Raw genomic sequence first — 57,497 nt, forward strand, 5'->3', positions numbered from 1 at the left:
AGGTTGATCCAGCCGAATCGGGGGATGTCGAGCACCTGCTGCGGCAGCAGTGCGCCGTAGGCCACGACCGGACAGCAGTCCGGCGCGAGCGCAGTGAGCTGTTCGATGAACTCGGGCTCCGACGGTCGACGCGGGGTCAGCACCGGGATGCCGTGCTCGTCGGCCAGCAGCCCGACCGGCGACCTCGTCACCTTCCTGCCGCGCCCGGCCACCGCGTCCGGCCTGGTCACCACGGCGATCACCGTGTGCCGCCCGGACTGAATCAGCCGCCGCAGCGACGGCACAGCGGGCTCCGGCGTGCCCGCGAAGACGATGCGCATCAGCGACCCCGCCCGAACGGCCCGGCCTGGCCCGCTCCGCTCACCGACCGCGACGGACGCGCCGTCACGCCCGCGCTGAACCAATCGGATTCACGGATGGTCCGCATGGCGTCCTTGCGCGCTGCCGGGTCCAGCCGATCGATGAACAGCACACCGTCGAGGTGGTCGGTCTCATGCTGCACGCACCGCGCCAGCAGCCCCTCGGCGGTGAATTCGACCGGCGCGCCGTGCATGTCGACGCCGGTGGCCCGCACCCGCAGGGCGCGCCGGGTGTCGTAGCGCACCCCCGGAATCGACAGGCAGCCCTCGGGCCCGACCTGCTCTTCGTCGCCGATCACTTCCCACTGCGGGTTCACCAGGTGCCCCGCGGCGTCATGGGTGTCGTACACGAATACCCGCAACCCCACTCCGATCTGCGGTGCGGCCATGCCGACACCACCGTCGTCGTGCATGGTGTCGGTCAGGTCGGTCACCAGCTGCTGCAGTTCGCGGTCGAATTCGGTGACCTCCGCCGCGCGGGCACGCAGAATGGGATCGCCGAACAGGCGAACGGGCTGAATGGTCACGGCAAACTCCCGGAAGCGGACGAACACGGTCGTCTCATTCTAGTGAGACGACCGAATGTCCCCGATCCACCAGTCCGAAGCTGGTAAAACTCCAGTGCGGTCGGGCGGGGTGGCGTGTCCTCCGCCCGGCCGCCCGGCTCAGGAGTTGCCCGCGACGATCACTTCGGGAATGCCGGTGCCGAGCGCCACCGGACGGCAGACCGGCGCGGGGCTGCTCGGATCGAGCACGGTGAGCAGCAACTGCTGCACGAACGGGTCGTACACCATGTGGAAGTGCCCCGTCATATCCGCGGCGCAGTGGTCCTGCACCACGATGTTCACCGCGCCGGGACCGCGCAGCGCGATGTTGCTGAACGGCTGGATCATCTCGTCGAACCGGCTGCCGATTGTCGTGTACTTCGGGCCGGGCACCGTGTCGCCGCCCGCGTTGAGGTCGGTCATGATCGGCGAACCCTGCGCCTGCTGCACCGCCGCGAGCGACGTCACTCTGGCGAACACCTGCAACGCACCGGGCACCGCCTGCGCGATCGGCACCAGTCCGTACATCACGCCGCCGTAGCTCGGTGACGCCAGACCGACCCACTGCCCGACCTTCGGTGCGCCGCCGAGCTTGTTGACGTAATACCGGGTCACCGTCGCACCTTGGGAAAACCCGACCAGGTCGACTTGGCTGGCACCGGTGGCCGCGAGCACCTGGTCGACGAACCCGCCGATCTGGTGCGCGCTGAGCACCACGTCCTCGGTACCGTAGCTCTCGGCCCCCGGGCTACCGCCGTAGTTGAGCGCGAAGACGCAGAATCCGGCCGCGGCGAGCTGCGGCGCGATCGCCGAATAGTCCGAGTAGGCGCTGGAGTCGGTGCCGTGCGCGAGCACCACCGGCCGGGGCCGGGTGGTGCTCGGTTTGCAACCGAAATCGTTGGTGCCCAACGGAACCGCGTTCGAATGGGTCTTCAGATACTGCGCCGCGCCCAGATGATCGGACTGCGGCGGACCGGCTTGGGTCGGCACCTCGGGGGGTCGATATCCGGCAGGCACGGCCTGCGCCGCACCGGAGCCGAGCACTGCGACTCCGGCCAGCGCGACGACCAACACGGCCCTACACAAGTGTGAATATCCCCAACCCCACAAACCCCAAGACTGTCGCATCTCACAATGATCTACCGAAACCGTCCGAAATGTGCGCTCCGGCGCGGTGTTTCACACCCCGTTACTTTTCGGGGGTCTCGTCTTCGGCAAGAATTCGGTATAGGGACTTGCGCGTCTCGGTGAGCAGTTCCGCCGCCCGTGCCGCCTGCGCGGGAGTACCCGCCGCCGCGACCTGTGCGACCGCGCCCATCAGCTGACCGACGAGTTCCCGCAGGTCGATTGCCTGCGCGCCGACGTCTTCCTTGACGTCCGCCCACGGATCGCCCAGGTCGTCCCGATGTTCGGTGACATAGGTGGTGCCCGCCTCGGTCAGTTGCGCCGTCTTGCGCCCGGCGATCTTTTCGATGAGGACCAGGCCCTCGTCTTCCAGCTGCGCCAGCGCAGGGTAGATCGATCCGGGGCTGGGGCGCCAGATGTCGTCGCTGCGCTCGCGGATCTGCTGGATCAGCTCGTAGCCGTGCATCGGCCGCTCGGTGAGCAGCAGCAGCACGGCCGCGCGCACGTCGCCGCGCCTGCCCCGACCGCCGCGGCCGCGACCACGACCGAAGTGCGGTCCGAAGCCCGGCCCGAAACCTGGGCCGAAGCCCGGTCCGAAGTCGGGACCGTGACCGTGCCGGCCGCCGCGGCGGAACCGCTGCCGTGGGTCGAAGTCCTCGCCGCCCGGCCGCTGCCGGGGGCCACGTCGTCCGAATTCTCGATGTCCTTGGTGTTCCATGTAAGCCTCCTCGGGCTCTCGTGTTCGTTTCATATTATCGACGATATATCGTCAATGCATCGAGCGCAAGAGTCGGCTGGAAAATTCCGATCGATTCGGGAGCCTCAGGCCGCCAGCGAGTCGATCCAGCGCGTCAGCCGCTCCCCCTCCGTCGCCATCAGCTCGGGGTCACGGAAGGTGTTGGTGAGCAATGAGATTCCCTGGTACGCGGCGATCAACGCGACGGCGAGCTCCCGAGCATCGGTGCGCCCCATGGCCTCGAACTGCGTTTCGACCCAGTCGACCAGCCTGCGCAGCACGGCAGCGAGCTCCTGGTCCAGGCCGTCGCCGCGCTTGTCCAGTTCGGTGGCGAGCGTCCGCCCCCGCCGTCGCGGGCGCCGACGCGCTCCTCCTCCTCATCACCGGCGAGCAGCTGGTGGGCGGCCCAGATCCGGAGCGAGTGCTCGAGGTCGCCAGGACGGGCGGCGTTCGGCGGGTCGTCTTCGTGTCGTCGCAGGGCGTGGCGACCCGGTCGGGTGCGGCGGGCTATGCCCGGCTGATTGCCTTCGAAAAGGCCATCCGGCGGTCCGGGCTGGACTGGACCATCCTGCGGCCCGCGGGTTTCTACGCGAATACGTTCGCGTGGGCGGAATCCGTCCGGACCGAGCGGACGGTCGCGGCACCGTTCGGCGCGATCGGTTTGCCGTCCATCGATCCCGCGGATATCGCCGCGGTCGCGGCCGTCGCATTGTCCGAGGACGGACATGCCGGACGGGTCTACACGCTCACCGGGCCCGCCCTGAGCACACCACGGGAACAGGCCGCGGCAATCGGCGCCGCGCTCGAAGCACCGGTGCGATTCGTGGAATTGACTCGGGCGCAGGCGTATACAGGCATGTCGCGGTTCATGCCCGAGCCGGTGGTCGAGCACACGCTATCGATCCTCGGCGAGCCGACACCGGACGAACTGAAGATCAGCCCGGACGTGGAACGGGTGCTCGGCCGGGCGCCCGCGAGTTACGCGCAGTGGGCCCAACGCAATCGGGCCGTGTTCGCCTGAGCACCGAGCCGCGCTCCCTCATGCGGTCTGGTCGAAGACTCGAATGTGCTGCTCCCCTTGGCGGTCCCGAACATCGACGCCGAGACCGAGCAACTCCTCCTCGAGTTCTTCGACCACCAGGGGCTTCTTGTCCGCCAGTGCGCGCCGCCGGGCCCGCAGAACGGCATCGACGGCCTGCCCGGTCTCCGGACGACCATCGACCCAGCGCAGGAAGTCCGCGCCGAACGGGTCGTTCCGATCGAGCCACGGGTAGCCGTGGCTGCGGAATGCGTTCTCGATGCCGTTGCGGCTCAGGTCGTTCGCGCCGAAGCGGGCGAGTCGGCGCTTGTCGCTGTCGGTGAGCACCAGGTCGGCGTCCTCACGGAACACGGCGGCGATCTTCTTGCGCGGCACGTGTTGCGCGCGACCGTTCTTGGACAGCTCGACGTGGTCGTCTGCGACGGTGAGGGTCAGGCTCTCCTGCCGGGCGATCTCGAAAAGCACCAGGCCAGCAACGACTCCGATGATCGTGGTGACCGGCACCAGCCACACCAGGGGCACCGTCATCGCGATCCGTAGCGGGGCCGGGGCCGAGTCGACGGTGTCGGTCAACCAACGCCCGACGGACGGTACCGCGAATCCGATGCCGGCGCCGATGGCGAGCCCACCGGCCCCGAACAGCCAGGCCCACACCGTGGAGAAGCGCAGCACGGTGGGCGCGGAGGTAGTCGTCATGGGTTCTCCGTTTCGATCGGTCGCAACAGCCGCGAGACGGTCGCGCGCACCAGCGGACGCGGGTCGCGAGGATTGGCGGGGTCGGCGTTGAGGAAGGCACCGTCGACGATGGCGAGAATCCAGCGCGCGGTTTCGGCGGGCTCGAATCCCGGGTCGAACTGCCCGGCGCGGATACCACGATCGAGCAGTGTGGCCAGCGCCTCGGCGCTGAGCCGTGCGTCTTCCAGCACGACCTCGGTCAGTTCCGCATCCTGATCAAGACGGCGCAGCAACTCCACCATCAGCCCGGGCGCCGTCGGGTCCAGCGCCTCACCGGCCAGCGCGTCGACGATGCCCAGGATGGCCGCCAGGCAGTCGCTGCGATCAATGTGGCGCGCAATGACTTCGGCATGCAGGGGAATCGACAACTCGAAGATCGAGCGAAAGACCGCGGCCTTGTCTTTGAAGTAGTAGAAGACGCTGCCCGAACTCAGTCCGGCGGCACGCGCTATCTGCGTGGCCGTGGTGCGCTCGTATCCGTGCGTGGCGAACAACTCGGCGGCGGCGCGGGTGATCGCGGAACGTCGTTCGGCGACGCGATGGGGATCGACGGTGCGGGCCATCCGCCGAGGATATCATTAACTGATCAGCCAGTTAAAGAATACTGCGGACGGGCGATTGCTACGGTTACCCCGTGGTGGACATCAGCATCGAGACCGAAACCCAAACGGCCCAACGACTCCGGCGGGTCATCGCCGCCGCGGAGTTCGACGTGCACGAGGGCGTGTGGTGTTTCCGGGAGACGCCGCTGGCGAACCCGCCGCAGCTGTCGCCGCGCACCCTGGCGGTGGTGCGCGACGCGCACAGTTGGAGTGCGCTGGTCCCGTTCGCCGATGCCGACGGGGCCGACGTGGAGAAGTTCGGCTTGTTCTCGTTCCACTTCCCCGTTGGTATGGACAACAGCGGCTTCGTCGGCTGGCTCGCCAACCACCTCAAACGCGCGCTCGGCACCGGGGTGTTCGTGGTCTGCGGCAGCAACCGGGATCGGGGCGGCATCTACGACTATTGGGGTTGTCCGGTCGAGCTGTTGGCCGCGGTCGAGCGCGAGATCGAGACGTTGCGCTCGGCTGAAAGCTAAAAGACGGGCGTGGTCTTGGCTCGCAGCTCGCAGCTGTTGCCGAACTGCTTCTCCCAGTTGACCGTTTTGCCCTGCCAGGTGCCGGTGGCCGTCGCGGTGACCGGGTCGTAGATCTGCGCGCACACGGCAACGGGATCGCCCACCAGCTTGTCGAAGTCGCCGCCTGCCGCCGCCAACGCGACACAGGCCGCCGCGGCGTCGGCGTGGCTACCGCCGGGCGGATCACAGGTGAGGGTGACGCGCGTCGGGCTGGAACCCGGGCTCTCCCCCGCACTGACCGTCAGGTCCAGGGAGGTCTTCGATGGCTCGGATTCATTGTCGGCGCAGGCCACCGACAGCGCCAGTGTCACGACCGCAAGGCACACGGACGCGACGGTGCGGCGAAGCGTAGAGGTCGTCATTGTCAGAGTTAATCATGGGCAAATGAATGTCGGGCTCGACGCGCGCAGTAGGCGAGCGCGATCAGCCGATGTCCACCGGGTCGATCTGGACGCGCAGCGGTGCGTCGGAGCGGTGCGTGCTGCGGATGGCCTGGGCGGCGGTGAGTGCCCGGGCCAGGAGAGTGCCGGACTTGCGGTCGACGCGCAGCAGGATGCGTTCGACTTCGGCGGGAGAATCGCCGGAGGAGAAGGGTTTACGGGCACCATCCGGCAACGGGACCGGACCGAGCACGTCGACGCCATCGGGAAGGGTTGTGGCGGACAGCAATTCGGTGATGGAGTCGGTGGTGCCGTCGATCGCGGCCATGCGGACGGCGGGCGGGAAGCCGACCTCGGCGCGGGCGGCCAACTCGGCGCGGGCATGGCCGATCGGGTCCCAGCGAACCAGCGCCTGCACGGTCGGGATGGCCGGGTCGCCCATCACGATGACCTGACCGTGTGAGCGCACCAACGTCGCGGCGGTCATCCAGCGGCGCAGTGCGTCTTCGGCGGCGCGCAGGTCCGCGCGGCCGAGCAGGGCCCAGCTGTCGAGTAGGAGGGCGACACCATAGCCGCCGGGCAGCACCGGTTCGGCGCCGACGGTGGCGACCACGACCTGCGGACCCGGTTCCACCGTATCGAGCATCGCACCGCCGCCGGAGCCGCGAATGGGCACGCCGGGAAACGCCCGGCCGAGTTCCTCCGCGGTGCGGGTCGCGCCGATCACCACCGCGCGCAGGGCTCGCGAACCACAGGACGAGCAGCGGAACGCCGCCTCGGTGATGCCGCACCATCGACAGCTCGGACTGTGCGCGGCGTCGCCCTGCGAATCACTGTGTCGCGCACGACCATCCGGCAGTGCCAGTGGTCCGTTGCAGTGTCGGCACCTGGCCGGAGTCCGGCACTTCGCACAGGCCAGCGACGGGACGTACCCGCGGCGGGGCACCTGCACCAGCACGCCCGCACCTTCTTTCAGCGCCGCGCGTGCGGCGGCGTAGGCCACCCCGGGGATGCGAACCGCGCGCGCCACCGGGTCTCGTTCCAGTGCGATATCGGAATCGCCCGGCACGCTGATTCGTGGCGCAGCCTCGCGCACCAGCGCCCGATCGGCGACCAGATCGTGCGCCCACCCGGAATCGACGACCGCTTGGATCTCGGCTGTCCGCGCGAAACCCGCGGCGACGAATGCCGCTCCGGTCTCGTGCGACCGCAGCATCGCCACCTCGCGCGCATGCGGATACGGCGCCCTCGGTTCGGCGTAAGTGTCGTCGCCGTCGTCCCAGATCGCCATCAGCCCAAGGTTTTTCGCCGGTGCGAAGACCGCGCTGCGCGTGCCGACAACCACCTGTGCCGTGCCACGCAACACGGCCAGCCACCGCCGATACCGCGCGGCGGGCCCGAGTCCGGCGGACAGCCCGACCGCCGAATCCCCCAGCAACCGAGCACATTCCGCGAGCACCCGATCGAGGTCCCGTTGATCCGGCACCATCAAGATCGCGCTGCGTCCCTGCCCGACCACTGTCGCCGCCAACTCCGCCAACCGCCGCGGCCAATCCTCCCCCGGCAAGGCTTGCCAGGCCGCCCGCGGGCCTTTGCCTTGCGTCAGTGCGGTGATGAATGCCGGACCATGGATATACCGCTGCCAAGGCGCGGACAGAACCTCTTGTTCCCCTTCGGGACTCACGGCATCCGGTGAAATATCCGCCGAATCCTCTTGCACCACAGCGGCTTCCGCCGACTTCTTCGTCGCCCCACCGGTCTCCGTGCGGGCGTGACGCGGCGGAATAGCCAGCCGCAGAACGTCGGCGCGGGTGCCCGCGTACCGAGCGGCCACCACGGTGGCCAACTTCAATATCTCCGGGGTGAGGACGCGCTCGCCGGAGACGACCCGTTCGAGTTTCACCAGCTTGCCGCTGTGCTCGCTGTGCGTAAGACGCTCCAGCAGGTATCCGTCGACGAGGCGACCAGCGAAGCGGACGCGCACCCGGACGCCCGGCTGGGCGATGGCGTCCAGGTCGGGCGGAACCAGGTAGTCGAAGTCGCGGTCCAAATGGGCCGGGGACAGCAGCGGGAGCACCCGAGCGATCGGGTGCTCCACGGCTGTGGGGCCCGCGGGCGGGTCCCCCGGTGTGGCGGGGGTGCCCGCCGCGGGTTCGTTCACTCGGCGCGGTCGGACCTACAGGCCGACGGCCGCGCGCAGTTTGTCCGCCCGGTCCGTGTGCTCCCATGGCAGGTCGACGTCGGTGCGGCCGAAGTGGCCGTACGCGGCGGTCGGTGCGTAGATCGGGCGCAGCAGGTCCAGGTCGCGGATGATCGCGCCGGGACGCAGGTCGAAAACCTCGGCGATGGCGGCCGAAATGCGGGCCGGGTCGACCTTTTCGGTGCCGAAGGTCTCCACGAACAGGCCGACCGGTGCGGATTTTCCGATGGCGTACGCCACCTGGACCTCGACGCGTTCGGACAGTCCGGCCGCGACGACGTTCTTGGCGACCCAGCGCATGGCATAGGCGGCGGAGCGGTCGACCTTCGACGGGTCCTTGCCGGAGAAGGCGCCGCCGCCGTGGCGAGCCATGCCGCCGTAGGTGTCGACGATGATCTTGCGGCCGGTCAGGCCGGCGTCGCCCATCGGGCCGCCGAGCACGAACTTGCCGGTCGGGTTGACCAGCAGCCGGATGTTCGAGGTGTCCAGCGACGGCAGCTCGAGATCGGCGAGCACCGCGTCGACGACCTTTTCCCGAATGTCGGGTGCGAGCAGATTGTCCAGGTCGATATCGGCGGCGTGCTGGGTGGAGATGACGACCGTGTCGAGCCGGACCGGACGGTCACCCTCGTATTCGATGGTGACCTGGGTCTTGCCGTCAGGTCGCAGGTACGGCAGCACACCGGACTTGCGCACCTCGGTCAGCCTGCGCGACAGCCGGTGCGCGAGCGCGATGGGCAGCGGCATCAGCTCGGGGGTGTCGGTGGTCGCGTAGCCGAACATCAGGCCCTGATCGCCCGCGCCCTGCTTCTCGATTTCGTCGTCGGAGCCGCCGACGCGCGCCTCATGCGAGGTGTCGACGCCCTGCGCGATATCCGGCGACTGCGCGCCGATCGCGATATTCACACCACAGGAATTCCCGTCGAATCCCTTTGCCGACGAGTCGTAACCGATTTCCAGCACCTTTTCCCGGACAATCCGGGGAATATCGGCGTAGGCCGAAGTGGTGACCTCACCCGCAACGTGCACCTGGCCCGTTGTCACGAGTGTTTCCACCGCGACCCGGCTGCGCGGGTCCTCGGTGAGCAACGCGTCGAGGATGGAATCGCTGATGGCGTCACAGATCTTGTCCGGGTGACCTTCGGTCACGGACTCACTGGTGAATAGCCGGCTGCCGGACGTGCGCACAGTTCTTCCCTCTCCCTCAACGGGTCATTCGTCTCGGATTGCGACAGTAACGCGATGCCGCTGCCGCGCAACCCTTCTTCTCAGACTATGGCAAACCACTGACGAGCTGGGTTCCGAGAGATCTCTATCTCAGACAGTTCATCCGAACGGTCTCTCGGCGACCACGGCGTCGATGATTGATTACTGGGTCAGTATCCCAGTCTCACAACGGATTTCAGCGCAACAACGGACCCAGCGCGTCGAGCACCCGGCTGGCCAGTAGCGCCTTCGACCCATGATCGAGCGACTGTTCGGTACCGTCCGCACCGAGCAGCCAGCCGTCGTTGGTGTCGACCTCGAACGCCTTGCCCTCACCGACCGCGTTGACCACCAGCAGGTCACACCCTTTGCGGGCCAGTTTGGCCCGCGCGTAGGTGAGCACGTCACCGTGTTCGTCACCGGTCTCGGCGGCGAATCCGACGATCGCGGTGCCGGTCAACTGCCCGTCGCGGCGCGCCTGCACCAGTCCGGCGAGAATGTCGTCGGTTTTGGTGAGCGTGATGACGTCCGGTTCCCCGGCGCCCTTCTTGATCTTGGCGGCGGCTACGTCGGTGGGCCGGAAGTCGGCCACCGCGGCCGCCATGATCACCGCGTCCGCGCCGACGGCGTGCTTGTCGACGGCGGTCTTGAGCTGTTCGGCGGTGGTGATGTGCACCAGGTCGACGGCCGCGGGCGCGGCCATCTCGATGGTGTTGCCCGCGATCAGCGTGACGTGCGCGCCGCGCTGGGCCGCGACCCGAGCCAGGGCGTACCCCTGCTTCCCGGAGCTGCGGTTACCGAGGAAACGCACCGGATCCAGCGGTTCCCTGGTACCACCCGCCGTGATGACCACCCGGCGGCCTGCCAGATCGCGCGGGATCGCGTCGGCGCGTTCGAGCAGCAGCGCGGCGAGCCCGAAGATCTCCTCGGGCTCGGGCAGCCGCCCGGGACCGGTGTCGGTGCCGGTGAGTCGGCCCGACGCGGGTTCCATGACGATCGCTCCGTGGGCGCGCAGCGTCGCGACATTCGCGACGGTGGCCGGATGCTGCCACATTTCGGTGTGCATCGCGGGCGCGAACAGAATCGGACATCGGGCCGTCAGCAGCGTCGCGGTGAGCAGGTCATCGGCGCGACCGGCGGCCGCGCGCGCCATCAGGTCGGCGGTGGCCGGGGCGATGACGACGAGGTCCGCCTCCTGGCCGAGCCGAACGTGCGGCACCTCGGGCACATCGGTGAACACATCGGTGTGCACCGGGTTTCCGGACAGTGCCTCGAAGGTGGCCTTACCGACGAACTGCAGCGCCGACTCGGTGGGGATCACTCTGACCTGATGTCCGGTCTCGGTGAACCGCCGGACCAATGAGCAGGCCTTGTAGGCGGCGATCCCACCGCTGACGCCGACGACGATCCGTGTGGTCACTACGCCTCCGGCCTAGTTGTAGTCACAGCTCCACCTCGCTGGCGCTCGGTTCCGCTGCGACCAATGGTGCTGTGTCATCGGTTCCCTCGCTGCGCTCGGTCACAGCTCTGGCGCCTCGGCTACTCGCCTTCGGTGTGCTCGAGCAGGTCGGAGTGGATCTCGCGCATGGCGACCGAGAGCGGCTTTTCCTGCAGGCCCGGCTCGACCAGCGGGCCGACGTACTCGAGGATGCCGTCGCCGAGCTGGTTGTAGTAGTCGTTGATCTGACGCGCCCGCTTGGCTGCGTAGATGACCAGCGCGTACTTGGACGACGTGCGCTCCAGCAGCTCATCGATCGGAGGGTTGGTGAGGCCGATCGGGGTGTCGTAGGCGGGAACGGTCTTGCTGTCCGTACTGCTCACTAGGGGGGCTCCTGCGCGTCTGGAAGGGATGGCAGCCGGCAACGCCGGCGGGGTGGGTGAACTCAGCTGGGTTACGAACTCGAATTTGTGCTAACGAACAACGATACCAACTGCTCACAGGCGCTGGTCACCTCGTCGTTCACGATCACTATGTCGAACTCGTCACAGGCGGCCAATTCGGTCCTGGCGGTTTCCAGCCTGCGCTCGATCACTTCCGGCGATTCGGTGCCACGCGAGGTCAGCCGGGAGACCAGTTCGTCCCAGCTCGGCGGGGCGAGAAAGGCGAGAATCGCCTCGGGTATGGCCTTGCGTACCGACCGCGCGCCTTCGAGGTCGACCTCGACCAGTACGGGCAGACCCTCGGCGAGGGCGGCCCGTACCGGCGCGGCCGGGGTGCCCGAACGTTGCAAACCACCATGGATATCAGCCCACTCGAGGAGTTCACCCGCCGCGATCATGGCGTCGAACTCTTCCCTGGACACGAACCGATAGTCGAGGCCGTCGACCTCACCGGGCCGGGGGGCCCGGGTCGTTGCCGACACACTGAAGACCAGGTGCGGCAGCCGCTCGCGGACACAACGGACCACGGTCGACTTGCCGACGGCCGAGGGGCCGACCAGTACTACCAGCCGACCCTTCTGCGCATGTTCGACCACCCTCGTTATCAGGCGTCGAAGTCGAACCGGGCAAGCAGCGCCTTGCGCTGCCGATCGCCGAGTCCGCGCAGACGCCGGGTGGGGGCGATCTCCAGTTCACTCATGATTTCCGCCGCCTTGACCTTGCCCACCTTCGGCAAAGCTTCCAGCAGCGCCGACACCTTCATCTTGCCGAGAATCTCATCGGACTCGGCATCGGTGAGGACCTGCTTCAGGTTGGTGCCGCCTCGCTTCAGGCGCTCCTTGAGCTCCGCCCGAGCGCGGCGAGCGGCAGCCGCCTTCTCCAAAGCAGCGGCGCGCTGCTCGTCAGTCAGCTGGGGAAGGGCCACGGTTCCTCCGTCTCATCGTTCATTGCATCAACTCCTGCCGGTAACCCGGCAGTCTCAGCGACCGTACCCACGACGTCCGCCGATTGCGAACCCACCCCCCAGGTCAGCGCATGATTCCGGATGCCGTAGACGCGAGAGCGGCGCGATCCGCACCACCCGTCTGTCGCTGCGCAGATCGTACCGCCGAAATCACGAAATGCCTCTTCAGCAGGGAGTTTTCACTATCGACATAGGTTAGCGGGAGGGTTGCGGTGACCTGACATCTGTTGCCAGCAAACCCATGCCTGCCCGACCAGGAACTTTCTCGGAAATTCCCGCGTGTCGCGTTGCCTTTCCGCGTGTCGTGCGCCACAAACAAGTCAAACGACCGGTTTGGGCGGCCAGGTTCGGCGATCCGCATGATGAGATCGCCGTTCTGGGCCGATCCGGGCCGCATCAGCTCATCCGTGCACCGTAATCCCCGGAAATAGGCGCAGCAGGGCACACAGACCCCGCTACGGGCCACATGCATGCGTGCACATGACCGCACGCCGGACCCCGAAACGAACCGAGACCGGCGCGGATGCGCCGGTCTCGGGGTCATTTCCGCAAAAAAGCGAAGGCGTCTTGCAGTTCACTCAGTCCGGCACGTAGCGCCGGGACCGCCGGTCCGGCCCGCAGCACCTCCCGCGAGACGGTCGGCACCGCGGCCGCCAGCATCGCCTCCGGCACCAGGTCACGGATGTTTTGCGGCCCACCACCCTGGGCCCCGACGCCCGGCATCAGGATCGGCCCGTTGAGCGAGGACAGATCCGGCGCCTCGGTCAAGGTCGCGCCGATCACGACGCCGACCGAGCCGAACTCCGCTCCCGCATTGCACGCGGCCGCCTCGTCGACCATCACCTGGGCGACGGTCCGGCCGTCCGCCGCGACCACCCGTTGCACCTGGGACCCTTCGGGATTCGAGGTGGCGGCAAGCACGAAGACACCGCGACGATTGGTCTCGGCGAGGGCCAAAGCCGGTGCCAGCGAACCGAATCCGAGATACGGCGAGACCGTCACGGCATCCGACCCGAGCGGGCCGTCGGCGAGCCAAGCGTGCGCGTAGGCGTCCATGGTGGAGCCGATGTCGCCGCGCTTGGCATCGGCCAGCACCAGGGTGCCGGAGGCGCGCAGTACCTCGATGGTGCGCTCCAGCACCGCGATTCCGGCCGAGCCGTAGGTCTCGAAGAACGCGACCTGCGGCTTGACCAGCGCGACACACCCGTCGAAGGCCTCGACGCAGATCTCCGCGAACTTCTCCAGCCCGTCCGCGTCGGCGGAGAGACCCCACGACTCCAGCAGGCCGGGATGCGGGTCGATGCCGACGCACACGGGGCCGAAATGCTGCATGGCGTGTTGCAATCGGCCGCCGAAGGACTTCATCGCTGCCGCTTCGTCCTGCGCTGCCTGATCCGAGCCGGGCTCATCCACGCAGCACCGAATGCAATTCCTGCAGCGAACGCACCCCGATCCCGCCGTTGATGCTCGCCTCGATGCCCTGCACGGCGGCGGCCGCACCCTGCACGGTGGTGATGCACGGGATGTTCACACCGACCGCGGCACTGCGGATTTCGTAACCGTCCACGCGCGGGCCGGAGTTGCCGTAGGGGGTGTTGAAGACCATGTCGATCTCGCCGTCCCTGATCTGCTCGACGATCGTCGGCTGCGGCAGACCGTCCGGACCACCCGGCTGTTCCGGATCCGAGTGCTTGCGCACCTGCTCACACGGAATACCGTTACGGCGCAACATCTCCGCCGTTCCCTCGGTGGCCAGGATGCGGAATCCGAGGTCGTGCAGGCGTTTCACCGGAAAGACCATGGCCCGCTTGTCCCGGTTCGCGATCGAGACGAACACGGTGCCCTCGGTGGGCAGCGAACCGTAGGCGGCGGTCTGGCTCTTGGCGAAGGCGGTGCCGAAATCGGCGTCGATGCCCATCACCTCGCCGGTGGACTTCATCTCCGGCGAGAGCAGCGAATCCACGCCGGTGCCATCGGCCTTGCGGAACCGGTGGAACGGCAGCACGGCCTCCTTCACGGCCACCGGCGCGTCCAGCGGGACGTGCCCGCCGTCGCCCTCACCGGGCAGCATGCCTTCCTTGCGCAGCTCGGCGATGGTGGCGCCGAGCATGATCCGCGCGGCCGCCTTGGCCAGCGGCACCGCGGTGGCCTTGGAGACGAACGGAACCGTCCGGCTCGCCCGTGGATTGGCCTCGAGCACGTAGAGCACGTCGTCCTTGAGCGCGTACTGCACGTTGAGCAGGCCCTTGACGCCGATGCCCTTGGCCAGCGCGATGGTGGACCGGCGCACCGCCTCGATATCGCTGCGGCCCAGGGTGATCGGCGGCAGCGCGCAGGCCGAGTCGCCGGAGTGGATGCCCGCCTCTTCGATGTGTTCCATCACGCCGCCGAGGTAGACCTCCTCGCCGTCGCACAGCGCGTCGACGTCGATCTCGATGGCGTCTTCCAGGAACCGATCGACCAGCACCGGGTGCTCGGGGCTGAGCTCGGTGGCGCGAGAGATGTAGCCCTCCAGGGACTTCTCGTCATAGACGATCTCCATGCCGCGGCCGCCGAGCACGTAGGACGGGCGAACCAGCACCGGGTAGCCGATGGTGGCGGCGATCTTCTTGGCCTGCGCGAAGGTGGTCGCGGTGCCGTACTTCGGCGCGGGCAGTCCGGCCGCGACGAGCACGTCACCGAATTCGCCGCGGTCCTCGGCCAGATCGATGGCGGCGGCGCTGGTGCCGACCACCGGGACGCCCGCATCGGTGAGCCGTTGTGCCAGGCCGAGCGGGGTCTGCCCGCCCAACTGCACGATGACGCCGGTGACGTGCCCCGACTCGCTTTCGGCGTGGTAGACCTCGAGCACGTCCTCGAAGGTCAGCGGCTCGAAGTAGAGCCGGTCGGCGGTGTCGTAGTCGGTGGAGACGGTCTCCGGGTTGCAGTTGACCATCACCGTCTCGTACCCGGCCCGCGAAAGGGTCTGCGCCGCATGGACACACGAGTAGTCGAACTCGATACCCTGGCCGATCCGGTTCGGGCCGGAGCCGAGGATGATCACCTTGTCGCGTTCGCGCTGCGGCGCGACTTCGGATTCCGCCGCGGGATCGAGCTCGTAGGTCGAATAGTGGTACGGGGTCTTGGCCTCGAACTCGGCGGCGCAGGTATCCACCGTCTTGAAGACGGGGCGGACACCGAGCCGGTGCCGCAGCGCGCGAACGCCGGTCTCCCCCGCCAACTCCGGGCGCAGTGCGGCGATCTGACCGTCGGACAGGCCGTAGTGCTTGGCACGGCGCAGCAGCGTCTCGTCCAGCACCGGCGCGGCCATGATCTCGGCGCGCAGCTCGACCAGGCCCGCGACCTCGGCGACGAACCACGGGTCGATACCCGAAGCGGCGGCGACGTCTTCGATGCTCGCGCCGAGGCGCAGCGCACGCTCGACCTGGTAGATGCGCCCCTCGATCGGGGTGCGCAGGTCTTCCAGGATCGCTTCGACGTCGGTCCAGGTGCCGTCGTCCTTCGTCCAGAAGCCCGCTGCCTTGGTCTCCAGCGAGCGCAGCACCTTGCCGAGCGCCTCGGCGAAGTTGCGCCCCAACGACATTGCCTCACCGACCGACTTCATGGTGGTGGTCAGCGTCGGGTCGGCGCCGGGGAACTTCTCGAACGCGAACCGCGGCGCCTTGACGACCACGTAGTCCAGGGTCGGCTCGAAACAGGCCGGGGTTTCCTTGGTGATGTCGTTGACGATCTCGTCGAGGGTGTAGCCGATGGCCAGCTTGGCGGCGATCTTGGCGATCGGGAATCCCGTTGCCTTGGAAGCCAATGCGGACGAGCGCGAGACACGCGGGTTCATCTCGATGACGATCAGGCGGCCGTCGGCGGGGTCCACCGCGAACTGGATGTTGCAGCCGCCGGTGTCGACGCCGACCTCACGCAGGATGGCGATGCCGAGGTCGCGCATCTTCTGGTATTCCCGGTCGGTGAGCGTCATGGCCGGGGCGACGGTCATCGAGTCACCGGTGTGCACGCCCATCGGGTCCACGTTCTCGATGGAGCAGACCACCACGACGTTGTCGCGGCTGTCGCGCATCAGCTCGAGCTCGAATTCCTTCCAGCCCAGGATGGATTCCTCGATGAGCACGTTCGCGGTCGGTGAGGCGGCCAGGCCGCCACCGGCGATCCGATCGAGATCCTCGTCGTTGTAGGCCATGCCGGAACCGAGGCCACCCATGGTGAACGACGGCCGCACCACCACCGGGAAACCCAGCTCGGCGACCGTTTCGCGGACCTCGTCCATCGTGTAACAGACCCGGGAGCGGGCACTTTCGCCGCCGACCTTGGCGACGATGTCCTTGAACTTCTGCCGGTCCTCACCGCGCTGGATGGCGTCGAAGTCGGCGCCGATCATCTCGACGTTGTACTTCTCCAGCACACCGTTCTCGTGCAGCGCGACCGCGGTGTTCAGCGCGGTCTGCCCGCCGAGGGTGGCCAGGACGGCGTCGGGACGCTCCTTGGCGATGACCTTCTCGACGAACTCCGGCGTGATCGGTTCCACGTAGGTGGAGTCCGCGAACTCGGGGTCGGTCATGATGGTCGCCGGGTTGGAGTTCACCAGTGAAACCCGCAGGCCCTCGGCCCGCAGCACCCGGCACGCCTGGGTGCCGGAGTAGTCGAACTCGCAGGCCTGGCCGATGACGATCGGGCCCGAGCCGATCACCAGGATGTGCTTCAGATCCTCGCGGCGTGGCATCAGGCTCCTTCCATGAGACCGGCGAAACGGTCGAAGAGATAAGCGGCGTCGTGCGGCCCGGCGGCGGCCTCCGGGTGATACTGCACGGAGAAGGCGCGGCCGTCGACCAGTCGAACGCCTTCGACGGTGCCGTCGTTGGCGCAGACATGGCTGACCTCGGCCAAGCCGAACGGGGTGTCGAACTGCTCCCCCTGCTCGCCCTCCAGGGCGAAGCCGTGGTTCTGCGCGGTGATCGAGATCCGGCCGGTCTCGTGCTCGATGACCGGGATGTTGATGCCGCGGTGGCCGAACTTCATCTTGTAGGTGCTGCGGCCGAGCGCGCGGCCGAGGATCTGGTTGCCGAAGCAGATGCCGAACAGCGGCACGCCACGCTCGAGCACACCCTTGGTCAGCGCGACCGCGCCGTCCTGGGTGGCCGGGTCGCCGGGGCCGTTGGACAGGAAGACACCGTCCGGCTTCAACTCCAGGATCTGGTCGAGCGAGGTGTTGGACGGCACGACATGCACCCGCATGCCGCGCTGGGCGAACATCCGCGGGGTGTTGGTCTTGATGCCGAGGTCGACCGCGACCACGGTGAACCGGGGATCGCCGTTCGGCTCGATGGTGTACAGCGAGTCGGTGCTCACCTCCTCGGCCAGATCGGCACCGAGCATGGACGGCTGGCCGGTGACCCGGCTCAGCAACTCGTCGGTATCGGCGAGAGCGGCACCGGAGAAGATGCCCGCCTTCATCGAGCCGCGGGTGCGCAGGTGGCGCACCAGGGCGCGGGTGTCGACACCCGCGATGCCGACGATGTCCTGCTGTTGCATCGCCTCGGGCAGGGTGCTGGTGGCGCGCCAGTTGGAGGCGCGGCGCGCGGGGTCGCGCACCACGTAACCGGCCACCCAGATCTTGCCGGACTCGTCGTCCTCGCCGTTCCAGCCGGTGTTGCCGATCTGCGGCGCGGCGGCGACCACGATCTGGCGGTGGTAGCTGGGGTCGGTGAGGGTCTCCTGGTACCCGGTCATCGCGGTACAGAACACCGCCTCACCGAGCGTTTCGCCGGTGGCACCGTAGGCGGAGCCGCGGAACACCCGGCCGTCCTCCAGCACCAGAGCTGCGTCCTGTGCACTCGCCCAACCCGTCGCCCGACCCCCACCCCCCGTGGAATCGCTGCGCGATACTGCGGTCATATTTCGTCGTCTCCCGTCATCGTGCTGGTCTGATCCGCCTGCGGGCCGCGTGTCCAAGCCGGGTACACCGACTTGTCGTCTCCTCGGAAACCGGTATCTATCTCGGTTCCGGTGGGCAGCTTCCAGCGAACTACCAGCACACCATCTGCTGTCATTACTTTTCCCGCGTGTCCACGCTCGGTGCGCACCGCGGTGATGGATTCCTGCGGGATCCAGATCACCGTCGCGCCGTCGCGCTCGAGCAGAATTCCCCGTTCGAACCGCGTGAGTTCCGCTGTGGCCCGGAAACCCAAGTCGCCCACCGTGATACGGTCCTGCCAGCTGGGCGCCATGGTGCTGCCGAGATACAGTCCGGTGGTCGGCTCCAGCACCTGGGCGCCGAGATCGGCGGGCACGGCCGGTAGTTCACCGATGCTTGTTGTCTGGCGCTTCGCCCGGTTCTGCCAGCCCCGGTACATCAGCCAGACGCACAGGGCGAACAGCGCGAGCAGGCCGACAACCCACAGCGTTCTTTCCACTTACGGACCTCCCACCGCTTTACCCTCACGGGCAGTTACCCGCCCCCTGAGCAACGTCGTTGTCACTCGGGCCGGGAACGTCATGTCCTCGAACGGTGTGTTGTTCGAGATGCTGGCGAGCTCCTTGGCGCGCACCGTCCAGCTGGCTTCGGGGTCGACCAGCGTCAGGTTCGCGGGTTCGCCGACCTCGATCGGCCTACCGTGCTCGTCGAGGCCGACGATCGCGGCGGGCTGCTCGCTCATCACCCTGGCGACACCGCGCCAGTCCAGCAGGCCCGGCTGCACCATGGTCTGCACGATGATCGACAGCGCGGTCTCCAGGCCGAGCATGCCCGGGCGGGCGGCGGCGAACTCGCAGCACTTGTCCTGTTCGGCGTGCGGGGCGTGGTCGGTGGCGACGCAGTCGATGATGCCGTCGGCCAGCGCCTGGCGCAGCGCGGCCGCGTCGGACGCCTCCCGCAGCGGCGGGTTGACCTTGTTGACCGCGTCGTAGGTCTCCAGGCGCGAGTCATCCAGCAGCAGGTGGTGCGGGGTCACCTCGGCGGTGATCGAAATGCCTTGCGCCTTGGCCCATTTCACCAGCTCGACGGTGCCCGCCGTGGAGGCGTGACAGATGTGCACGCGGGCACCGGCATCGCGGGCCAGCAGCGCGTCCCGCGCCACGATCGACTCCTCGGCGGCGCGCGGCCACCCGGCCAAGCCGAGCCTGGCCGCGGTGGGACCCTCGTGCGCGATGGCGCCGACGGTCAACCGCGGCTCCTCCGCGTGCTGGGCGATCAGCACGCCGAGAGTGTTCGCGTACTCCAGGGCGCGGCGCATGAGCAGCGGGTCGTAGACGCAGTGGCCGTCATCGGAGAACATCCGCACCGCGCCGACTCCGGCGGCCATCGTGCCCATTTCGGCGAGCTGCTTGCCTTCGAGGCCGACGGTGACCGCACCCACCGGGTACACGTCGACCAGGCCGACCTCCTGGCCGCGGCGCCACACGTGATCGGTGACGACCACCGAGTCGGCGACCGGGTTCGTGTTGGCCATCGCGAACACCGCCGTGTAACCGCCCAATGCCGCTGCGGCGGAACCGGATTCAATGGTCTCGGTGTCCTCACGGCCCGGCTCGCGCAGATGCGTGTGCAGATCGACGAAGCCGGGCAGCAGGATTTGGCCTCGGGCGTCGATCAGCTCCGCGTCGTCGGCGCCGAGATCGGTCCCGATCTCCCGGATCACGCCGTCGGCGATCAGCACGTCGACCGGTTCGCCCTCGCCGTAGGGCCGAGCGCCCTTGATCAGAATCTCGGTCATGCCACCGCCTCCTGGGTACCGACCAGCAGCCGGAACAGGACGGCCATGCGCATGTGGACTCCGTTCGTCACCTGTTGCAAGATCGCGGCCCGCGGCGAATCGGCCACCGGCGAGGCGATTTCCATGCCGCGCAGCATCGGGCCGGGATGCAGGACCGCCGCGTGCTCGTCCAGCAGGGCGAGCCTGCGCTCGGACAGCCCGTAGTTGATCGAGTATTCGCGGGCCGACGGGAAGAAACCGCCGTTCATTCGCTCGGCCTGCACCCGCAGCATGAGAACCGCGTCGGCGCCGGGCAATTCGGCGTCCAGCGAGTGCGCGATCCGGGCGGGCCAGGCGTCGACGCCGACCGGCAGCAGGGTGCGCGGGGCAACCAGCACCACCTCGGCGCCGAGGGTGGCCAGCAGGAACACATTCGAGCGGGCGACCCGGCTGTGCAGGATGTCGCCGACGATGACGACCCGCTTGCCCTCGATGTCGCCGAGCCGCTGGCGCAGCGTCAGCGCGTCGAGCAGCGCCTGGGTGGGGTGCTCGTGCGTGCCGTCGCCCGCGTTGATGATGGCCGGGCCGGAGGTGCGTCCCGAGGAGACGGCCCAGGCGTCCATCCAGCGCGCGATCTGGTGTGCCGCACCGGAAGCCGGGTGCCGGACGATCAGCGCGTCGGCGCCCGCGGCGTGCAAGGTGAGCGCGGTGTCGCGCAGCGATTCGCCCTTGGAGACCGAGGAACTGCTGGCGCTGACGTTGATCACGTCGGCGCTCATCCACTTGCCCGCCACCTCGAACGACACCCGGGTCCGGGTGGAGTTCTCGTAGAAGACCGTCATCACGGTGCGCCCACGCAAGGTGGGAAGCTTGTGCACTTCGCGGCCGAGCAGAGCCTGTTCGAAACGTTCGGCTTCGTCCAGCAGGGCCGTCGCGGTTGCGCGACTGAGGTCACTCACCGTCAGCAAGTGCCTCACGACTCCACCTCGCTGACGCTCGGCTCCGTCGTTCGGCACAAGGCCGTGGTGGTCGTTCGGCACAAGGCCGCTGCGCTCATGGTTCGCTCGCTACGCTCCCTCACGAATCCGCCTCCTGACGCAGGTAAACGCCGTCGCGGCCGTCGTGTTCGGTGAGCAGGACCGAGATGTCCTCCGCGCGGGAGGTGGGGACGTTCTTGCCGACATAGTCGGCCCGGATCGGGAGTTCGCGGTGGCCGCGGTCGATGAGCACCGCGAGTTGCACGGCGCGGGGGCGGCCGAGGTCGCGCAGTCCGTCCAGTGCGGAGCGGACGGTGCGGCCGGAGAAGAGCACGTCGTCGACCAGTACGACCAGCGCGTCCTCGATGCCGCCTTCCGGGACCGAGGTGCGTTCCAGCGGCCGATGCGGCCGGGTGCGCAGGTCGTCGCGGTAGAGGGTGATGTCGAGCGAACCGAGGGCCGGGCGGACGCCGGAGAACTCCTCGATCTTGTCGGTGAGCCGCGCGGCCAGCGTGGTGCCTCGGGTGGGGATGCCGATCAGCACTACGCGCGGTGCGTCCTGCGCACCCGCGTCGAGGGCGGTCTTCTCGATGATCTGATGCGCGATGCGCGCGATGGTCCGGCTGACATCGGATGCCGACAACAGCTCGCGCCCCGCCTGCACCCCTTCCGGGGTGTGTCGCTGCGATGTTTCGGCAGCGCCGGACTTGGCGGCCCGTTCTTCGGGCACGGCCATGCCGACCTCCTTCCCCGCCTCACCGGACGGTCCGTTAAAGGATGTCTTACGGCAAGCAGCGTAACAGCGCCCGCAACCCGGCTTTCACCAGGTGCATCGCGGTGTGAGCAGTGCCACGGAAGACAGGTGGGCCCGACCACGACAGGGAGGTCGATGGGCGACCGCTACTTTCTCGGCCGAATAGCGCTAGCACATACGTTCGAGTGGGAGTAGATTCGGCGGCATGTCGACACCGCTGCAGGGATCACTGCTCGACGGGTTCGGGGATACCGAATTCGGTTCGCTGCGACATGTGCGGCGGACGGTACTGGATCACGGGGCCTGGGTCGACGTGTTGCCCGGCTGGCTGTCGGGTGCCGATGCGCTGTTCGAACGACTGGTGGACGACGTGCCGTGGAAGGCGGAGCGGCGGCCGATGTACGACCGGGTGGTCGATGTGCCGCGGCTGTTGAAGTTCTACGAGGAGCACGAGCCGCTGCCCGATCCGGCATTGGCCGATGCCCGCCAGGCCCTGTCCGAGCACTATCGGCACGAACTCGGGGAACCGTTCCGGACGGCCGGACTGTGCTACTACCGCGACGGACAGGACAGTGTCGCCTGGCACGGCGATACTTTCGGGCGCGGCGCGACGCACGACACCATGGTCGCGATCGTGTCGATCGGCTCACCGCGGGCGCTGCTGCTGCGGCCACGCGGCGGTGGCGAGAGCATTCGATACCAGGTGGGGCACGGCGATCTGCTGGTGATGGGTGGTTCGTGCCAGCGCACCTGGGAGCACGCGGTGCCGAAGACCCGGAAGCCGACCGGACCGCGGATCAGCATCCAGTTCCGCACCCGCGGGGTCCGCTGAGCGAGAGTGACAGTGGCCGTGCGCGAGGCGACAGCGGTTCGGCTTGACATGAAGTTATGTTGAGGTTGAAGACTGAACGGCATGAGCACAAAGACATTTCAGCCGCCCGAGGTCGGCGATTCGACCATCGACCACACCGCCGACATCGCGGCCATCGAACAGATCATCAACAATGTCGAGACCGCGTACAACACCAACGACGCCGAGTTGATGACCGCCGACTTCACCGCCAACGCCTCGGTCGTCAATGCGATGGGCGCGCTGATGGTGGGGCGGGACGCCCTCCTGGCAGCGAATCGCGCTGGGCTGGCCGGGTTCCTGAAGGACCAGTACGTCCGCTACGAGGTCACCGACATCACCTTCCTCCGCCCCGATGTGGCGATCGCACACAAGGTGGCGCGGGCCACCACCGCCGAGGGTGCGCTGATCGACACCGATCCCGCGATGATCGCGCTCTATGTCCTCGTCAAGGAAGACGGGCGCTGGTGGACGGCGGCCAGGCAGAACACGCTGATCCCCAAGGCCGAGTGATCAGCACCGGACGACCCAGGAGCCGACGACCCGGCTCCCGACGACGCAGCGCCGCAACAACACCGAGGGGTGCGGCGCTGCGTCGACGCCGGACGTGGCGCGCCGTTAGATTGTCAGCATGAGCAATCCCGGGGCGGGCGTCTTGGCCGTGATGCCGCTGCACACGATCAGCGAGGTCTACGGCGAAGCGGGGCTGCGCGAACGATTATTGCTGGAGATCGCGGACCTACCCGACACCGATCGACTCACCTCGGCGCTCGAGCTGGCCGCCGAACTACACCGCGACGACCGCTACGGACGCGAGCCGTATCTCAATCATCTACTGCGGGTAGCGATTCGGATCATCAGCCACTACCGGGTGCGGGACAGCGACCTGGTCGCCGCCGGCCTGTTGCACGACGCCGTCGAGGACCACCCCGCCGAACTGGCGGGCGACCGGCCGGGACCGCCCACCGACGCCGCCCTCGCCGAACTCGCCGACCGATTCGGTGAACGCGTGGCCGAACTCGTCGCCGCCGTCACCAATCCCGAACCGGACCCGTCGATCGATCGGCACCTCCAGTACCGCGAGCACGTCGCCGCGAACCTCGACCATGCCCCGTGGGCCAGGATCGTCAAGCTCTCCGACTTCACCGACAACGGCGTCGGCATCCTGTACGCGACCGGCCCCGCCATGCACAAGCTCGCCGTCAAATACCGCCCCCTCACCGCCATCTACCGCGACCTCGTCACCCGCGCCGACACGCCACTCGCCGACGACGTCAAGCAGCGCATCCTCGGCCAACTCGACAGCGCGGACGAACGTTTCGCAGCGATACTCGCTCGCGAGTGAGTCGACAGCGAGCATCCTCCTTTCGTATGACATCTGTCCGATATCTGGTCCGTCCGGATCGGACGCCCAGCTCGCGATGGCATCGTGAAGCACATGCGACTCCGAAGAACCGACCGTCTCCTGCTGACAGCGGGGGTCCTCGCGTTCGTCGTCGCGGTGGTCACCCTGATCTGGACGGGACACACCGCACTGCGGTTTTCCGCCGATGACGACAGCACCCTGCCGCTGTGGGTGATCGGTCTGACGGTGTTCGGCGGACTCGCGGTCGCCTGGCTGGTGCCGCCGAAACCGCGCGACGATCTGTTGCCGACCGCCGATCCCCGGGCGACCACGCGTCAGGCGTGGTGGCTCGTCGCGCTCGGACTCGCCTTCGCGATCACCTATTACTTCTCCCCCGGCGGCGATCTATGGTTCATCGGGCTGAAACTGCTTCTCCTGCTTGCCATTCCATTGCTGTTCCGATTGGTGGCCTGGCCCGAATGGTATCGGGTGGACACCGACGGTCGATGGCTTCGTCCGCTTCCCGCGGTGTTGACCTTCCTCGCCCTGTTCACGCTGTTCGGGCATGACTACACCGGTTCGCGGCCCGACCCGATTGCCGTATTCAGCGTCTTCGTCTTGAACGCGGTGCTGGAGGAGATCTTCTACCGAGTCTGGCTACAGACCCGACTGGAGGCGATATACGGCCGCTGGCCCGCGATCGTGCTGGCCTCGGTGCTGTGGGCGTCCTGGCACGTTGCGATCCACGGCGGCAACGGTTTCGGCATCGATCTCGCCGCCACGATCGTGCACATCGGCGGCTACGGCCTCTTCCTCGGTTACCTGTGGTCCCGATACCGAAATCCCTGGCTGCTCATCCTGGTGCACGGCATCGTCAACGCACCGATCCCCATGCTCGCCGCACTGTGGTGAACGCGTCGATCATGGCGAACGCAGCACCGATTCGACCAGTGCGCGGACCGCGCCGAGCAGCCGGTCGGTCTCGCCGGAGCGGACCATGGTCGGCACCAGCTCACCGCCGAGCGCGCCGAGCAGCAACCTGCCCACCACCTCGGCGTCGAGATCGGGGCGGGCCTCGCGCAGCAGCGCGGTGATGTGGTTGTCCCAGAACGCGTGGAACTCCCCGGTGCGCGGGTGCGGCGGCACCGTCCGGTAGGCGACCATGAGCTCGGAGTTCTCGATCACCAAGCGCGCCATCGCATCGAAGTAGGCGAGCAGGCGGTCACCGGCGGGCGCACCAGGCCCCAGCGGCGGCGGTCCACTGGTGATGGCGTCCATCAGAGTGAGTGCGCTTTCGGCGACCATCTCGTGCAGTAGCCCGGCGCGATTGCCGAAGCGGTGAAAAATGGTGCCCTTCCCCACCCCCGCCGCGGCGGCGACCCGGTCCATGGTGATCGCCTCGGCGCCGTGTTCGGCGAGCAGCGCGGTGGTCGCGTCGAGAATCGCACGCCGGTTCCGGGCGGCATCGGCCCGTTCCTTCGGACGCCCGTCGGTCATCGCACCCGCTTTCATTGACAAGTTGACCGCCGGTCCATATCGTTGCGGAACAACTGGACCGGCAGTCAACTTATGGAGCTCATGATGAAGGCAATCGTAATGACGGCGACCGGCGGGCCGGAGGTGCTGGTCCTCCAGGAAGTCCCGGCGCCGCTAGCGGGCCCGGGTGAGCTGGTGCTCCGCACCGAGGCGATTCCGGTCCTGTTCCCGGAGACCAAGCTGCGTTCCGGCGCGTTCCCGCTCGGCGTCGAACCACCGCTGGTCTTCGGTTTTCAAGCCGCGGGCGTGGTGACCGAGATCGGCACCGGTGTGGATCCGGCCTTGCTGGGTCGGCGAGTAACGGTGGCCACCACAGGTTTCGGCTCCTACGCCGAATATGTCAGCGCACCAGCCGATTCCGCAGCGCCGATTCCCGAAAGCCTGTCCTCGGTGGAGGCGGCCGCGGTCCTGATGAGCGGTTCGGTGGCGCTGACGCTGCTGGAAACCGCTCGGCTCACCGGCAGCGAAACGGTGCTGATCGAGGCTGCCGCCACGGGTATCGGCAGCTTCCTCACCCAAGTCGCCAAGGAGTCCGGCGCGACCCGCGTCATCGCCACCGCGGGCGGACCCACGAAGGCCGAACGGGCCCGCAAGCTCGGCGCGGACGAGGTGATCGACCACAACGACCCCGACTGGCCTGCCCGGCTGCGCGAAACCTTGGGCGGCGCAACGCTCGACGTGGTCTTCGACTCGATCGGCGGCAGCACCGCCGTGCACGTCCTCGACGCGATGACCCCACTGCGCGGTCGAATGCTCAGCTACGGCTGGCTTTCCGGCGCCCCCGCCCAACTGACCGCCACCGACCTGATCACTCGTGGCCTGACCCTCATCGGCTGCGCGGGCCCGGACTGGCTGGCCCGAGTCGCCGACGCATACCCGGCGGCTCTGCACCGCGCGGCCGCCGGTGGGGTGGACCCGCTGGTCGAAGCCGTGCTGCCACTGGACCAAGCAAGTCGCGCCCACCAGCTCATCGAGGACCGAGCACCGCTGGGCAAGATCATCCTTCGTCCGAATCCCACACCGTAGGCAGACCGGGTTGCCGTAACGCTGTGCCGCGCACTGATTTTCGGCACACGTACATCGCCGACTATTTCGTGCGCCGGAAGGTAAGACCTACGCAGCGTGTCAGTGCAGTGCGTCAGTGCGGCGGGTTGGGACGCCGGGCGAACGCGGGGGCGTGTTCGGGGAGGATGCCGCGAGCGAGCAGGAACGGCGGGACACTGCGCAGCACCGGGATTCGGCGGAAGATGCGGACCGGCAACGGTCCGCGCGGTGCGTTGGCGATGTTGATGCTGCCAGCGAGGGCGGGGCGGATCGCTCGGGCATGCAAAAAACGTTGGAGGCCCTGGGTCACCGCGGTAGGCAGGGTGCGGCGACGTTGGACGCGCGCCAGGTCGCGAGTGCTGATCGTGCCCGAGATCAGCGGGGTGGCAAGGATTCTCGCCGCGGCGACCGCGTCCTGGACGGCGAGGTTGATGCCGACTCCGGCGACCGGGGACATCGCGTGGGCGGCGTCGCCGATACAGAGCAGGCCATTGGTGTACCACTTGGTCAGGCGGTCGAGTTGGACGTCGAGCAGCTTCACCTCGTCCCAGCTGGTCAGGGCGTCCACCCGGTCTTTCAGCCAGGGCACCGAGTCGGACATGCTGCGCATGATCTCCTCGACCGGCCCGCGCCGCGCCGTCTCGTCCGCGCCTTTGGCGATGAGGGTGGCGCAGTGCCAGTAGTCACCGCGGTCGAGCAGCACCGCGGCTCGGCGCGCGGTGACAATGGGGATGGCGCCCGCCGGGTCGGTGTCGTTGCGCGGCAACCGGAACCACCACACATCCATCGGCGTCGGCCAACTCCGGGACGGCAGCCCCGCGGCGGCACGCAGCACCGACTCGCGGCCATCGCAGGCCACGGTGAGGTCGGCGTGGATCTCACCGGTGGCGCCGTCGGCGGTCCGGTAGCTGACGCCGGTTACCTTCCCATCCGACCAAACCAGGTCGGTCGCTTGGGTATTCATTCGCAGGTGGAAGCCCGGCTCTTGGTCGGCGGCGCGGGCGAGCAGGTCCAGCAGATCCCATTGCGGCACCATGGCGATGTATTTGTGCTTGCCCGGCAGGTTCCGCAGCGTGGCAAGGGTTTGCAGTCCGCTGCCGGTCGGCAGCGCGATCTGATCCAGCTTGCGCGCGGGAAGTTTCGCGAATTCGGCCCCGAGTCCCAGTTCGTCGAGCAGGTCGAGAGTGCTGGGATGCACGGTGTCGCCGCGGAAGTCGCGCAGGAAGTCGTTGTGCTTCTCCAGCACCGTCACGTCGATCCCGGCCCGCGCCAGCAGTAGTCCGAGAATCATTCCGGCCGGGCCACCACCCACTACCAGGCATGTGGTGCGTTCCATCGACTGTCCTCCCTCGGTCGTCGCCTCGCCGAAAGATCGCCTGTCGGCAATGCTACTGCGCGATGGGCGGTGCCGGGCCGGGATCGGTTGTCGCGGACCGCATCCGCGACGGCGCCGTTGCCTACTGATGCAGGATGAAGAAGTACGGTTCGGTCAACCCGCGCATGTCCATCACGCCGAGCAGCGTGTGCTCGTCGACCCGCCGGAAGTGATCGATGATCGCCAAGTTGTCGTAGATCATGGCGGCACTCAGCACGCCGCGATACTCCACATTGCGCAAACGCGCGGTGGGCCGGTGCGTTTGGAATGCGAACCGCAGGTAGCCGAGTATCTTCTTGCCCGCCTTGACGCCCGCGAGCGGCACTCGCCCGGCGAGGCCGAGCGGCACCCGCCGCGGATCGACCGGAAAGACGACGCCGTCGGCGGCGAACAACAGCGGATGCACGGTCTCCGCGTCGTCGAACTGCTTGCCATACCACCCCGACGCGACGAGCACACCGGCGAACGGATGCCCCGTGTCGAGCTCGTCGCCCTGCCAGCGCCCGGTGGTGATCTCGTCGAGCAGGACCGCGGGCAGGCTGTCGAACAACGCCAACGCCTGCTCCGGCGTGCAGCGCTGGGCACGAAGTGCCGCCAGCTCAGCCCCGCCCGCTCCCGTGTTCTCGGCCATGGTCGGTCTCCTCACTAAGGCAACGTTGCACCTACGACACTATCCGTGCCGGTCGCGGTGGCCTTCGGCGCCGCGCTCGCCGTCGCCGCGGCCGGGAAAACCGGACCGGTTCGTCTGTTCACCATCCGTTGTGGCACTGCACGAATCGCCAGGCACGCGCACTTCGGCACCGTTACGCTGAGACCGTCCGGCCGGGGCCGTGGGGTTCCCGCTCACCCTCGGCGTGGTGGCTTACGCCATGCTCCGAGACCGGTGGCGGCAGGAGTCGGTGAACGCGGAAATCAAGCAGACGATCACCGACGTCGCAGCCACGCTGCGGACGCTGGACGAGCGGGTGGCGGGCATCGCGCCGGTGGGCGGCGTCCTGGAGAGAACCCAGCGGATGCTCGACGACATGGCCGTGGTGCGGTTCGCGGTCGGCGCCGAGGTGTCCGAGGCACTGGCGAAGGCCCGGATCGGCACCGACCGATGGGCCTTCAAAGGCGGCACCGGCGCGCACACCCGGGTGGTGACGCTGCCGGACTGCCTGAAACAAGCCCATCGCGACGGCCGGGACTTCCAGGCGCGCATCGAGATTCTCGATCCCACCGACCTCGACGTCTGCCATCGGTACGCGGCGCTGTATCGCACACTGGCCGAAGGCGAGCACGACGACGCGCTCACCTGGACCGCCAAGGGCACCCAGATCGAGTTGTACGCCACGATCCTGGCGGCCTGCTGGTACAAGCAGCGGCTGCGCCAATTTCTCGATATCGAGGTGGCGCTGACCTCCAGCGTCCAGATAATCATCGAAAAGGCGCTGCGCGACAGCAATCCGTTCCTCCGCGGCGCCGGGGACAACCTCGCCCGCGGCGCCGCCTAGCCGAGGACGGCGCCCTCAGAAGGGCGCGTCCAGCGGGAGTTGCCCCACCTCCGGCAGGTAGGGGTCCAGTTCGCCCGACTCGAACCGGGACATGCCGATCACGTGCCAGAACTGGCCCGCGATATTGCCTTCGAACTTGTACCGCCCGTCGGGTGCGAGCGCGGCCCATCCTTCCGGCAGCCCGAGCAGTTCCGCGCGGATGGTCGGCGCGGTATCCGGATCGGGGTAGTCGCCCCCTGGCACGGTCCACAGAATCGTGTTGCCGTCGTCGCCACCACTGGCCAGCAGCCGTCCGGACGGATGGAAAGCCAGCGACCAGACCCGGCGCTTGTGCCCCTCCATGGTGTGCAGGTGGCGTCCAGTTGCCATGTCCCACAGGCGAACCACCAGGTCGTCGCCTGCCGTGGCGAGGATCCCGCTGTGCGGGTCGGCGGCCGCTGCCCAGAGGCGCCCGGTATGCCGGGTCAATTCGTGCAGGCTCGCACCGGAGCCGATATCCCAGATGCGCGCCGTCATGTCCCAGGAAACGCTGGCGAGGCGGTCGCCGTGGAAGACCACCGCGTACACCCGATCGGTGTGACCACGCAGTTCCCTGAGGAACTGGCCGGATTCGACATCCCACAACCGCACCACCGAGTCGTCGCAGCCGGTGGCCATCATGGTGCCGTCGGCGTTGAACGCGATGGACCGCACTCGTCCGCGATGCTCCGCGCACACCATGTGCAGTGCACCGGTGGTGCGCATCCAGATGGTCACCGTGTCGTCGTCGTTCGCGGTGGCCACGTACTGGTCGGTGGGATCGAAGGCGATCGCCCAGACCGGCGCGGCCTCGACATTGATGTGCCGCTGGAAGAGGCCGGTTTCGAGATTGAGCAGGCTGAGGCGACCGTCGTTGCCCACCACCCCGAGTTGTTGCGGCTGCATTCCGCTGAACAGCGCCGACTCGAAGGTGACCAGCCGGTCTTCACTGCCGACCAGCCGCCGGACCAGCCTGCTCGTCACCGGATCCCATAGCCGGACCACGCCGTCGTTGCCGCCTGCCGCGAGCAACGTGCCGTCCGCGTTGAAGCTGACCGACCTGACCTGCCTGCCGTGTCCGGTGAGAACGTGCCGCGCGATCCCGGTGAGTGGATCCCAGAGCCGGGTGGTGAATTGGTCGTCGGTGACCGCGAGCTGCGCGCCGTCCGGGCGGAAGACGAACGGCCAGATCGAACCGGTATGCGCGGTAATCCGGTGCCGCAGTTCGCCGGTCACGCTGTCGCGCAGGCAGAGCAGCCCCGCACTGTCGCCGGAGGCCAGCAGATCACCGGCCGGATCGAAGGTCAGCCAGTAGATGGCGGCATTGTGGTCGGTCGGCGCATGTTCGGCTGCGCCGGTCTCGACGTTCCAGATGCGCAGTCCCCCTTCGGTATCCCCAGTAGCCAGCAGCGGCAGCCGGGGATGGAAGGCCAGCGTGTACACCCGTCCGGTGTGGCCGGGCAACTCGCGAATCAATTGGCAGTGCACCGGATCCCACAGCGCCACAGTGCCGCGGACGCCGCCGACCGCGAGCAGCCGACCCGACGGATCGAACGCGATCCGGAATACCGAGCCGGGCGCTCCGGTGAATTCGCCACGCTGGCGTCCGCTTTCGAGATCCCATAGCCGAACCACGCCGTCCCGGTACGCGGCGGCGATCACCCCGTCGTGAAAAGCCAAGCTGTAGATCAACTCCCGGCCCGCGCCCGCTGCCCGGCATTCGTGCCGCAGCTCGCCGGAGGGCAGCGACCAGAGGCGCAGCATCCCCTCGGCGTCACCGGTGGCCAGTAGATCACCCGCCCGGTTCAGCAGAACCGGCCACGGCCACTCGCTGTGCCCGTGCAGGATTCGGCGTAGCTCGCCGGTCGCCGCGTCCCAGATACCGACGGTGCCGTCGCTGGAGCCGCTGATCAGGACGGCGTCGGTGTAGGCGACCGCGAACGAGCGGTTGCGATGGCCCTGCAAGGTGCGCAGCGGCAGGCCGGTTTCGGTGTCGCAGATCAGCACGCCGCCGTCGTCGCTGCCGATGGCCAGGGTTCCGCCGTCGGGACTGTACGCGAGGGGTTGCGGCAGCCTGCCGTGTCTGGCGTGAAAGCCGTGCCGGACACCGATTGCGGCCGGGGCGAATTCGGTTCCGGCGACCGAGCCGGGTACCACGGCGGCACCGCGCAGATCGGTGCCCGTCGGGGTTCCGGTGACGTCGAGCAGGGCCGCGCGGGTCCAGCGACTACCCGGCGCGCGAGCACCGGTCAGATCGGCACGGGCCAGCCGCGCCCTGGTGAAATCGGCGTCGGTCAAGTCCGCGCCGACCAGGCTCGCCTCGTCCAGCCGGGCACCGACCAACCGGGCGCCGCGCAGTATCGCGCGGTCCAGGTTCACCCCGACCAGGCGGGCACCGGTCAGGTCCGCGCCGGTCAGGTCGACCTGCTGCATGTCACGATAGGAGAGGTCCTCGCCGGCCAGGATCGCGCCACGCAGGTCGGCGGTCGGCGCGGTGCGCAAGCGGGTGGTCAGCCGGATCGCGTTGGTCCGCGAGACCTCGTCGGCGACCGGGTCGTCCAGTACGCCGTCGGCCCAGGCGCGCGCGGCCCGGATATCGGCGAGGTCGCACAGGAAGTCGATGGACAGTTGGGACAGCGGCGCGTGCGCGAGCTGTGGCGGGGCCGGCACGCCCGCGGCGAACTGCTCGGCGATGTGGTTGGCGACAAACCATTCGGTCACCGAGGAGTGGATGAAGCCGAACAGATTGTCCTCGGTGCGCACCAGCAGACTGCCGGAGCCGATGGCGTGCGCGTGCTGCTGCACCGACATCCGATTGGAGCCGGTCATCTCCACCAGATTCTTCGCGACATCGGTCAATTCGGCCAGCCGCAGGTACGGCTCGCCGGTCTCCCAGCTGCGCAACGCGAATGCGATTACCGCGAGCCACAATTCGTGCAGCCGCAGCCCGGGCTGCGCGCCCGCCGTGGTCGCGGTGCGGTCGGCCTCGTAGGACAGCCAGGATTCCAGAATCTCTCGATACAGTCCGGCCGCGCCGACGGTCTGCTGCGCCCCCGCCGCCGCGCGCAGTCGCCGCTCGTCCAGGTCGGCGATGAAGCTGAGCATGCGCGGGTTCTGCGCCAGGCCGAGCAGATCCTGGATGCCGGTGATCAGCCGCATCCTGGCGTCGGCGCGGCGGGTGTCGCCGCCGTAGCGGTTGGTCAGGAAGGCGTGCACCTGCGCGGGCGCGAAATCCTCGATGCCGAGGATGTACCTGTCCTGCAGCAAACCGACCCGCTCCCCCAGCGCGGTCAGCACCTGGGCGCGTGACGCGAAATGCTGGGTGCGGCTCGCCACGATGATTTTTGCCTTGCCGACGGCGGCCTGCAGCAGGGTTTCCAGGTGGTCGGCGGCGAACTCGTAGCTGATTCGGGTGACCAGTTCGTCGAAGCCGTCGAACAGCAGCACCACCCGGCCCTCGCGGAGCATGTAGCGCAACGCTTTCAAATCGATCCGGTCCTCGCCGTGATTGGCCAGGTGCGCGGCGACCAATCCGTCCACCGAGTGCGTTTTGTCCAGGGTGCGCAGCTCGATGAGGATCGGGATCAACGCGGGCATGGTCTCGGTGATGCGGCGGGCCAGTTCGTGCAGCGCGAAGGTCTTGCCGCGCCCGAAATCGCCCAGCACCAGGACGAATCGGCCGTGATCCGCGGCGACCAGGCGCAGCAGGTCGGCGACGAGGTCGTCGTGCACCGGCTGATCGCCGTGGTCGAGCACTCGGAAGCGTTGCGGCACATAGAGATCGGGCGGGTAGCGGCGGTCGGTGCGCAGCCGGTCCAGTTGCTTGGCGAGGTAATCGTCCAGATCCAGCAGGCCCTGGAATTCGGTGAAGCTGCGCACCCGCAGGCCGTGGCTGGCGGCTTCGTCGCGCAGCGAACGTGGCGGCGGCGCACCGCGATAGACGAGTTCGGAGCCGTATTCCGGGTCGTGGCCGAGGAATTCCTCGATCACCTGCCTTGTCATGTCGCCGACGTGCACGCCGATGCGCCACTGCGCGATGACATCGTCGCGCTGGAGGGTGACCAGCAGGTGCGGCGGCTCGGTCTCGACGCGGCGGATCTTCACCCCCGGATACCGGGTTTCGCACACCTCGGCCACCCGTTCCAGCAGCCGGCCGTGCGGGTCGACGATGGCGGGGGCGTCGACCGCCGGTTCGACGATGTCATCGGGGCCGACCAGCTCGGGCTGGCCGGCCGGGGCCAGTGCCGCAACGGCATTCGGCCATGGCCACTCCAGGCTCGCGGTGGGTTCCGCGGCATTGCTCGCGGTAGCGGAGTATCGGGCGAGCCCGTCGGCGGTCAGGTGGATGATCTCGTCCCGACCCGGCGCGGCAGCGGGAATGACGGGGAGCTTGCCGTCCAGCCGATCCAGGTGCGGCCCACCGGGTCCCGGGCCGTGCAGCAGCAGGTTCAGCCTGCCGCCGAGCAGTCGCGACAGCGTGTCGGCGTCGCGCAGCAAGGCGGGATCACGCGGCGAGGCGGCGGGCCCGGGCAGTGGGTCGTGCCGGACCACCCCGAGCCGCAACCAGCCGTTCTCCTCGAACGGCCGCAGTCGTTCGGCGAACCAGGCGGCCTGCGGTTCACCGATCCAGCCGTGATCGTCCTCGGGCAGATGGGTGGTGGCCATGGTCGAGTTCAGACCCGCGACCACCACCCGTAGTTCGGGAATCGAGAACAGCGTCCAGGGCTGCCCGACATCGAACACGAGTTGATCGAGGCCCTGGTACAGCTCGGCGAACAGCCGCGCGTACTGCTCGAGCTTCGGGAAGTACGGCGGCTGCGGCTTACGGTCGCGCGCTTCACAATTCAGGAAGTAAGCGTGACACGAGACCTTGGAGACATCGTGGTTGCCCGGCACGACGATCAACCGGTCCGGTTCCAGGCCGAGCAGTACCCGCAACCCGGTCAGAAAGCTGAGCGCCTCGTCGACCTCGCGCGGGCGGGCGGATTCGGTGAGATCGCCGGTCACCACGATCATGTCGGGTTTCGGCACGCCCTGGCCGGCCAGCTGGGTGACGTTCGCCCAGATGCGCGCCTGCAGTTCCCGCGCGGTGCTCGGCTCGTCGGCGGCGAGCAGACCGCGGCCGAAGCGCGGACCGGCCACGTGCAGCACGCTGACCCCGGAGCGGTGCTCGTCCCGCCGCGCGACGCCGGGAAACGCCGGGGCCGCAACGGGAGTGCGTCTGCTCAGCGGCGACTCGACGGGGCCCGCCTCGGTCTCGTAGGCGTAGCGGTCCGGTGCCCCGCCGAGCCCGTTCGGGAACCGTGGTGCGCTGTCCGGTTTCGCCCGGCCCGCCAGCAGGTGCCGCACCCGCTCCAGCAGTATCCGACGCGCCTCCTCGTCGGTCGCCACGTTCAGCAGGTCGACATAGGTGATGGTGGCGAGCAGCCCCTCGAGGGCGCAGTCGGCGACCCGGATCGGGAGCAGCTTGCCCGGGTCGGTGCGCAGTGCGGCCTGCCATTCCATTGTCCCGTAATGGGATTGGAGATAGTTCTCGGACAGCACCGCGAGCACGACGGTGGCGTCGCGCACGCCACGGTCCATGAAGTCGATGAAGTTGGTGCCCGGCACGAAATCCCAGGCCTGAACCAGGGTGCGATAACCGGCACTCTCCAATTGCCAGGCGATCCAGGTTGCCCACCGCTCGTCCGCCGGGGAATAGCTGATGAAAAAGTCCCGGTGCCGCCCACCCTGCTCTGTCACGCACCCAGTATGGCGTAGGCCAATAGCATGACAGGCGTGCCCGAACAGGTCGACTCCTCCGAGCGGAACACGCCGTCCACTGTCACGGCGGGGTCCGCACGCCCCCGCTGGGGCTTGAGCGTGCTGGATTGGGTCCGCGTCGCGCTCTTGCTCGCCGGACTGCTGTGCGTGCTCACCGGGCTGCTGCCCCGCGAGGAGGCGGCCGACAACATGCGCAGAATCGGTCCGCTGCTGCTGTTTCTCGGTAGCGTGATCGTGCTGGCCGAACTCACCCGCCAAGCCAAGGTGTTCGATGCGATCGCGCACCGGCTCGCCATCCTCGGGCGGGGTTACTATCCCGCGCTGTTTCTGCTGTGCGTGCTGTTCGCGTCGGCCACCACGATCCTGCTGAACCTGGATACGACGGCGGTGCTGATCACCCCGGTGATGCTCGCGCTGGCCGCCCCGGCGCGCATCCCGCCGCTCCCGCTGGCCATGACCACCATCTGGCTCGCGAACACCGCGAGCCTGCTGTTGCCGGTCTCCAATCTCACCAATCTGCTTGCCGCCGACCGGGTCGCACTGACGGCGACCGAATTCGCCGCGAAAATGTGGGCACCCCAACTCGTTTCGCTCGCCGCCACGATGCTGTGCCTCTGGCTGTGGTACTGGCGGCGCGGTCGCCGCGACACCGACCGCTACCTGCCGCCCGAGCCGATCCGCCCGGAGAACGCGAAAGAACGGGCCCTGCTGTACACCACGGCCGGTGCCTGCCTGCTGTTCATCCTCGCCATTCCTTTCGTCGGCGACAGCATCGGCATCGCCGCGACCATCGCCGCCGCCATCGCGGTGCTCGCCTTCGCCCTCTTCGACCGCGCCTCGCTGCGTCTCTCGCTGATCCCTTGGCGGCTACTGGTTTTCGTGGTCGGCCTGTTTCTGGTGGTCCCCACGCTCGGCCGCCTCGGCCTCTCCGAGGTGATGCACACGCTGATCGGTTCGGATTCCGGCGCGGTCGGCGCCTTCCGCGCGGCGGGCGCGGGCGCGACCCTGTCGAACATCGCCAACAACCTCCCCGCCTACACCGCGGGCGAGGCGGTCGTGCCCTTCGAGAATCACAATCAGCTGCTGGCCTTGCTCATCGGCACCAATATCGGTCCCATCGTCACGCCGTGGGCGTCCTTGGCCACCCTGCTCTGCCTGGAGTTCTGCCGCACCCACAACGTTCGCGTTCCGATGCTCCGCTTCGTCCTCACCGGACTCGCGCTCGCCGCCATCGGCACCACCGGCGCCGTCGCGGCCCTGCTCGTCATCGGATAACCGCAGCCGGTCAGTCGGGTAGGCCGGTGACGGTCACTTCCGCCGCGGACTTCACCAGCAGGGTGAGATCGGACATCATTTCGGCGCTGCCAGCGATGAAATCTACTTCGCCGGTGGGTAATTCGAGGCGCTCGTCGAGGGCGGTGCCGTCGAAGTCGGTGATGTGCATGCCCGCTTCGCGGGCGAGTAGGGCGCCCGCGGGGAGGTCGACGAGACCCGCTCGGTAGCCGACGAAGCCGTCGATGTCGCCGTTGCTCAACATCACCCAGCACAGCAACGGGGACCAGAGTTGAATCAGGCGGCGGGAGGCCGATTCCAGGGTGAGGCGCAGTGCGCGGGCGGTCGGGTCGGCGCGGGTCACCGGGTAACCCTGCAGCCACGCCAGGACCGGGGCGCTGGCCACGGGGCGGTGCGCCGGATGCCACAGCGGGCCGTTCGGGCCCAGGGCGCCGCGGCCGCGGACGGCGGACCAGGTGCGGTCGGCGATCGGCTCGTGCACCACACCGAGAACCGGCGTTCCGTGGTGGCACAACGCGATACCGACGGTGCACACCGGCAGGCCGATGGCGATGTTGTTGGTGCCGTCCAGCGGGTCGACGACCCAGCACCAGGAGTCGTCGGTGCTGTCGAGGACGCCGGATTCCTCGGCGAGGATGCGGTGCTCCGGAAAAGCCCGCCGTATATGGCGCAGGATGATCTGTTCGGCCCGCAGGTCCAGCTCGGTGACCACATCGCCGCTCGCGTCCTTGGTGCTGACGGTCAGCGCGCCGAGGAGGCCGGCCCGGATGGCCTGGCCCGCTTCGACGGCCGCGGTGACGGCCACCTCGGCGGCGACGTCGACGAGGGTGTCCGGGAGTACCTGGCTCATTACGTCGCCCGCTCGCATCGGTTCTCCAGTTGCTTCGGCAGGACCTGATCCTGCAGATGGGCCAGCACGGTCTGCGCCGCGCGCCGGGATTCGGTGGGGGTGCACAGGGTTCGGTGTACCCAATGATCGGTGGTGGCGAGCGTACCGAGCGACAGGTCGGGGCGCCCCCGATTGTCCTCACCGAGCACGACGGTCGCCGCCTCGCCGTGCACGTCGGACACGTGGAACGCGCCGTTCGGCAGGGTATACATCTCGCCCGCATGGAAATGTTCCCTGGACCGGGTGCGGTAGGTGACCAGCTGGGGCGTCGCGCGAACCAGATCACCGTCGGCGGCACTCTGGATCTCGAACAGTCGATGGGTGGGATGCGCGGGCGCGCTGTCGATTTCGATGATCTCGTTGCCGACGGTGCCGTACAGCACGGTGCTGAGCAGATCCCAACTGTGCGCATGCATCAGTGAGGTGGTCGGGGTAGCGTGCACGCCCTCGGTCCAGACGTGCACGCAGATGCCGAAGCCGTCCCCACGCCAGGCGGGAAAACACAGAAAGCCCAACGGGTGTCGGACCGCGGTCAGATCGGTGCTGCCGTCGATGACGCCCGCGAGGACATCGCGGGCCCAGCGGCGCACCGCGGCTCCGGTGGCGTCGGAGCCGATCAGCATGCGCAGGCGGGCGTATTCGTTCACTTAATAAGGGTTCCTCGGCTGGAGCGCGCGGCGCACGATATCGGCGACGTCGCGGTCGGTGAAAGCGGCCGGAAGTTCCAGGTCGAGCCCCTGGAACAGGCCGCGGACCTGGTCGACGGTCGGCTCGTCGGACAGCGGCAGCTCCTCGCTGCGACTCAGCGGGACCTGCCGGGTCTGTTTGAAGCTGGCGACCAGTTCGCGGTTGAAATCGCGGTAGTACGGTTTCTCCCGCTCGAACATCAGCGCCGGGGTGTTCGGATTGTCCTGCGTGACAATGACACAGCTGGACGACAAGTCCCAGCGGAAGGTCGTCATCACCGTCGACAAACCCACGTCGATGGTGAGAAAGGTGAACCGCTGCCGGAACCAGCAGGCGGCCAGGACGGTGGCGAAGGCTTCCTTGCGGGTGCGTTCGGTGGTCCACAGTTCGCCGGTGCGGTCGGCCTCCGGCGAGAGCGAGGAGCGAAACTGCGCGTAGGTCTTGCACAGCGCTTCGTTGGTCGGGTCCAGAATCTCCAATTGCATGCGTAGCGGCCGTTGTTCGCGCCGCGCGTTCTCCACGCACTCGCGCAGCGTCACCGCCCGGATGTAGGTTCCGGTGCCGCCCTTGAAGATCCACTGTTCGGTGCCGCGCCTGGCGAGGGTGTGCGCGTGGCCGATCTCCGGCCCGTACAACAGTTGCACCGACGACGCGTCGCGCATGGCCTTGGCCGAAAGATGCCGGTCCCGTAGCAATGTGGTGGCCAGCAGTGCGAGCACCAGCAGCACCGCCGCGTTCACGTTGTCCACGCTGATGACGTCGAGGACCGCGAGCATGCCGACGACAATGGCGAGCACCAACGCGACGACACCGTCGACGTTGTTACGCAACCAAGTCAGCAAACGCGCCATGCTCCGCCCTCCCCTTCGTTCCTCCCAGGATAGAGGTAGCCCCCGGCCCCGCAGCGAAGGAAGCCAGAAGTCGTGCAAGCCAACGGTTTGGAGCCGCTGGCGAGGGCGGATGCACGAGGCCGCTGGGAGCGCTGGCGAGGGCGCATGCACGAGGCCGCAGTGCTCGCGCTGTGTGCCACCCCACATCCGGGCCCCTTGACCTCGAGTGCGGTTGAGGAACCACGATGAGACCGGTCGCCGAGCATCCCTCGACGACAGCACGCCCGGATGCCCCGGCATCCCGCTCCCGCCGGTCCACGTACACCCCCGGCGGGAGCGACAGGGCCCACACCCCTTGCTTCACCCGATACCCGATGTGCGGCTTACCCAAAGCGCGCGCGGCCTTCCGCCCTATCAGTGCACGAAAGCCGCACACCCGCTGTCGTCGGCGCACACCCGGTAAAGGGGTGTACGGATTAGACAAGGGGTGTGCGGCTGATTGTGCTCAGTGTGGGGTGGTGGGTTCCCACTCGTAGATGGTGAGTTCCGAGGAGCCGGTGGTGTGGACCGGGTCGGCGAAGGCGAGTTCTCGTGCGGCGTCGAGGTTTTCGGCGGCGAGGAAGTACCCGCCGCCGGTGCCGTCGGTGAATCGAGCGCTCTCGACCAGGTGGCCGCGTTCGCTCAACTGCTTCAGGAACTGTTTGTGCGGCTCGATCACGGCCGGGTCGAAGCGCGGTGTGCGCATCGCCATGACGAGGTACTTCTTCACGCCTCGGGCTCCGGGCGGGGAGCCCGGGTGGCGGCCGCGGCGGCGCGCACCTGCGGCGCGACGAGCACGACCTGACCGAGCACACCGTTCACGAACGACGGCGAGTCGTCGGTGGACAGTTCCTTGGCCAGCTCCACCGCCTCGTCCACCGCGACGACCGGCGGAACGTCGTTGGCGTGGAACAACTCCCACACCGCGATCCGCAGGATGGCGCGGTCGACGGCGGGCAACCGGGACAGTTCCCAGTCCTTGAGGTAGGACTCGATGGTGCCGTCCACCCGGTCGAGATCGTCGGCGACGCCCTCGACCAGCGTGTGCGTGTAGGCGTGTACCGGGGCGACCGCTTGGTCGCGGGTGGCCAATTCGACCCGCTCGTCGAGTAGGTCGGCCGGGTCCACGTCGCGTGCCTCTGCCTCGAAGAGCAGATCGACGGCCCGGCGGCGGGCTTTGTGCCGCGTACCGAGCTTCTTGAACGACTTCTTGTCTATCGGCTGTTCAGCCACGGTCACCATTATCCCAGTCCCTGTATCCATCGGCGGTAGGAGCGGGCCCCTACGTGGTCACGCTTCGCTACCGCCTCCGGGCCTGACGCTGCTCTGTCCATTGCGGCAGAAGCGGACCCTGCGTGGTTACGCTCCGCTACCGCCTCCGGGCCTGACGCTCCTGCCGCGCGCGGGCGGCGATCAGGCGTTGACTCGGCCGAGGTAGCTGCCATCACGCGAGTCGATGCGCAGCTTGTCGCCGGTGTTGATGAACAGCGGGACCTGCACCTCGGCGCCGGTCTCCAGGGTGGCGGGCTTGGTGCCGCCGGTGGAACGGTCGCCCTGCAGGCCGATGTCGGTGTGCTGCACCTCGAGCTCGACCGTCACCGGGAGCTCCACGTAGAGCGGCGCACCCTCGTGCGTGGCGACCTGCACGGACATGTTCTCCAGCAGGAACCGGGCGCCCGGGCCGATGGTCTGCTCGGAGATGGAGATCTGGTCGAACGTGTCACCGTCCATGAAGACGTAGTCCGAGCCGTCGTGGTACAGGTAGGTCATGTCGCGGCGGTCGACGGTGGCCGTCTCCACCTTCACGCCCGCGTTGAAGGTCTTGTCGACGACCTTGCCGGACAGCACGTTCTTCAGCTTCGTCCGCACGAAGGCGGGACCCTTGCCCGGCTTGACGTGCTGGAATTCGACGATCTGCTGGAGCTGACCGTCGATCTTCAGCACAAGGCCGTTCTTGAAGTCGCTGGTGTCCGCCACTGTCCTCGGATCTCCTAGTTCGTAAACAACATGATGGTCAACCGACGTCATTCGACGACGGTCAGGTCTTTGCTGGTGTTGGTGAGCAGCTCCGGGCCCCCTTCGCGCACCACGAGCGTGTCCTCGATCCGGACCCCGCCGCGGCCGGGAAAGTACACACCAGGTTCGACGGTCACCGCCACGCCAGCAAGAAGTGTACCGGTTCCGTTTTTCGCGATTCCCGGCGCTTCGTGGATCTGCAGTCCCACACCGTGCCCGAGACCGTGCACGAACAGCTTGCCGTGCCCCGCCGCCTCGATCACCGAGCGCGAGGCCGCGTCGACGTCGGCGACCTTCACGCCTGGTCGCAGCGCCTCCCGTCCGGCCCGCTGCGAGGCTTCGACCAGCGAGTACACCTCGCGCTGCCAGTCGCTGGGTTTGCCGAGGACGAAGGTGCGGGTCATGTCGGAGTGGTAGCCGCCGATCATCGCGCCGAAGTCGAGCTTGACGAAGTCACCGGCGGCGAGCACGGCCTCGGTCGGCCGATGATGCGGGACAGCCGAATTCACGCCGGTCGCCACGATGGTCTCGAACGAGATCGCCTCGGCGCCGTGCTCGAACATGGCCCATTCGAGGTCCCTGGCGACCTGTCGTTCGGTGCGGCCCGGGCGCAGCGCGCCGCGTTCGAGCAGGGCGGCCAGTCCGGCGTCACCCGCCGCGCAGGCCGCCCGGAGCTGCTCCACCTCGTAGGCGTCCTTGACCATGCGCAGCTGCTCGACCAGACCGGGCGTCGCGACGAATTCCAGCCCGGTGCGCTGCTCGATGAAGCCGCGGTGCTGCTCGACGGTGACGATGTGACTCTCGTAGCCGATCCGGCCGAGCTGCCATTCGCCTGCCAGTTCGACGATGCGGCGGGCGGTGGCTCGGGCGATCTCGGCGCGCAGGTCCGGAACCTGCTCGGCGACCTGGGTGCGGTATCGGCCGTCGGTGCCGATCACCGTGCGCTCCTCCGCATTGCGCATGTCCCAGGAATGCACCAGCAACGCCGCGTTGGATCCGGTGAAGCCGGTGAGGTATCTGAGGTTCACCAGATCGGTAACCAGCAGGGCGTCTACCCCGTTTTCCACCAGCAGACTCCGCAGCGCGCCACGCCGCGCGGCGTAGTCGGGCGCATGGCCCACGTGATCAGCACACATGTGTCAAAGCTACCGCCGACACGCCGTATAGCCACATGCAACACGTGCACGGACTGCCGCCACGCCGCTGACCTCGCGGTGAAGATCAGCCCGGCGATCGCGGAATGCCGTTGGCAGGCCGCGATTTCCGTACCGGACGGCATGCGGAGCGGGCGTTGTTCACATCTCGGAAAGCTATCCACATTCGGCTGCCGAGCGGTTGCTCCGCGCCGCGATCGGACGAAGCTGGATGGCATGCCGATCGTCGCGTTCGCCGCCCTCCTCGCGTGGTGTGTTGTGTTGAGCGTCATCGATTTTCGGCAGCGGCGGCTACCGAATTCGCTGACCGGATGGGGTGCGCTGGGAGTCTTCGGATACGCCCTGTCCACAACACAATTCACAGCCGCGCTACTCGGTGCGGCCCTGCTGGCGGTGCCGTATCTGGCGGTGCATCTGGTGCTGCCGACGGCCTTCGGTGCCGGAGATGTGAAGCTGGCCGTCGGGTTGGGCGCGGCCGCCGCGCTCGGCGGCGGGCAGGCGTGGGTGTGGGCGGCGCTGACCGCGCCACTGCTGACCGCGGCCGCCGGGATCGTCCTGCTCGGGATGCACCGGAGCCGAGCGCCGGTCGACGGTGCCGACGCGCCCCGCCGACTCGCGGTGCCACACGGTCCCGCCATGTGCCTGGCGACCGTGTGTGCCCTGGCCACAGCGAATGCCGGATGATCGGGACGGCGGCGGCGGCGAACGTGCCCGCCATCACTGCGGGCCGCGTGCCGGAGCAGCCGCGCCGACATGGGAAGATGGTGGGCGTGTTGCGCTGGATAACTGCCGGAGAATCCCACGGTCCCGCTCTCGTCACCATCCTCGAGGGGATGGTGGCCGGTGTCGAGGTCACGTCCGACGAGATCTCCGCGCAGTTGGCGCGCCGCAGGCTCGGTTACGGCCGCGGCGCCCGGATGAAGTTCGAGGCCGACAAGGTGACCGTCGTCGGCGGTGTCCGGCACGGCCGGACCATGGGCGGTCCGGTGGCCATCGAGATCGCCAACTCCGAGTGGCCGAAGTGGACGACGGTCATGTCCGCCGACCCGGTCGACCCGGCCGAACTCGCCGAACTGGCCCGCAATGCCCCGCTCACCCGACCGCGCCCCGGCCACGCCGACTACTCGGGCATGCTCAAGTACGGCTTCGACGACGCCCGCAATGTGCTGGAGCGCGCCAGCGCCAGGGAGACCGCGGCGCGCGTCGCGGCGGGCACCGTGGCCCGGAACTTCCTGCGCCAGGCGTTCGGCGTCGAAGTAATCTCGCACGTCGTGTCGATCGGCACCGCGCGGAACACCACCGGTGTGGTGCCGACCGCCGCCGATCTCGCCGCCATCGACGAGAGTCCGGTGCGCGCGTTCGACAAGGACGCGGAGGCCGCGATGATCGCCGAGATCGAGGCGGCCAAGAAGGATGGCGACACCCTCGGTGGCGTGGTCGAGGTCGTCGTCGAAGGACTTCCGGTCGGACTCGGCTCGTTCGTCAGCGGCGAGAACCGGCTCGACTCGCGGCTCGCGGCCGCGCTCATGGGCATTCAGGCCATCAAGGGCGTCGAGGTCGGCGACGGTTTCGAGACCGCCCGCCGGCGCGGCAGCCAGGCGCACGACGAGATGCGGCCCGGCCCCGATGGCGTGCTGCGTTCCACCAACCGCGCGGGCGGCCTAGAGGGCGGCATGACCAACGGCGAAGCGCTGCGGGTGCGCGCCGCGATGAAGCCGATCTCGACCGTGCCCCGTGCGCTGTCGACCGTGGACATGACCACCGGCGAGGAAGCCGTCGCCATCCACCAGCGCTCCGACGTGTGCGCCGTGCCCGCCGCGGGCGTGGTGGCCGAGTCCATGGTCGCACTGGTCGTCGCGCAGGCCGCGCTGGAGAAGTTCGGTGGCGACTCGCTGGGCGAGACCCTGGAGAACATCACCAGCTACGTCAAACGGATCAGCAGCCGCCCGCACCTCGCCCCCGCTGAGACAAGCACGCCATGATCGTGCAGACCGATCCGCGCGCGCCGCGCGTGGTGCTGGTCGGACCGCCGGGTGCGGGGAAATCGACGATCGGCCGCAAGCTCGCCAAGGAACTCGGGGTCGAGCTGTACGACACCGACGCGGGCATCGAACGCGAGACCGGCCGCACCATTCCGGAAATCTTCGCCACCGACGGCGAGCCCGAGTTCCGCCGGATCGAGGAGCGGGTAGTACGGCGCGCCATCCTCGCCGAGCGCGGCGTCGTCTCGCTCGGCGGTGGCGCCGTGCTGTCCAAGGAAACCCGGGCGCTGCTGCGCAACCGCACCGTCGTCTACCTGGAAATCAGTGTGGGCGAAGGACTCCGCCGCACCGGTGCGAGCACCAACCGACCGCTGCTCAACGGCGCCGACCCGGCCGCCAAGTACCGCGAGTTGATGCGCAAGCGCCGCCCGCTCTACCGCGAGGTCGCCACCGTCCGAGTGCGCACCGACGGCCGCAGCCCGGGCCGCGTCGTCAAAATGGTCCTGGCCAAGCTCGGACTCGAACCGGTCGAGCCCGCTGCCGGAACGGACATCGACAACACCGACCTGCCCGACACCACGACCCCACCGAGCACTGCCGCCGAGGGCACCGGAACCCCGCGCGCCGGCAGCCGATCCCGGGCCAGACGCCGGGCCCGGGCTCGTGCCGCCGCCCGTCGAGCGGCCGAACAGGAGCAAGCGGCCGGAGCCACTGAGCAGACACCCTCGGTGCCGTCCGGGAAGTCCGCCGCGAACGCGAACGGCCGGAGTTGGCGCACTCGCCGCTCGGCCGCCCCGGACGAGACCGGTGCGGCAAGCCAGTCGGACGGCACGGAAGAATCCGGTCCGAGTCCACGGTCCAGCGGGCGCGCCAGGCGGGCCCGCGCGCGACGGGCTCGGGTGCGCGCGCGTAAAAACCAGGAAGCAACCACAGAATCGGAGCAGTCGTGACAGAGCCGAATCGTCTCGAAGTTCGTACCGCGGATCCGTATCCGGTGATCATCGGCCGCGGCTTGCTCGGTGAGCTCGTCGAGGCGGTCAGCGGCGCGACGAAGGGCGTGCGGACGGTGGCGATCTTCCATCAGCCGCCACTCGCCGAGACCGCCGAAGTGGTGCGCAAGGCATTGGCCGACACCGGGATCGACGCGCATCGCATCGAGATCCCGGACGCCGAGGCCGGTAAGGAACTCGCCGTCGCCGGATTCTGCTGGGAGGTGCTCGGCCGGATCGGCCTGACCCGCAACGATGTGGTGGTGAGCCTCGGCGGCGGCGCCGCGACCGACCTGGCCGGCTTCGTGGCCGCGACCTGGATGCGCGGCGTGCGGATCGTGCATGTGCCGACCACGCTGCTGGCGATGGTCGACGCGGCCGTCGGCGGTAAGACCGGCATCAACACCGAGGCGGGCAAGAACCTGGTCGGCTGCTTTCATGAGCCTGCCGCGGTGCTCGTCGACCTGGCCACGCTGGAAACGGTGCCGCGCAACGAGATCGTGGCGGGCATGGCCGAGATCATCAAGGCCGGTTTCATCGCCGACCCGGTGATCCTGGACCTGGTGGAGCGCGATCCCGAGGCCGCGCTCGACCCCACCGGCGAGGTGCTGCCCGAGCTGATCCGGCGCGCGATCCAGGTGAAGGCCGATGTCGTCGCCGCCGATCTCAAGGAGGCCAGCCTGCGCGAGATCCTCAACTACGGCCACACCCTCGGCCACGCGATCGAGCGCCGCGAGCGCTACCGCTGGCGCCACGGCGCCGCCGTCTCGGTCGGCCTCGTCTTCGCCGCCGAACTCGGCCGCCTCGCGGGTCGTCTCGACGACGCCACCGCCGACCGTCACCGCACGGTCCTGGAAAGCGTCGGCCTGCCCACCGCCTACGACGCCGACGCCCTCCCCCAATTGCTGGACACCATGCAGACCGACAAGAAGACCCGCTCCGGTGTCCTGCGTTTCGTCGTCCTCGACGGTCTCGCCAAGCCCGGCCGCCTCGAAGGCCCCGACCCGACCCTGCTCGCCGCCGCCTACTCCGCCATCGCCCGCGAAGGCACCCCGAGCAGCGGCATCCTGCTGTAACCCGCTCCCGCACAGCGGAAACGGCGCACTCCGACAGGAGTGCGCCGTTCTCGTACTTCAGCCGAACCCGCTATCGGGCACGCGGCGACGTCTCAGGGGCGCGGAATCCAGTAGTCGTACCGACCGTTGTCCCAACGCGCGACGCAGATCCCCCGCTCATCCCACCCTGGTCCGTTCTTCTGGCAGTACGCCAGCGAAACGTTCGACACCGCGGGCAGGCACACGTAGTTCCACCGCGGCTGTTCCGACGCACAGCCGTTGTCCTGTGCGGCCGCCTGCCCAGCGAACACGACCGTGGACGCAGCGAGTGTCATCGCCGCGGCGACCCCGATTCGCATCAACATAACGATGTCCCCTCCCGTTGAAATGCATTGGACAGCAAAAGAATACCGGCGGTCCCGAGGGCGACAAGGGCATCGATGCCGTGGTGCGACAGGTTGGCAGCGCCTCGCTCGAATGTTGGCAGAGTCGTCTTCCCATGGCAGTGCGACAGACGCACGGGAGGCCGAAGCTCATCCCCATGCCTCACCAGCGCGCTCGCGGCAGCCTCGCGTCAGACGGAACTGGGTACGGGGGTGGACGCCTTGTTGGACGAGCGATCCGCGAGCATGCGGCCGATACCGACGCCGATGAGGGCGGGGACGAAGATCAGCAGGACGATGAACGCGGACCCGGCGGTGAGTTCGAAGAGGATGCCGTTGTCGCCGAGGTCGAACTTGGGCAGCCAGTCGAGGAGCCAGGCGCCGAGGCCGCTGCCGAGACCGCCCGCCACGGCCGCCTTCAACCACAGCAGGGTCAGGTCGGAGCCGCGCTCCGGATCGGGTTGGGCGGCCCGATCCTTGCGCCCGTCCAGCAAACCCCAGTACAGGACGGCCGCCACGAGGACGATCAGGCCGAGGGCGCGCATCCAGACCCCATGGGTCGGCCAGTTCACCATCGCGAACCCGAGCACGGCACGCAGGAAAACGACCAGCGCGCCGAGCAGGATGGCCCGCAACACCCAAGCATTCATGCGCACCACCATAACCCTGCGCATCCCCGAACCAAACTAGAACCGGTATCAGTTTTTACGTCCCCGCACCGGGCCATTCGACAGTCGTCTCGGCGACCGGCTCGATGCCGGACGCCGACACCGGTCAGCTCAGGTCGAACCTTCCAACGCCGCGGCCATTTCCGCGCGCGGAGCTGGGCGGCCGGTGAACTGTTCGACTTGTCCGTACGCCTGGTTCAGCAGCATCTGCAAACCGCTCACCACCGTGTGCCCAGCCCGCGACACCGCCTCGGCCAGCGGCGTCGGCCAGGGGTCATAGATCGCGTCGAGCACCACGGGCGCCGCCGCGACCGCCTCCGCGACGACTGCCGCTGCTGTGGCCGGAATCGTGCTGACCACGGCACCGGCCCGCTCGCAGAGTCCGGCGAGCGCGGCCGGATCGAAGCTGGTCACCGCGGCGTTCATGCCGAGGCGCTCGGCGAGATCCATGGCGCTGCTCGCCCGTCCGGGATCGCGGGCGATCACGGTGACCGTTTTGGCGCCGAGCTCGGACAGCGCGAGCAGCGCGGGTCGCGCGGTCCCGCCCGCGCCGAGCACCACTGCCTCGGCCACATCGGTGACGCCGCCGACGCGCAGCGCGCCGAGCACGCCGTCCACGTCGGTGCAGTCGGCCCGCCAGCCGGTCTCGGTGCGGACCAGCGTATTGGCCGAGCCGACCAGCACCGCCCGCTCGGTGCGCTCGGTGGCGTAGGCGAGCGCGGCCGCCTTGCCCGGCATGGTCACCGACAGCCCGACCCATTCCGGTCCGAGCCCGTCGACCAGTCCGGGCAGCTGCTCGGCCGTGCATTCGATGCGCTCGTAGCTCCAGTCGAGCCCGAGCGCGCGGTACGCGGCCAGATGCAACTGCGGCGAGCGGGAGTGCGCGATGGGCTTACCCAGCACCGCCGCTTTGCGTTCAGCGACCACTGTCGAGGATTCCGCTCGCCTGTGCCTGCTGGATGTAGCGCTGGTGCTGCTTGTAGTCATCGGTGAACAGGGTGGTGCCCTGCTTGTCGACGGTCACGAAGTACAACCAGGGCCCCGGTTCCGGATTCTCCATGGCGCGCAACGCGTTCAGCGACGGTGCGGCGATCGGTGTCGCGGGCAGGCCGATTTTCGCGTAGGTGTTCCACGGTGTCTCCGCGGCGCGGTCGGCGTCGGTGGTCTGCACTTCGGTGCGGTCCAGCGCGTAGTTCACCGTCGAGTCGAACTGCAGCATCTGCGGGACCCGCAGCCGGTTCACGATCACCCGCGCGACTTTGCCCATGTCCTGCGGCTTGGCCTCGCGTTCGACGAGCGACGCGGCGATCAGCGTCTGATACGGCGTCAACTTGGTCTCGCCGCCGGACTGCAACAGCCCGGTGGATTCATAGCTCTTGGCACTCGCCGTCACAAGCTGCCGGAGCATCTGCTCCGGCGTGCCGCTCGGGTCGAAATCCCAAGTGCCCGCGGCGATCAGGCCCTCCAGCTGCCTGGTCCGGTCCGGGCAGTCCTGGACACCCTGCGCGGCCCAGGCAGGCACCCCGAGCGCGGCCAGATCGACGCTCGCACCCGCGGCGGCGAGTTGTTCGTAGGTCACACACTTCTGGTTCGGGCCGGTGCCGATGCAGCTGGCATCCGCCATCATGCGGTAGATGCCGTCGGTGCGCCTGCCGGAGCCCACCTCGAACTGATCGTGCAGCAGCCGTCCCTCGGGAATGACCAGGTTGCCGACCCGCGCTTTCTTACCGACCAGCGCGGACACCGCCTGCGCGGCGGGACTGCGGCTCGGGATCGCATAGTAGCCCGGCTGCACCGCGTTCATGTTCGAATTCCGCACGGCCGCTTCGATGAACGCGCCGGTGCTCTTGACGACGTCCTTCTCCTTCATGCTCGCCGCGATCTGGGTCGAGGTGTCGCCGTCGTGCACCTGCACGACCACCAGTGGCCCGGGCGGACCGGCATAGTCTTCCGGCGGCCCGAGCTTGGCCACCAGCTTCATGCCCGCGAAGACCGCGGCACCGGCGAACAGCAGCACGAAGACCCCGGCGAACAGCCATAGAGTGCGCCTGCGCCGCTTGCGCTCCTGTGCCTTGCGCGAGGCGGCACGGGAACGCTTGCCGCGTTGCGCGCTGCGCGGGCGCCTGCCCTCCGCCGGCTCGTCGTCGTCGCGCCGTGCCGTTTCCCGGCGACCGGCGCGCGTGCGCTGCCCGGCCCGGCGCTCGGCACTGGGGCGCGGGGCGGGCTCGGGCGGGTCCATGTCGTCGGTGTAGCGCGGGATGACTGTGGTGTCGTCCTCGTAGTCGTCCCAGTCGTCCTGCTCGCGGCCGACCACGCGGTTATCGGCCTTGCCGCGCGTGTCTCTGCTGTTCTGCCCACCCCAGGCCCGGTCGTCGCGCCGGTAACGCCGATCAGCTTCGCGCTGTCGGTACCGTTCCTCGGCCCGCGCCCATCGATCCGTCATGCGTCGTCCTCGGACGACGCATGTCGCACCGCTTCAACCGACCTCAACACCGCACTCCGTTCGTCCAACCATCCTTGCAGGATCGAGACGGCCGCCGCCTGATCGATCACTTGCCGCTGGCCACGCGCGCGAACTCCACTGTCCCGCAATGCACGTGCAGCTGACACCGTAGTCAAACGTTCGTCGGAAAGCCGTATGGGCACCGGCGACACGGCGGTCTGCAACTGCTCGGCGAATGCGGTGGCAATGGTAGCGGCAGCGCCCTTCTCGCCGCGCAATGTTCGCGGCAGTCCGACAATTACTTCGACTGCCTCGTACTCCCGCACAATTTCAGCAATTCTGGCGATATCGGGCGCTACCCCACCACGACGGGTGTTCGGCTTCGCCCGAGGCACGGTTTCCACCGGCGTGGCGAGGACGCCATCGGGGTCGCACGAGGCGACCCCGATGCGGACGCTGCCGACATCGATGGCGATCCGCCTGCCGCGACCCGGATCGGTGTCGGGATGGGGGCGGTCGGAATCGCTTCGCGATGCCAGCCCACCCGTCGCCCGGCCACCACCCCTCTCGGAATCGCTTCGCGATGCCATCATTTAGCCAGTTCGGCCACCCGGGCACGGACCGCGGCAAGACCGGCCGGAATACCCGAGGGATCCGAACCCGCGCCTTGCGCCATCTCCGGCTTGCCGCCACCGCGCCCGGCGATGCTCGGTCCGAAGCTGGCGACCAGCTCACCGGCCTTGAAGCCGAGTTCCTGGGCACCCTTGTTGACGGTGACTACGAACGGCACCTTGCCATCGGCGTTGCCGAGCAGCACCACCACAGCAGGTTCGCTGCCGAATCTGCCGCGGATGTCGGTGGCCAGCGTCCGCAGATCGCCCGCGGGAACGCCCTCGGGCGCCGCGACGGCGACCAGCAGCACACCACCGATCCGCTCCGCCTCCTCGACGAACTTGCCTGCCGAGGACAGCACCGCGGCCATCTTGGTGCGTTCGAGTTCCTTCTCGGCCACTTTGAGCCGCTCTACCAACTGCTCGACCCGGCCCGGCACCTCTTCCGAGGGCACCTTCAGCGTGGACGCCACACCGGCCAGCAGCGCGCGTTCCTTGGCCAGGTACTTGTAGGAGTCGAGGCCGACGAAAGCCTCCACGCGACGGATACCGGAACCGACCGAGGACTCACCGAGCACGGTGATCGGGCCGATCTGCGAGGAATGCTGGACGTGCGTACCACCGCACAGCTCCATCGAGAACGGTCCGCCGATCTCCACCACCCGGACCTCGTCGCCGTAGTTCTCGCCGAACAGCGCGAGCGCGCCCATCTGCTTGGCCTTGGGCAGGTCGGTGACGAAGGTGTTCACCGGGAAGTCCGCGCCGACCGCGTCGTTGGACACCACCTCGATATCGGCCTTCTGCTGCTCGGAGAGCTGGCCCTGCCAGTTGAAGTCGAAGCGCAGGTAGCCGGGCTTGTTCAGCGAGCCCGCCTGCACCGCGTTCGGGCCGAGTACCTGACGCAGCGCGGCATGCACCATGTGCGTGCCGGAATGGCCCTGGGTGGCGCCCCGCCGCCAAGCCGGATCCGCTTGCGCGAGAACGACATCGCCCTCGGTGATCTGGCCCTGCTCGACGGTGGACTTGTGCACCCACAGCTTCTTGGCGATCTTCTGTACATCGTTGACGCGCAGCTTCAGCCCCGAAGCGCTGATGGTGCCGCGGTCGGCGATCTGACCACCGGACTCGGCGTAGAGCGGGCTGCGGTCCAGGATCACCTCGACGTCCTGCCCGGCCAGCGCGGTCGGCACTCGTACGCCATCGGCGATCAGAGCGAGCACGTTCGCCTCGGAGGTCAGCTCGTCGAAACCGGTGAACTCGGTGGCGCCGCGGTCGACCAGCTCCTTGTAGACGGTCAGGTCGGCGTGCCCGTGCTTGCGTTTGCGGGCGTCTTCCTTGGCGTTGGCCACCTGCTGGGCCATCAGCTCACGGAAGCCGTTCTCGTCCACCGTCAGCCCGGCCTCGGCCGCCATCTCCAGCGTCAGCTCGATCGGGAAGCCGTAGGTGTCGTGCAGCTTGAAGGCGTCCGATCCGGGGATCGTGGTGCCGCCCTTGGCCTGCACGGCGGTGGCGGTGTTGTCGAACAGCGCGGAGCCGGTGTTCAACGTCTTGAGGAAGGCCGATTCCTCGCCGACCGACACGGTCTCGATGCGCTGGAAATCGGTGGCCAGTTCCGGGTACGACGGCGCCATGAGGTCGCTGACGACCTTCATGAATTCCGCCATCACCGGCTTCTCCGCGCCGAGCAGCCGAGCCGAGCGCACGATCCGGCGCAGCAGCCTGCGCAGCACGTAGCCGCGCCCGTCGTTGCCCGGGTTCACGCCATCGGCGATGAGCATCGCGCTGGAGCGGGTGTGGTCGGCGATCACCCGGAAGCGGCGATCGTCCTCGTGCTCGACACCGTAGGAGCGGCCGGTGAGTTCCTCAACCTTGTCGATGATCGGGCGCAGCAGGTCGGTTTCGTAGACGTTCTCGACGCCTTGCAGCAGCATCGCGACGCGCTCGACGCCCAAGCCGGTGTCGATGTTCTTCTTCGGCAGCGAGCCGATCGGCGGATGCCCTTCCTTCGGACTCAGCTCGCCGCGAATGTCCTGCATGAACACGAGGTTCCAGATCTCGAGGTATCGGTCCTCGTCGGCGACCGGGCCGCCGTCGCGGCCGTACTCGGGGCCACGGTCGAAGTAGATCTCCGAGCACGGTCCACCGGGGCCGGGCACGCCCATGTCCCAGTAGTTGTCCTTGCCGTCGCGGAATTGGATCCGCTCCTCGGGGATGCCCGCGACCCGGCGCCAGATCTCGGCGGCCTCCGGATCGGATTCGTATGCGGTGACCCAGATCCGCTCAGGATCGAAGCCGAAACCGCCGTCCTCCTGGGGCTTGCTGATCAGCTCCCAGGCAAGGCGGATCGCCTCCTCCTTGAAGTAGTCACCGAAGGAGAAGTTGCCCGCCATCTGAAAGAACGTGTTGTGCCGGGTGGTGACGCCGACCTCTTCGATGTCGCCGGTGCGCACACACTTCTGCACGCTGGTCGCCCTCGGGTACGGCGGCGCCTCTTGGCCCAAGAAGTACGGCTTGAACTGGACCATGCCTGCGTTGACGAACAGCAGGTTCGGGTCGGCCAGGATCAGCGAGGCACTCGGAACCTCGGTATGGCCGGCACGGACGAAATGGTCCAGGAAGCGCCGTCGAATCTCGTGGGTCTGCACAGATATCCAGCCTACCGGTGCCGCACACGTGCTTTTTCATCGACTCTGGTGCCGTGCGCCACCAGGCGCATCACTTGCCGCGGATGATCCGGCGCAGCTTCTCCACCCGTGGGCCGACCTCGCGTTCGTTGCCGTGGTCGGTGGGTTGGTAGTAGTCGACGCCGACCAACTCGTCCGGCGGGTACTGCTGGGCGAGCACGCCGTCCTTGTTGTCGTGCGGGTATTTGTAGCCCTGGGCATTGCCGAGCTTCGCCGCGCCCGCGTAGTGCCCGTCCCGCAGGTGCGGCGGCACGGCTCCCGCTTTGCCCGCCGCGACATCGGCCATCGCGGCACCGAGCGCGGCGATGACGGCCCCCGATTTCGGCGCGCTGGCCAGGTGGATGGTGGCCTGCGCCAGGGCCAGCCGAGCTTCCGGGAGACCGACCAGCTGGACGACCTGCGCGGCGGCGGTGGCGGTTTGCAAGGCGGTGGGGTCGGCCATGCCGATGTCCTCGCTGGCGTGGATCATCAGCCGCCGCGCGATGAAGCGCGGGTCTTCGCCCGCCGTGAGCATCCGTGCCAGGTAGTGCAGCGCGGCATCGACGTCGGAACCGCGGATGGACTTGATGAAGGCGCTGATCACGTCGTAGTGCTGGTCGCCTGCCCGGTCGTAGCGGACCGCGGCCTTGTCCACGCTGGCCTCGACGAGTTCGACGCCGACGGTGCCGTCGAGCGAGGATTCGGCCGAGGCCTCCAGCGCGGTCAGCGCGCGACGGGCGTCACCGCCCGCGATCCGGACGATGTGGTCCAGCGCCTCGTCGGACACCGTGTACTGGCCGTCCAGTCCGCGCGGATCGTGGATCGCGCGATCGAGCACCTGGCGGATGTCGTCCTCGGTGAGCGATTGCAGTTGCAGCACCAGGGAGCGCGACAACAGCGGCGATACCACGGAGAACGACGGATTCTCGGTGGTCGCGCCGACGAGCAGCACGATCCGGTTCTCCACCGCGGCGAGCAGCGCGTCCTGCTGGGTTTTGGAGAAGCGGTGCACCTCGTCGATGAACAGCACGGTCTGCTCACCGACCGACAGCCTGCGCCGCGCGACGTCGATGACGGCGCGCACTTCCTTCACCCCGGCCGACAGGGCCGAAAGCGCCTCGAACCGACGTCCGGTCGAATGCGAGATCAGCGACGCGAGGGTCGTCTTACCCGTCCCGGGCGGGCCGTACAACAGCACCGACGCGGCACCCGAGCCCTCGACCAGTCGACGCAGCGGCGACCCCGGCCCGAGCAGATGCTGCTGCCCGACCACCTCGTCCAACGACGCGGGCCGCATCCGCACCGCCAGCGGCGCACCGGCGTCTCGGCGCACCACATTGTCGATGCTGTGTTCCGCTGGCACGCCATCTCCTGGCACGTCGAACAAGCCATCGCTCACGACTGCGCCTCGCTGACGCTCGGCTCCGTCGTGCGCGACGGCGCGCTGTGTCCTTGGTTCGCTCGCTGACGCTCCCTCACGACTGCGCCTCGCTGACCCTCGGCTCCGTCGTGCACGAGGGCGCGCTGTGTCGTTGGTTCGCTCGCTGACGCTCCCTCACGACTGCGCCTCGCTGACCCTCGGCTCCGTCGTGCACGAGGGCGCGCTGTGTCGTTGGTTCGCTCGCTGACGCTCCCTCACGACTGCGCCTCGCTGACCCTCGGCTCCGTCGTGCGCGACGGCGCGCTGTGTCCTTGGTTCGCTCGCTGACGCTCCCTCACGACTGCGCCTCGCTGACCCTCGGCTCCGTCGTGCACGAGGGCGCGCTGTGTCGTTGGTTCGCTCGCTGACGCTCCCTCACATCCGGCAACGTTACCGAGGTGCACCGACAAGGATGAACGCGCTGTACGGCGGCGAGCCGATTTGCGTGTCGCCCGCGCATCGGATGTGATCAATACTCGTGGCTGAAAACGTGTTCGTTTCAGATTCTCCGGTCGGCCCCTTCGCGCGACGCACCCTGTTGAAGGGCGGCGCGGCCGCGCTCACCGCCACCGCACTGCTGACCCCGGCTGCTGCCCATGCCACCGCCGGAGTGTTCCGGCACGGCGTCGCCTCGGGCGATCCGCTGCCGGACGGTGTGATCCTGTGGACCCGCGTCACCGTGTCCGACGACGCGACGCCCGGCTCGGGTGTCGGCGAACCGGCAAGCGTGCGTTGGGAAGTCGCCGGAGACGAGGGGTTCAGCACCCTCGCCGCGTCCGGAAACGTCACTGCCACAGCGTCTTCCGACCACACCGTCAAGGTCGACGTGTCCGGTCTCGCGCCGGGCACTGTCTATTTCTACCGCTTCACGGCCCGCGGCGAGACCTCCGCGGTCGGCCGCACCCGGACCGCCCCGGCCCTGGCCGACTCGCCGGAGCGCCTCCGCTTCGGGATCGTGTCCTGCGCCAACTGGGAGGCCGGATACTTCGGCGCCTACCGTCACCTGGCCGCCCGCACGGATCTCGACGCCATCGTGCACCTCGGCGACTACCTCTACGAGTACGGCCGCGGCAAGTACGGCGGCCGCAACGGCACCGTCCGTCCGCACGAGCCGGAGAACGAGACCGTCAGCCTGGCCGACTATCGAATCCGCCACGCGCAGTACAAGACCGACCCCGATCTGCTGGATCTGCACGCACGCCAGCCGTTCATCTGCACCTGGGACGACCACGAGTCCGCGGACAACTCCTGGTCCGGCGGCGCGGGCAACCACGACCCGGCCACCGAGGGCGCCTGGGCGGACCGTAAGGCCGCTTCCGCGCAGGCCTATCTGGAGTGGATGCCGGTGCGCGCGAAGGGAACCGGCGGCGAGGTGCAGATCTACCGCAGGCTCCGGTTCGGCACCCTCGCCGAACTGTCCATGCTGGATCTGCGCAGCTACCGCGACCAAGAGGCGAAGCCGGGCGCGGGCTGGCGCGAGGCCGACAATCCGGCGCGCACCATCACCGGCAAGGCCCAAATGGACTGGCTCACCGCTGGTTTGGCGTCCGCGCCGGTGCGCTGGAAGCTGGTCGGCAATTCGGTGATGATCGCCCCGCTGGTCTTCCCGCCGCTCGAGCCCGCGACTACCGCGGCGATCACCGGCGCGCTCGGGGTGCCGCAGGCAGGTCTCACCGTGAACGGCGATCAGTGGGACGGCTACACCGCGGACCGGCAACGGCTGTTCCGCACGATCACCGAACAGCAGATCTCCGATGTGGTGTTCCTGACCGGCGACATCCATTCCTCATGGGCCGCCGACCTGCCCGTCGACGCCGCCAACTATCCGGCGGGCAGCACGGCGGGCGTCGAGTTCGTGGTTCCGTCGGTCACCTCGACCAGCGTCGGCGACATGCTGAAGGCCAACTCGGCACCGATCGCGGAGACGATCAAGGGCCTCAACCATCACCTGCGTTACGTCGAATTGGATTCGCACGGGTACGGCGTCCTCGAGGTGACCCCGGACCAGAGCCAGATGGACTGGTTCTATCTCATCGACGTGGCCGACCCGAACTCCGGTGTGCGCCACGGCACGTCGCTCGCGGTTCGGGCAGGCGGACGCCTCGAACCACGGCAAGCACCGGCGAGCTGACCGGGGGTCGCCCTACTCCCCGCCGCCACCGCCCCCGCCACCGCCGCAGCCGCCACCGCCGCCACTTCCGCCGTCGCCCCCATCACCGAAGCCGCCGAACATGCCGCCGAGCGACCACTTGGTCCCCTGCGATCGGCCTCGGCCGCTGCGGAATTGGGCACTGAGCACGCTGCCGGACTGTTGAGCGCGGGTCAACGGAGTGACCTCCGGGTAGCGCCGAAGCCTCCGCTGGCGCACCCCCAGCGCCACCAATGCGGCAACGACGGCACCGCCCGCGATGATAATCAGCACAACAGTGGCCATCTGACCACTCCTCTCGCACCCCGTGGTCCAGAACCGTTCAGGATACTGGGCGGAGTGCGCGGCAGCTGCCCCTGATTATGGGGTGTCCGTTGCTGTTCCGGCGGAACCGACTACTCGGACCAGCGCTCTTCCAGCATCGCCGAGACGTCCTCGGCGAAGTCGCCGACAGCATCGTCACCGGTGCAGCGAGCGTCTTCGGCCAGCGCCGCCCAGCGGTTGATCAGCGCCTCCGAGCGCGGCACGGACATTCCGTGCTCGCGGGCGGCCGCGATGCGGGCGTGGTCGGCGGGCAGGAACCAGTAGGTGGACAACCACACCCAGATCAGCCGGGCTTCCAGGATCCGCTCGGACATCAGCTCGTCATCGGCCAGCGCGGGCCACACGCCGACCACCTCGGAGCGCCACGCCTCCACCATCTGCCTGGCACGTTCCCTGGACAGTTCGAAGTCGCACAGGCAACCGGGGAACGACACCAGCGCGTAGGCGATGTCGAGGGTGGCGTCGCGGAATCCGCCCCACTCGTAGTCGAGGAAGCGTGCGCCCTCCTCGTTGAGAATGACGTTGTCCGGGCACAGATCCGACGGACTGAACGCGCGGAAGCGTCCGGCCGAGAACAATCGGTTGCCGCGCACGATCCGTTCGGCGATCTCGCCGGGCACCTCGATGCCCAATTCGCGCTGCAGCAGACCCGGCACCTCCGCGATGGCGGATTCGGCTTGCTGGGCGATGCCGTCCACCCGATGCACCACGTCGACGCGACGCAGCAGCGCAACGAAATCGGCCTCGCGGCCGACGGTGG

The 57,497-nt window shown here is 68.3% G+C and carries 53 protein-coding genes and 2 pseudogenes (2 of these 55 only partly in view); 14 read left to right on the forward strand and 41 right to left on the reverse strand.

Annotated elements, in window-relative coordinates; genetic code table 11:
- From fmt to ACFK0J_RS26120, 5 genes are all read right to left on the reverse strand, one after another.
- Positions 1 to 320 carry the start of a methionyl-tRNA formyltransferase gene (gene fmt, locus ACFK0J_RS26100; RefSeq protein ID WP_378731654.1) on the reverse strand. The gene continues 604 nt to the left of window position 1, outside the view, so the window shows 320 of its 924 coding nt (coding positions 1-320); it begins with the start codon at positions 318 to 320; its stop codon lies off the left edge, out of view.
- Positions 320 to 886 carry a peptide deformylase gene (gene def, locus ACFK0J_RS26105; RefSeq protein ID WP_218470134.1) on the reverse strand — a complete coding sequence of 189 codons (567 nt, stop codon included), beginning with the start codon at positions 884 to 886 and terminating at the stop codon, positions 320 to 322. Before def ends, fmt begins: the two co-directional genes overlap by 1 nt.
- A 138-nt stretch (positions 887 to 1,024) precedes the next feature.
- The gene (locus ACFK0J_RS26110; RefSeq protein ID WP_378743013.1) at positions 1,025 to 1,975 is read right to left on the reverse strand and encodes an esterase/lipase family protein; all 951 of its coding nucleotides are present in this window, start codon (positions 1,973 to 1,975) and stop codon (positions 1,025 to 1,027) included.
- Positions 1,976 to 2,093: 118 nt separating this feature from the next.
- Entirely contained in the window at positions 2,094 to 2,780 is a 687-nt protein-coding gene (locus tag ACFK0J_RS26115) for a PadR family transcriptional regulator (RefSeq protein ID WP_378731656.1), read from the reverse strand.
- A 71-nt stretch (positions 2,781 to 2,851) separates the two neighbouring features.
- Positions 2,852 to 3,046, reverse strand: a complete 195-nt coding sequence (locus tag ACFK0J_RS26120) for a hypothetical protein (RefSeq protein ID WP_378743404.1) — start codon at positions 3,044 to 3,046, stop codon at positions 2,852 to 2,854.
- Positions 3,047 to 3,117: 71 nt separating this feature from the next.
- Here ACFK0J_RS26120 and ACFK0J_RS26125 point away from each other — a divergent pair.
- Positions 3,118 to 3,786: pseudogene (locus ACFK0J_RS26125) on the forward strand (NAD(P)H-binding protein); the annotation flags it as partial.
- An 18-nt stretch (positions 3,787 to 3,804) separates the two neighbouring features.
- On the opposite strand, the gene ACFK0J_RS26130 reads toward ACFK0J_RS26125, so the two are convergent.
- The gene (locus ACFK0J_RS26130) at positions 3,805 to 4,500 is read right to left on the reverse strand and encodes a hypothetical protein (protein WP_378731658.1); all 696 of its coding nucleotides are present in this window, start codon (positions 4,498 to 4,500) and stop codon (positions 3,805 to 3,807) included.
- On the reverse strand, positions 4,497 to 5,102 hold the full coding sequence (locus ACFK0J_RS26135; RefSeq protein ID WP_378731659.1) for a TetR/AcrR family transcriptional regulator: 606 nt from the start codon (positions 5,100 to 5,102) through the stop codon (positions 4,497 to 4,499). Before ACFK0J_RS26135 ends, ACFK0J_RS26130 begins: the two co-directional genes overlap by 4 nt.
- A gap of 71 nt (positions 5,103 to 5,173) precedes the next feature.
- On the opposite strand from ACFK0J_RS26135, the gene ACFK0J_RS26140 reads away from it, so the two are divergent.
- Positions 5,174 to 5,617, forward strand: coding sequence for a DUF6196 family protein (locus ACFK0J_RS26140; protein WP_378731661.1), 444 nt, complete (start codon positions 5,174 to 5,176; stop codon positions 5,615 to 5,617).
- On the opposite strand, the gene ACFK0J_RS26145 is transcribed toward ACFK0J_RS26140, so the two are convergent.
- From ACFK0J_RS26145 to pyrR, 14 genes are all read right to left on the reverse strand, one after another.
- On the reverse strand, positions 5,614 to 6,018 hold the full coding sequence (locus ACFK0J_RS26145; protein ID WP_378731663.1) for an SSI family serine proteinase inhibitor: 405 nt from the start codon (positions 6,016 to 6,018) through the stop codon (positions 5,614 to 5,616). The two genes, ACFK0J_RS26140 and ACFK0J_RS26145, sit on opposite strands and share 4 nt — an antisense overlap.
- A 61-nt stretch (positions 6,019 to 6,079) precedes the next feature.
- On the reverse strand, positions 6,080 to 8,122 hold the full coding sequence (locus tag ACFK0J_RS26150; protein ID WP_378743015.1) for a primosomal protein N': 2,043 nt from the start codon (positions 8,120 to 8,122) through the stop codon (positions 6,080 to 6,082).
- A gap of 90 nt (positions 8,123 to 8,212) precedes the next feature.
- The gene (metK, locus tag ACFK0J_RS26155) at positions 8,213 to 9,424 is read right to left on the reverse strand and encodes a methionine adenosyltransferase (RefSeq protein ID WP_218470140.1); all 1,212 of its coding nucleotides are present in this window, start codon (positions 9,422 to 9,424) and stop codon (positions 8,213 to 8,215) included.
- Positions 9,425 to 9,638: 214 nt separating this feature from the next.
- On the reverse strand, positions 9,639 to 10,862 hold the full coding sequence (gene coaBC, locus ACFK0J_RS26160) for a bifunctional phosphopantothenoylcysteine decarboxylase/phosphopantothenate--cysteine ligase CoaBC (protein ID WP_378731665.1): 1,224 nt from the start codon (positions 10,860 to 10,862) through the stop codon (positions 9,639 to 9,641).
- A 119-nt stretch (positions 10,863 to 10,981) separates the two neighbouring features.
- Complete coding sequence (rpoZ, locus tag ACFK0J_RS26165) at positions 10,982 to 11,263, reverse strand: DNA-directed RNA polymerase subunit omega (protein WP_218470142.1); 282 nt, start codon at positions 11,261 to 11,263, stop codon at positions 10,982 to 10,984.
- Between the two features lie 71 nt (positions 11,264 to 11,334).
- A complete protein-coding gene (gene gmk / locus ACFK0J_RS26170; protein ID WP_378731668.1) occupies positions 11,335 to 11,919 on the reverse strand; it encodes a guanylate kinase in 585 nt (194 codons plus the stop codon).
- Between the two features lie 8 nt (positions 11,920 to 11,927).
- Positions 11,928 to 12,248, reverse strand: coding sequence for an integration host factor, actinobacterial type (gene mihF / locus ACFK0J_RS26175; RefSeq protein ID WP_014986450.1), 321 nt, complete (start codon positions 12,246 to 12,248; stop codon positions 11,928 to 11,930).
- A gap of 579 nt (positions 12,249 to 12,827) precedes the next feature.
- Complete coding sequence (pyrF, locus tag ACFK0J_RS26180; RefSeq protein WP_378743017.1) at positions 12,828 to 13,652, reverse strand: orotidine-5'-phosphate decarboxylase; 825 nt, start codon at positions 13,650 to 13,652, stop codon at positions 12,828 to 12,830.
- Positions 13,653 to 13,692: 40 nt separating this feature from the next.
- Positions 13,693 to 17,019, reverse strand: coding sequence for a carbamoyl-phosphate synthase large subunit (carB, locus tag ACFK0J_RS26185; protein WP_378731670.1), 3,327 nt, complete (start codon positions 17,017 to 17,019; stop codon positions 13,693 to 13,695).
- Positions 17,019 to 18,110, reverse strand: coding sequence for a glutamine-hydrolyzing carbamoyl-phosphate synthase small subunit (gene carA, locus ACFK0J_RS26190; RefSeq protein ID WP_378743019.1), 1,092 nt, complete (start codon positions 18,108 to 18,110; stop codon positions 17,019 to 17,021). Before carA ends, carB begins: the two co-directional genes overlap by 1 nt.
- Before the next feature lie 77 nt (positions 18,111 to 18,187).
- A complete protein-coding gene (locus ACFK0J_RS26195; RefSeq protein WP_378731672.1) occupies positions 18,188 to 18,709 on the reverse strand; it encodes a transporter in 522 nt (173 codons plus the stop codon).
- The gene (locus ACFK0J_RS26200; RefSeq protein ID WP_378731674.1) at positions 18,710 to 20,008 is read right to left on the reverse strand and encodes a dihydroorotase; all 1,299 of its coding nucleotides are present in this window, start codon (positions 20,006 to 20,008) and stop codon (positions 18,710 to 18,712) included.
- A complete protein-coding gene (locus ACFK0J_RS26205) occupies positions 20,005 to 20,964 on the reverse strand; it encodes an aspartate carbamoyltransferase catalytic subunit (protein ID WP_378731676.1) in 960 nt (319 codons plus the stop codon). The genes ACFK0J_RS26200 and ACFK0J_RS26205 overlap by 4 nt, the downstream gene beginning before the upstream one ends.
- A gap of 100 nt (positions 20,965 to 21,064) precedes the next feature.
- Positions 21,065 to 21,700 carry a bifunctional pyr operon transcriptional regulator/uracil phosphoribosyltransferase PyrR gene (gene pyrR / locus ACFK0J_RS26210; protein WP_378731678.1) on the reverse strand — a complete coding sequence of 212 codons (636 nt, stop codon included), beginning with the start codon at positions 21,698 to 21,700 and terminating at the stop codon, positions 21,065 to 21,067.
- A gap of 223 nt (positions 21,701 to 21,923) precedes the next feature.
- Between pyrR and ACFK0J_RS26215 the strand changes: the two genes are divergently transcribed.
- The 4 genes from ACFK0J_RS26215 (at position 21,924) to ACFK0J_RS26230 (ending at position 24,825) form a co-directional block, all read left to right on the forward strand.
- Positions 21,924 to 22,550 carry an alpha-ketoglutarate-dependent dioxygenase AlkB gene (locus ACFK0J_RS26215; RefSeq protein WP_378731680.1) on the forward strand — a complete coding sequence of 209 codons (627 nt, stop codon included), beginning with the start codon at positions 21,924 to 21,926 and terminating at the stop codon, positions 22,548 to 22,550.
- Between the two features lie 81 nt (positions 22,551 to 22,631).
- On the forward strand, positions 22,632 to 23,081 hold the full coding sequence (locus ACFK0J_RS26220; protein WP_378731682.1) for an SgcJ/EcaC family oxidoreductase: 450 nt from the start codon (positions 22,632 to 22,634) through the stop codon (positions 23,079 to 23,081).
- 118 nt (positions 23,082 to 23,199) lie between these two features.
- Positions 23,200 to 23,913, forward strand: coding sequence for an HD domain-containing protein (locus ACFK0J_RS26225; protein ID WP_378731684.1), 714 nt, complete (start codon positions 23,200 to 23,202; stop codon positions 23,911 to 23,913).
- Between the two features lie 93 nt (positions 23,914 to 24,006).
- Positions 24,007 to 24,825, forward strand: a complete 819-nt coding sequence (locus ACFK0J_RS26230; protein WP_378731686.1) for a CPBP family intramembrane glutamic endopeptidase — start codon at positions 24,007 to 24,009, stop codon at positions 24,823 to 24,825.
- A gap of 9 nt (positions 24,826 to 24,834) precedes the next feature.
- On the opposite strand, the gene ACFK0J_RS26235 is transcribed toward ACFK0J_RS26230, so the two are convergent.
- On the reverse strand, positions 24,835 to 25,410 hold the full coding sequence (locus tag ACFK0J_RS26235; RefSeq protein WP_378731688.1) for a TetR/AcrR family transcriptional regulator: 576 nt from the start codon (positions 25,408 to 25,410) through the stop codon (positions 24,835 to 24,837).
- Between the two features lie 81 nt (positions 25,411 to 25,491).
- On the opposite strand from ACFK0J_RS26235, the gene ACFK0J_RS26240 reads away from it, so the two are divergent.
- Positions 25,492 to 26,475, forward strand: a complete 984-nt coding sequence (locus tag ACFK0J_RS26240; RefSeq protein ID WP_378731690.1) for a zinc-binding alcohol dehydrogenase family protein — start codon at positions 25,492 to 25,494, stop codon at positions 26,473 to 26,475.
- 112 nt (positions 26,476 to 26,587) lie between these two features.
- On the opposite strand, the gene ACFK0J_RS26245 is transcribed toward ACFK0J_RS26240, so the two are convergent.
- Both ACFK0J_RS26245 and ACFK0J_RS26250 read right to left on the reverse strand, forming a co-directional pair.
- The gene (locus ACFK0J_RS26245) at positions 26,588 to 27,829 is read right to left on the reverse strand and encodes an FAD-dependent oxidoreductase (RefSeq protein ID WP_378731692.1); all 1,242 of its coding nucleotides are present in this window, start codon (positions 27,827 to 27,829) and stop codon (positions 26,588 to 26,590) included.
- A 121-nt stretch (positions 27,830 to 27,950) separates the two neighbouring features.
- The gene (locus ACFK0J_RS26250; RefSeq protein WP_378731694.1) at positions 27,951 to 28,499 is read right to left on the reverse strand and encodes a DUF4334 domain-containing protein; all 549 of its coding nucleotides are present in this window, start codon (positions 28,497 to 28,499) and stop codon (positions 27,951 to 27,953) included.
- 199 nt (positions 28,500 to 28,698) lie between these two features.
- Here ACFK0J_RS26250 and ACFK0J_RS26255 point away from each other — a divergent pair, with 199 nt between their 5' ends.
- Positions 28,699 to 29,361: a hypothetical protein gene (locus ACFK0J_RS26255; RefSeq protein WP_378731696.1), complete on the forward strand. Its 663-nt coding sequence runs from the start codon at positions 28,699 to 28,701 to the stop codon at positions 29,359 to 29,361.
- 15 nt (positions 29,362 to 29,376) lie between these two features.
- On the opposite strand, the gene ACFK0J_RS26260 is transcribed toward ACFK0J_RS26255, so the two are convergent.
- Positions 29,377 to 35,121, reverse strand: coding sequence for a TIR domain-containing protein (locus ACFK0J_RS26260; protein ID WP_378731698.1), 5,745 nt, complete (start codon positions 35,119 to 35,121; stop codon positions 29,377 to 29,379).
- Between the two features lie 27 nt (positions 35,122 to 35,148).
- Between ACFK0J_RS26260 and ACFK0J_RS26265 the strand changes: the two genes are divergently transcribed.
- Entirely contained in the window at positions 35,149 to 36,417 is a 1,269-nt protein-coding gene (locus tag ACFK0J_RS26265) for an SLC13 family permease (RefSeq protein ID WP_378731700.1), read from the forward strand.
- Between the two features lie 10 nt (positions 36,418 to 36,427).
- Here ACFK0J_RS26265 and ACFK0J_RS26270 read toward each other — a convergent pair whose 3' ends face one another.
- From ACFK0J_RS26270 to ACFK0J_RS26300, 7 genes are all read right to left on the reverse strand, one after another.
- Entirely contained in the window at positions 36,428 to 37,303 is an 876-nt protein-coding gene (locus ACFK0J_RS26270) for an inositol monophosphatase family protein (protein ID WP_378731703.1), read from the reverse strand.
- The gene (locus ACFK0J_RS26275) at positions 37,285 to 37,971 is read right to left on the reverse strand and encodes a hypothetical protein (RefSeq protein ID WP_378731704.1); all 687 of its coding nucleotides are present in this window, start codon (positions 37,969 to 37,971) and stop codon (positions 37,285 to 37,287) included. Before ACFK0J_RS26275 ends, ACFK0J_RS26270 begins: the two co-directional genes overlap by 19 nt.
- Positions 37,972 to 38,862 (reverse strand): hypothetical protein, encoded by an 891-nt coding sequence (locus ACFK0J_RS26280; RefSeq protein WP_378731706.1) that lies wholly within the window; start codon positions 38,860 to 38,862, stop codon positions 37,972 to 37,974.
- 484 nt (positions 38,863 to 39,346) lie between these two features.
- Entirely contained in the window at positions 39,347 to 39,610 is a 264-nt protein-coding gene (locus ACFK0J_RS26285; protein ID WP_378731707.1) for a YciI family protein, read from the reverse strand.
- Positions 39,607 to 40,113, reverse strand: a complete 507-nt coding sequence (gene nusB, locus ACFK0J_RS26290) for a transcription antitermination factor NusB (protein WP_378731709.1) — start codon at positions 40,111 to 40,113, stop codon at positions 39,607 to 39,609. Before nusB ends, ACFK0J_RS26285 begins: the two co-directional genes overlap by 4 nt.
- Before the next feature lie 180 nt (positions 40,114 to 40,293).
- On the reverse strand, positions 40,294 to 40,857 hold the full coding sequence (gene efp, locus ACFK0J_RS26295; RefSeq protein WP_167463947.1) for an elongation factor P: 564 nt from the start codon (positions 40,855 to 40,857) through the stop codon (positions 40,294 to 40,296).
- Positions 40,858 to 40,904: 47 nt separating this feature from the next.
- Complete coding sequence (locus ACFK0J_RS26300) at positions 40,905 to 42,032, reverse strand: M24 family metallopeptidase (RefSeq protein WP_378731711.1); 1,128 nt, start codon at positions 42,030 to 42,032, stop codon at positions 40,905 to 40,907.
- A gap of 234 nt (positions 42,033 to 42,266) precedes the next feature.
- On the opposite strand from ACFK0J_RS26300, the gene ACFK0J_RS26305 reads away from it, so the two are divergent.
- The 4 genes and pseudogenes from ACFK0J_RS26305 to aroB all read left to right on the forward strand — a co-directional run bounded on the left by ACFK0J_RS26305 (position 42,267) and on the right by aroB (position 46,097).
- A complete protein-coding gene (locus tag ACFK0J_RS26305; RefSeq protein ID WP_378731713.1) occupies positions 42,267 to 42,734 on the forward strand; it encodes a prepilin peptidase in 468 nt (155 codons plus the stop codon).
- An 86-nt stretch (positions 42,735 to 42,820) separates the two neighbouring features.
- Positions 42,821 to 44,032 carry a chorismate synthase gene (aroC, locus tag ACFK0J_RS26310; protein ID WP_378743021.1) on the forward strand — a complete coding sequence of 404 codons (1,212 nt, stop codon included), beginning with the start codon at positions 42,821 to 42,823 and terminating at the stop codon, positions 44,030 to 44,032.
- A pseudogene (locus ACFK0J_RS26315) lies at positions 44,029 to 44,547 on the forward strand (shikimate kinase); the annotation flags it as partial. The gene aroC and the pseudogene ACFK0J_RS26315, both read left to right, overlap by 4 nt.
- Before the next feature lie 431 nt (positions 44,548 to 44,978).
- On the forward strand, positions 44,979 to 46,097 hold the full coding sequence (aroB, locus tag ACFK0J_RS26320; protein ID WP_378731715.1) for a 3-dehydroquinate synthase: 1,119 nt from the start codon (positions 44,979 to 44,981) through the stop codon (positions 46,095 to 46,097).
- 92 nt (positions 46,098 to 46,189) lie between these two features.
- On the opposite strand, the gene ACFK0J_RS26325 is transcribed toward aroB, so the two are convergent.
- The 7 genes from ACFK0J_RS26325 to ACFK0J_RS26355 form a co-directional block, all read right to left on the reverse strand.
- A complete protein-coding gene (locus ACFK0J_RS26325) occupies positions 46,190 to 46,435 on the reverse strand; it encodes a hypothetical protein (protein ID WP_378731717.1) in 246 nt (81 codons plus the stop codon).
- 215 nt (positions 46,436 to 46,650) lie between these two features.
- Complete coding sequence (locus tag ACFK0J_RS26330; RefSeq protein ID WP_378731719.1) at positions 46,651 to 47,109, reverse strand: B-4DMT family transporter; 459 nt, start codon at positions 47,107 to 47,109, stop codon at positions 46,651 to 46,653.
- A 129-nt stretch (positions 47,110 to 47,238) separates the two neighbouring features.
- Positions 47,239 to 48,114, reverse strand: coding sequence for a shikimate dehydrogenase (locus ACFK0J_RS26335; protein ID WP_378731721.1), 876 nt, complete (start codon positions 48,112 to 48,114; stop codon positions 47,239 to 47,241).
- Entirely contained in the window at positions 48,044 to 49,570 is a 1,527-nt protein-coding gene (mltG, locus tag ACFK0J_RS26340; RefSeq protein WP_378731723.1) for an endolytic transglycosylase MltG, read from the reverse strand. Before mltG ends, ACFK0J_RS26335 begins: the two co-directional genes overlap by 71 nt.
- Entirely contained in the window at positions 49,567 to 50,160 is a 594-nt protein-coding gene (ruvX, locus tag ACFK0J_RS26345; RefSeq protein WP_378743024.1) for a Holliday junction resolvase RuvX, read from the reverse strand. The genes mltG and ruvX overlap by 4 nt, the downstream gene beginning before the upstream one ends.
- Entirely contained in the window at positions 50,160 to 52,826 is a 2,667-nt protein-coding gene (alaS, locus tag ACFK0J_RS26350) for an alanine--tRNA ligase (protein ID WP_378731725.1), read from the reverse strand. Before alaS ends, ruvX begins: the two co-directional genes overlap by 1 nt.
- Positions 52,827 to 52,896: 70 nt before the next feature.
- On the reverse strand, positions 52,897 to 54,243 hold the full coding sequence (locus ACFK0J_RS26355) for a replication-associated recombination protein A (RefSeq protein ID WP_378731727.1): 1,347 nt from the start codon (positions 54,241 to 54,243) through the stop codon (positions 52,897 to 52,899).
- Positions 54,244 to 54,742: 499 nt separating this feature from the next.
- On the opposite strand from ACFK0J_RS26355, the gene ACFK0J_RS26360 reads away from it, so the two are divergent.
- Positions 54,743 to 56,395, forward strand: coding sequence for an alkaline phosphatase D family protein (locus ACFK0J_RS26360; RefSeq protein WP_378731729.1), 1,653 nt, complete (start codon positions 54,743 to 54,745; stop codon positions 56,393 to 56,395).
- A 12-nt stretch (positions 56,396 to 56,407) separates the two neighbouring features.
- Here the strand turns inward: ACFK0J_RS26360 and ACFK0J_RS26365 are convergent, their stop codons facing one another.
- Both ACFK0J_RS26365 and ACFK0J_RS26370 read right to left on the reverse strand, forming a co-directional pair.
- On the reverse strand, positions 56,408 to 56,698 hold the full coding sequence (locus ACFK0J_RS26365) for a hypothetical protein (protein ID WP_378731731.1): 291 nt from the start codon (positions 56,696 to 56,698) through the stop codon (positions 56,408 to 56,410).
- Positions 56,699 to 56,808: 110 nt separating this feature from the next.
- Positions 56,809 to 57,497: the 3' portion of a phosphotransferase family protein gene (locus ACFK0J_RS26370; protein WP_378731733.1), read on the reverse strand. The gene runs 481 nt beyond the window's last position; the window shows 689 of its 1,170 coding nt (coding positions 482-1,170); the start codon falls outside the window, past its right edge; the stop codon is at positions 56,809 to 56,811.

Origin of the sequence: Nocardia brasiliensis (assembly GCF_042691675.1) — a bacterium.
GTDB lineage: Bacteria > Actinomycetota > Actinomycetes > Mycobacteriales > Mycobacteriaceae > Nocardia > Nocardia brasiliensis_D.

Coding starts and splice junctions, on each gene's coding strand:
- ACFK0J_RS26230 (WP_378731686.1), top strand. CDS start 24,007: ATGCGACTCCGAAGAACCGACCGTCTCCTGCTGACAGCGGGGGTCCTC.
- carB (WP_378731670.1), bottom strand. CDS start 17,019: ATGCCACGCCGCGAGGATCTGAAGCACATCCTGGTGATCGGCTCGGGC.
- ACFK0J_RS26280 (WP_378731706.1), bottom strand. CDS start 38,862: ATGGCGCGTTTGCTGACTTGGTTGCGTAACAACGTCGACGGTGTCGTC.
- ACFK0J_RS26145 (WP_378731663.1), bottom strand. CDS start 6,018: ATGACGACCTCTACGCTTCGCCGCACCGTCGCGTCCGTGTGCCTTGCG.
- ACFK0J_RS26200 (WP_378731674.1), bottom strand. CDS start 20,008: ATGACCGAGATTCTGATCAAGGGCGCTCGGCCCTACGGCGAGGGCGAA.
- ACFK0J_RS26335 (WP_378731721.1), bottom strand. CDS start 48,114: ATGACTACAAGCAGCACCAGCGCTACATCCAGCAGGCACAGGCGAGCG.
- ACFK0J_RS26330 (WP_378731719.1), bottom strand. CDS start 47,109: ATGAATGCTTGGGTGTTGCGGGCCATCCTGCTCGGCGCGCTGGTCGTT.
- ACFK0J_RS26130 (WP_378731658.1), bottom strand. CDS start 4,500: ATGACGACTACCTCCGCGCCCACCGTGCTGCGCTTCTCCACGGTGTGG.
- ACFK0J_RS26250 (WP_378731694.1), bottom strand. CDS start 28,499: ATGGCCGAGAACACGGGAGCGGGCGGGGCTGAGCTGGCGGCACTTCGT.
- ACFK0J_RS26240 (WP_378731690.1), top strand. CDS start 25,492: ATGATGAAGGCAATCGTAATGACGGCGACCGGCGGGCCGGAGGTGCTG.
- pyrR (WP_378731678.1), bottom strand. CDS start 21,700: ATGGCCGTGCCCGAAGAACGGGCCGCCAAGTCCGGCGCTGCCGAAACA.
- ACFK0J_RS26265 (WP_378731700.1), top strand. CDS start 35,149: ATGACAGGCGTGCCCGAACAGGTCGACTCCTCCGAGCGGAACACGCCG.
- mltG (WP_378731723.1), bottom strand. CDS start 49,570: ATGACGGATCGATGGGCGCGGGCCGAGGAACGGTACCGACAGCGCGAA.
- ACFK0J_RS26365 (WP_378731731.1), bottom strand. CDS start 56,698: ATGGCCACTGTTGTGCTGATTATCATCGCGGGCGGTGCCGTCGTTGCC.
- pyrF (WP_378743017.1), bottom strand. CDS start 13,652: ATGAAGTCCTTCGGCGGCCGATTGCAACACGCCATGCAGCATTTCGGC.
- ruvX (WP_378743024.1), bottom strand. CDS start 50,160: ATGGCATCGCGAAGCGATTCCGAGAGGGGTGGTGGCCGGGCGACGGGT.
- ACFK0J_RS26215 (WP_378731680.1), top strand. CDS start 21,924: ATGTCGACACCGCTGCAGGGATCACTGCTCGACGGGTTCGGGGATACC.
- ACFK0J_RS26300 (WP_378731711.1), bottom strand. CDS start 42,032: ATGTGTGCTGATCACGTGGGCCATGCGCCCGACTACGCCGCGCGGCGT.
- ACFK0J_RS26270 (WP_378731703.1), bottom strand. CDS start 37,303: ATGCGAGCGGGCGACGTAATGAGCCAGGTACTCCCGGACACCCTCGTC.
- ACFK0J_RS26115 (WP_378731656.1), bottom strand. CDS start 2,780: ATGAAACGAACACGAGAGCCCGAGGAGGCTTACATGGAACACCAAGGA.
- ACFK0J_RS26135 (WP_378731659.1), bottom strand. CDS start 5,102: ATGGCCCGCACCGTCGATCCCCATCGCGTCGCCGAACGACGTTCCGCG.
- ACFK0J_RS26245 (WP_378731692.1), bottom strand. CDS start 27,829: ATGGAACGCACCACATGCCTGGTAGTGGGTGGTGGCCCGGCCGGAATG.
- ACFK0J_RS26225 (WP_378731684.1), top strand. CDS start 23,200: ATGAGCAATCCCGGGGCGGGCGTCTTGGCCGTGATGCCGCTGCACACG.
- ACFK0J_RS26235 (WP_378731688.1), bottom strand. CDS start 25,410: ATGACCGACGGGCGTCCGAAGGAACGGGCCGATGCCGCCCGGAACCGG.
- ACFK0J_RS26220 (WP_378731682.1), top strand. CDS start 22,632: ATGAGCACAAAGACATTTCAGCCGCCCGAGGTCGGCGATTCGACCATC.
- ACFK0J_RS26305 (WP_378731713.1), top strand. CDS start 42,267: ATGCCGATCGTCGCGTTCGCCGCCCTCCTCGCGTGGTGTGTTGTGTTG.
- ACFK0J_RS26325 (WP_378731717.1), bottom strand. CDS start 46,435: ATGCGAATCGGGGTCGCCGCGGCGATGACACTCGCTGCGTCCACGGTC.